A 52,614-nucleotide genomic window follows, 5' to 3' on the forward strand; every position below is an offset into this window, starting at 1 on the left:
AATCACCGCCATTTCACTCAGCGTTAACTGATCGACCGATTTCCCAAAGTACACCTGTGCTGCAGCGCCCACGCCGTACGCGCGGTAACCGAGGTAGATCTTATTGAGATAAAGCTCAAGGATCTCATCTTTGCTCAGCAACTGTTCAATGCGGATCGCCAGGAACACCTCTTTAAGCTTACGCATCAGCGTGCGTTCCGGGCTTAAGAAAAAGTTACGTGCCAGCTGTTGGGTAATCGTACTTGCGCCCTGCGACGCACGTCCGGAAAACATCGCCACGCTGGCGGCGCGGAAAATCCCCACCGGGTCAACACCGTGATGTTCATAAAAACGGCTATCTTCCGTGGCGATAAACGCTTTAACCATTTCAGGCGGGATTTGATTCAACGTCAGCGGAATACGGCGTTTTTCACCATATTGCGCGATCAATTCGCCGTCAGCGCTGTAGACCTGCATCGGAATTTGTAGCCGCACGTCTTTCAGCGTGGCGACGTCAGGTAGCTGTGGCTCAATATATTTGTACAGACCGTAAATCGAGCCTGCTCCCAGCAGAATGCAACATACTGCAAGGATGAATAAATACTTTACGAACTTCACTGGAGATTTCCCATTTAGAGTCATTTGGGCAGTTTATAAACAACCGCGCGGTAGTATAAAGGCAAGCCTGATGCATTGATATAGCGTCATCCAGCGAGACGATAAGGAGATCGGGATTTATGGCATTCAGGCACTGGCAAATTGGTTTGCATATTCAACAAGATGGCATCTTCATTGTCGCCCTTGCCGCCGGGCGTCGCGGCCAGGCGCTGCGCCGTTGGTGGCACCTTCCGCTATCCCCTGGCGTCGTAGTGCAGGGGCGAATAAAAGCGCCAGAAGAACTGCTCAATGTTTTGCGGCCCTGGCGGCAAACCCTACCGCAACGCCATTGCGTACGCATGGCATTTCCTGCGGGGCAAACCCTGCAAAAAAAGCTGCCGCGACCGGCAGTCACGCTGCGCGAACCTGCTTTAACAAGTTGGGTTTCGCAGGCAATGGCGCGCGAACTGGAGATGGCAGAAAACGATCTCTGTTTCGACTTCACCGAAGATGAACCCGGCAAAGCGTACGGCGTTACTGCTGCGCAAAATAAAGATGTGGCGTCACTGCTGGAGATAGCACAGACATTATCCCTTCATCTTTCCTCTATTACCCCGGATGCCAGTGCATTACAGCCATTGTTACCCTGGCTTACTCCACCGGCTCGTTGTCTGGCCTGGTGTGATGAGCGCCAGTGGCTGTGGGCCACGAGAGAGAGCTGGGGGCGACGTGTGCGCGAAGAGGCTGAAAATGCCGCCCGGCTTGCCGCCGTGCTTGGGCTGCCCGCAGACGAAATCGCGCAGTGTGGTGGGATGCCCGGAGGATTTGACTGCTGGAGCGCGGTCCCGTCGCGCCAGGCACCATTACCCGATGGCGGAGAACGCTACGCGATAGCGCTGGGACTGGCTGTTGCCAGGGGATACTGATGCAGCCCGTCGTGAATTTTCTCCCCTGGCGGCGTCAAAAGCGGTTGCGCTGCATGCGTCGCTGGTGCGCGGTTTTTATCGCAACAGCGGTGGTGATTGTGCCTGGCGGCGCATTATGGCGGGCATCCGCTGTGGCTGGTCTGCGCCAGGCCACGCTGTGGCAGCAATCTGATGCCGCCTTACTTGCAGGGTTGCACGCCGCTGAGCAGCCGTTGCAGCTTCGACACCAGCGCTGGCAGCAGGAGCAGGCGCAGCGATTACGGCTTCAGCGTACCGAAGCGTGGCGACAGACGTTGCTTACCCTGGCGGAAAATCTGCCGCCCAATGCCTGGCTTACTGCTCTGCGCTGGCAACAAAACCAGCTTGAAATCACTGGCCTGGCCGGCTCTTTTAACGCATTAAGCGGGCTTGAGCAACGGTTGCAGAAAACGGCAGGGTTTCAGCTGCAACCCGCAGGCACCGTAGAGCGTGATGCGCAGGGGCGCTGGCAATTCCACTACCAACTGAACCGGGAGCGTGATGATGCTCAACCCTGATGTTTGGTTTGCTTTATCACTACGAACGCGTGTGCTTTGTTGGCTACTCAGCTCACTTTGCGCGCTGGCACTTTTATGGTGGCTGGCGATAAGTCCAGTCAAAGAGACGCAAATGCGGCTGGTTGATCAACAACAGCAACAAAACATGAAGCTGCGCGCGCAGTGGCAAAAGTTACATGCGTTGGTGCCGCCGTCAGAATCCGTGATCTTGCCGCAACGCCGGGCATTTAGCCCGCTGGATTTTCAGTCGCAGGGGCGCCAGCTTGCCCGCTGGCAGCCTGCTCAGGGTGGTGGAGAGTTAGTGCTTGCGACCGGCTGGGAAGGCGTGGTTGAGACGTTTTCACTGCTAACGGCGAGCGGCATGCAGGTTCCTGCGTTTTCATTAATGGCTGGTGAAGGCGCGCTGAATTTTACGTTGCGAGTGGAGCAGGACAATGCGAATTAGTCGTCTGTTACTGGCCGCGCTGCTCAGCCTGCTTCTGTGCGGCATGCGCGACCCTTTCCAGCCACCGCCGGATATCTGCCGAACCGCCCAGCTCAGCAACTGGCATTTTCACGGCGCGGTGGCGGGGGATCAACCGATAGGGATCGTGCGTGATGCCACCGGGCGCTGGTATCGCTTTATTGTCGGCGAAACGCTGCCCACCGGATGGCGCGTTGTCGCCATCCAACAGGATGAAATGCTGATTGAGATTGGCGAAGAGTGCACACCAGCGCAATGGCGCTGGCAACGAGAAGGAACTCAACATGCGAAAATGGATAGCGAGCGCGATGCTCTTTAGCTTGCCGCTTGCCAGCGCGCAGACATCACGTGTCGTCACAATGACCGTCGACGACGTGCCTGTCACCCAGGTATTGCAGGCGCTGGTTGCGCTGGAGAAGCAGAACATGGTGATTTCACCTGAGGTCAGCGGCACGGTGTCGCTGAATCTCAAAGAGGTCCCCTGGCAGCAGGCGCTCCAAACCGTTGCCGCAAGTGCCGGATTAACGTTACACCAGCAGGGCAACATCTGGCAGGTTCATACGACGGCATGGCGGCAGCAAAAGCAGGCGGAGCAGGAGGCGGCTCAGCGCCAGCGCAAGCAGAACATACCCTTGCAAACACGCAGTTTTGTGTTGCGCTATGCCGACGCGGTAGAGCTGGCAAAAGCCGGAGAAAAACTGCTCAGCCCACAAGGGGCGATGACGGTTGATGTGCGGCTTAACCGGTTACTGGTGCGTGATAATAAAGAAGGGCTCGCCGCACTGGAAAAATGGGTCACACAGATGGATCTACCGGTCGAGCAGGTAGAGCTGGCGGCTTATATTGTCACCATTAATGAAAAAAGCCTGCGCGAGTTGGGGGTGAAATGGGGACTGGCGCAGGATAAACCCGCAGCGCGTGGGCGACTTAGCGGTGTTTCTGCCGATCTCTCGGTTCCGGATGCCAGTACGCGCGTCAGCTTTAATATCGGCAGTATCAACGCCCAACTGCTGGAGCTGGAGTTGTCAGCCCTTGAGCAAAAACAGCAGCTTGAAATTATCGCCAGCCCACGCTTGTTGGCTTCTCACCGCCAGCCGGCGAGTATTAAGCAGGGAAGCGAAATACCTTATCAGGTTGCCAGCGGCGATAGCGGTAGCACGGCGGTAGAATTTAAAGAGGCGGTGCTGGGGATGGAAGTTACACCGACGGTGCTGCCCGATAACCGTGTGCGGCTGAAGCTGCGCATTAGCCAAAATATGCCAGGCCAGGTGCTACAGCAAGCAGGGGGCGAGGCGATGGCGATTGACAAGCAGGAAATTGAAACGCAGGTAGAGGTTAAAAGCGGCGATACGCTGGCGCTTGGTGGGATCTTCTCACAAAAGAACTCCGCCGACAGGGCGCAGGTTCCTGGTTTAGGCTCAATTCCAGGTATCGGCAGGTTATTTCGCCAGGACGCCAAAGATAATGAGCGGCGCGAGCTGGTGGTGTTTATTACGCCCAGGTTGGCGGCGGTACATTAAATCTGCCGTAACTCCCCCTTTTTCAATGGAACTTGGTTCATGTGTTTGACGTGAGACATGATTTAGCTTACAAGGAGTACCGATTTGAGCGTCAGTGGTCTCCGTCGAACAATGAGCAGCATGAAGGATTGCGTGTTTATTCAGTTGCCAAACAAGCCGGAGTACTGAGATAATTTTCGATCTGACTCTCGCACTATCGCATATGAGGTTTCAGTTCATGTCCTGCTACGCCGAGTCTTTGCGAAGCGGGTTTATCATCAACGAATAGTCTTAGTAGTACCGAAAAAATGGCAGAGAAACGCAATATCTTTCTGGTTGGGCCTATGGGTGCCGGCAAAAGCACTATTGGGCGTCAGTTAGCTCAACAACTCAATATGGAATTTTACGATTCTGATCAAGAGATTGAGAAACGAACCGGAGCTGATGTGGGCTGGGTCTTCGATGTTGAAGGTGAAGAAGGCTTCCGCGATCGCGAAGAAAAAATCATCAATGAGCTGACGGAAAAACAGGGCATCGTACTGGCGACCGGCGGTGGCTCTGTGAAGTCTCGCGAGACCCGTAATCGTCTCTCCGCCCGTGGCGTAGTGGTTTATCTGGAAACCACTATCGAAAAGCAATTAGCTCGCACTCAACGTGACAAAAAACGCCCGCTTCTGCAGGTGGATACGCCGCCGCGCGAAGTACTGGAAGCGTTGGCCGACGAACGTAATCCGTTGTATGAAGAGATTGCCGACGTGACCATTCGCACCGACGATCAGAGTGCTAAAGTGGTGGCAAACCAGATTATTCATATGCTGGAAAGCAACTAATTCTGGCTTAATTCACACGCCTGCGGGTTTAAGCAACTAAGGTGGATGTCGCGTCATGGAGAGGATCACAGTCACTCTCGGGGAACGTAGTTACCCTATCACCATCGCGGCTGGTCTGTTTAACGATCCAGCTTCCTTCTCGCCCTTGAAGTCTGGTGATCAGGTTATGCTGGTCACCAATGAAACACTGGCTCCGCTCTATCTTGATAAAGTCCGCCATGTTCTTGAACAGGCTGGCGTGAAAGTGGATAGCGTGATTCTGCCGGATGGCGAGCAGTACAAAAGCCTTGCGGTGATGGACACGGTCTTTACCGCATTGTTGCAAAAACCCCATGGGCGCGATACCACACTGGTCGCGCTGGGCGGTGGAGTGGTGGGTGATTTGACCGGCTTCGCGGCCGCCAGCTATCAGCGCGGTGTGCGCTTTATTCAAGTGCCGACCACGCTCCTTTCTCAGGTTGATTCCTCTGTTGGCGGCAAAACAGCGGTGAACCACCCCCTCGGCAAAAACATGATCGGCGCGTTTTATCAGCCTGCGTCGGTGGTTGTCGATCTTGATTGTCTGGCTACGCTTCCTGCCCGCGAATTATCGTCCGGCCTCGCGGAAGTGATCAAATACGGCATTATTCTCGACGGCGAGTTCTTTGACTGGCTGGAACAGAACATGGATGCGTTGCTGCGCCTTGATGGTCCGGCGATGGCGTACTGTATTCGCCGTTGTTGTGAGCTGAAAGCAGAAGTTGTTGCCGCCGATGAGCGGGAAACAGGCTTACGTGCTTTACTGAATCTGGGGCATACCTTCGGCCACGCTATTGAAGCGGAAATGGGTTACGGGAACTGGTTGCACGGTGAAGCTGTCGCGGCAGGTATGGTGATGGCGGCGCATGCATCTGAACGTCTTGGCCAGTTCAGCAAAGCGGATACGCAGCGTATAAAAGCGCTGCTGAAACGCGCAGGTTTGCCGGTACAAGGCCCGCAGGAGATGTCTGCGCAGGCTTATTTACCGCACATGATGCGCGATAAAAAAGTGCTGGCGGGAGAGATGCGTTTAGTGCTCCCGTTGGCAATAGGGAAGAGTGAAGTTCGCGGCGGAGTGCCGCACGACGTAGTACTTGGCGCTATTGCTGATTGCCAGCAGGCGTAACTATTAGAAAGGTCTGGTCACGCACCGCGTGGCGTTTAACTTCGGGCGGGATGCATGATGTGGCATACGCCTTTGTGTGGGGTGTTAAATGGATGAATTCAAACCAGAAGACGAGCTGAAACCCGATCCCAGCGATCGTCGTACTGGTCGTTCTCGCCAATCTTCCGAGCGTGTCGATGAACCGCAAATCAACTTTGATGATGTTGATGTCGATGCGGACGAACGCCGCCCTTCTCGCAGCCGCCGGGCGCGCGATGAGCGTGAAGAAGAGAGCTATGAAGAAGATGAAAACGCGTATGACGAGGAGCGCGAAGAGCGCCGTCCGCGTAAACGTAAGAAAGCGGCAGCCGCGAAACCCGCTTCCCGTCAATATGTGATGATGGGCGTCGGCATTCTGGTTCTGCTTCTGTTAATCATCGGCATCGGTTCCGCGCTGAAATCCCCCGCACCGACAACGAGTAATGAACAAAACGCACCGGCGGAGAAAAGCATCGATCTCTCTGCAGGCAATAACAACGCCAGCAATACCGGTGCCGCAGATCAGGCAAATGGCGCACAGCCAGCACCTGCTCAGCAACCCACTTCAGGCAATGCACCTGCGCAGCAGGATGTCTCGCTGCCACCGATTTCTTCTACACCATCACAAGCTGAAGCTCCTGCCGCGCCTGCGGGCCAGCAGCGTGTTGAAGTGCAGGGCGATCTGAATAACGCACTGACTCAGCCACAAAATCAGTCGCAGATGGATAACGCGGTGAATTCGACGCTGCCAACTGAACCTGCAACAGTTGCGCCGGTACGTAACGGCAATGGCGCTGCTGCGCGTCAGCAACAATCTGCTGCAGCTCAAAGCCATACCGCTGCGCCGCGTGCCGAACGCAAACAGATGGTGATCGAGCCGAAGGCGGTTGCTAAAGAGCCAGTGGCGAAAGCAGAACCGAAAGCCGAATCCAAACCGGTTGCTCAGCCGCCGAAACGCACTGAAACCGCCGCGACCTCGCCGGTAAAAGCGCCTGCGGTAACATCGTCACCAGTGCAAACTCAGGCTAAAGCTGCGACTGCACCTGTAGCCAGCGCCGCGCCTGCGGCAAGCGCTGCTGCCGCCACCGGGAATGTTGGAGCGTTAAAATCTGCGCCGGGTAACCACTACACGCTGCAGCTGAGCAGTTCCTCGAACTCTAACAACCTGAATGCATGGGCGAAGAAAGAGAACCTGAAAAACTTCGTGGTTTACCAGACAACGCGTAACGGCCAGCCGTGGTACGTGCTGGTGAGCGGTGTGTACGCATCTAAAGACGATGCGAAACGCGCTGTCGCGGCGTTGCCGGCAGACGTACAGGCGAAAAATCCCTGGGCCAAACCGATACATCAGGTTCAGGCCGATCTGAAGTAATGTATAAAGCGCAGGATGCTGTCGGAGCTTTCTCCACAGCCGGAGAGAGTGTAAGTAATCAGTCAGCATGAAAAAGAATCGCGCTTTTTTGAAATGGGCAGGGGGGAAATACCCCCTGCTGGACGATATCGGAAGGCATCTGCCGCAGGGTGAATGCCTTATCGAGCCGTTCGTCGGCGCGGGTTCGGTGTTTCTCAACACGTCGTTCTCCCGCTATATCCTCGCTGATATCAACAGCGATTTGATTAGCCTCTATAACATCGTTAAAGACCAGCCTGACGAGTATGTGCGCCAGGCGCGGGCGTTGTTTGCCCCTGCGACAAACCAGTCCGTGGTTTACTATCAGCTACGCGAAGAGTTTAACCAGTGCCAGGATCCTTTCCGGCGCGCGCTGCTGTTTTTATACCTCAATCGTCATGGCTACAACGGCCTGTGCCGCTATAATTTGCGCGGTGAATTTAACGTGCCGTTCGGGCGTTATAAGAAACCCTATTTCCCGGAAGCGGAGTTGTATCACTTCGCCGAAAAAGCGCAGAATGCCTTTTTTTACTGCGAGTCTTACGCAGATAGCATGGCGCGCGCGGACGAGAACTCCGTGGTCTACTGCGATCCGCCTTACGCCCCGCTGTCGGCGACGGCCAATTTTACGGCGTATCACACCAACAGTTTCAGTCTTGAGCAGCAGGCGCATTTGGCGGCGATTGCCGAAAGCCTGGTGCAAAACCGGATCCCGGTATTGATTTCCAACCACGACACGCTATTAACGCGTGAGTGGTACAGTCAGGCAAAATTGCACGTGGTAAAAGTGCGGCGCAGTATCAGCAGTAACGGTGGTACACGTAAAAAGGTGGATGAGCTGCTGGCACTCTATCGCCCGGCTCCGCGATAATTCGCATTCACCGCGCTGCCTGCCGAACCCTACTTTCTCAAGGAGATGCGGATGAAACAGTATTTGATTGCCCCTTCGATTCTGTCGGCTGATTTTGCACGCCTCGGCGAAGATACCGCCGCCGTACTGGCTGCAGGTGGTGATGTGGTGCATTTCGACGTAATGGATAACCATTACGTGCCGAATTTGACCATTGGCCCGATGGTGCTCAAAGCGCTGCGTAATTATGGCATCACCGCGCCTATTGATGTTCACCTGATGGTGAAACCGGTTGATCGGCTGATCCCGGACTTCGCCGCCGCTGGCGCAAGCATTATCACCTTTCATCCCGAAGCCTCCGAACACGTCGATCGCTCCCTGCAGCTTATCAAAGAACACGGTTGTAAAGCGGGACTGGTGCTTAACCCGGCAACACCGCTCAGCTACCTGGACTACGTGATGGATAAACTGGACGTGATCCTGCTGATGTCGGTAAACCCCGGCTTTGGCGGCCAGTCTTTCATTCCACACACGCTGGATAAGCTGCGTGAAGTGCGTCGTCGCATTGATGCCTCAGGCTTTGATATCCGTCTCGAAGTCGACGGCGGTGTGAAGGTGAGCAATATCGGTGAAATTGCCGCAGCGGGCGCGGATATGTTTGTCGCAGGCTCGGCAATTTTCGATAAACCGGATTACAAACAGGTTATTGATGAAATGCGTAGTGAACTGGCAAAGGTAAGTCATGAATAAAATGCAGTCGATTCAGGGTATTGCTTTTGATCTCGACGGTACGCTGGTTGATAGCGCTCCGGGTCTGACCGCTGCTGTTGATAGCGCGCTGTATGCGCTTGAGTTACCGCAGGCGGGCGAAGCGCGCGTGGTGACCTGGATTGGTAACGGCGCGGATGTGTTGATGGAGCGGGCGTTTAACTGGGCTCGCCAGGAGCGCACCAGCCAGCGCGCGGCGCAAGGTAAGCCGGATGTGGGTCACGACATTCCACAAGAAGAGCAGATACGCATGCTGCGTAAGTTGTTCAATCGTTATTACGAAGAGACGGTGGAAGAGGGCAGTTTTCTCTTCCCGGACGTGGCACAAACGCTGGCAGCTCTGCATGCTAAAGGCTTGCCACTGGCGCTGGTGACCAATAAGCCGACGCCGTTCGTGGCACCGCTGCTGGAGGCGCTGGGTATTGCGCAATATTTCACCTTTGTGGTCGGCGGCGATGATGTGGTAAACAAAAAGCCGCACCCGGAACCGTTGCTTCTGGTGTGCAAAAAGCTCAATATTCAACCTCATGAATTGCTCTTCGTCGGTGATTCGCGCAATGACATCCTGGCGGCAAAAGCGGCTGGAAGCGTCTGTGTCGGTATGACTTACGGTTATAACTACGGCGAAGCGATTACCGCCAGTGAGCCGGACTACGTGTTCGATCACTTCAAAGATTTACTGCCCGCACTCGGGCTTTCGCACAGTGAAAATCAGGAAACGAAAAATGACTAAGCCCATCGTCTTTAGTGGCGCACAGCCCTCAGGTGAATTAACCATTGGCAACTATATGGGTGCGCTGCGTCAGTGGGTGAACATGCAGGACGACTATCACTGTATCTACTGCATCGTTGACCAGCACGCGATTACCGTGCGCCAGGATCCGCTAGCGCTGCGTAAGGCGACGCTGGACACGCTGGCTCTTTACCTGGCGTGCGGCATCGATCCGCAAAAAAGCACCATCTTCGTTCAGTCCCATGTGCCGGAGCATGCACAGCTCGGCTGGGCGCTGAACTGCTACACCTATTTCGGTGAACTGAGCCGCATGACCCAGTTCAAAGACAAATCTGCGCGCTATGCGGAAAACATTAACGCCGGTCTGTTTGATTACCCGGTGCTGATGGCGGCAGACATTCTGCTGTATCAAACCAACCAGGTGCCGGTGGGTGAAGACCAGAAACAGCATCTGGAACTGAGCCGCGATATCGCCCAGCGTTTTAACGCGATTTATGGCGATATCTTTAAAGTGCCTGAGCCGTTTATTCCAAAATCTGGCGCACGCGTGATGTCGCTGCTGGAGCCGACCAAGAAGATGTCCAAGTCGGACGATAACCGCAACAACGTTATCGGCCTGCTGGAAGATCCGAAATCGGTAGTGAAAAAAATCAAACGCGCGGTGACCGACTCCGACGAGCCGCCGGTGGTTCGCTACGACATCGCCAACAAAGCCGGTGTTTCCAACCTGCTGGATATTCTCTCTGCCGTAACCGGCCAGAGTATTGCCGAGCTGGAACAGCACTTTGAAGGCAAAATGTATGGTCATCTGAAAGGGGAAGTGGCGGATGCCGTTTCCGGCATGCTGACCGAGCTGCAAGAGCGTTATCATCGCTATCGCAATGATGAAGCCTTCCTGCAGCAGGTGATGAAAGACGGCGCGGAAAAAGCCAGCGCGCGGGCATCGGAAACCCTAAAGAAAGTCTACGAAGCGATTGGTTTCGTTGCTAAACCGTAATCGTTGACACCATTAAAAAGGGCAGGTTTACCTGCCCTTTTTCTGTTTTTAAAACCATTTAAGCTTATCGCGCAGTCCCACCACGCGACCAACGATGATCAGCGCCGGGCTTTGCACCTGCTGCGCCAGTTCGCCCAGTTGCGTCAAATCACCACTCACGACTTTCTGTTGTACCGAGGTGCCGTTTTCCACCAGCGCCACCGGCATATCTGCCTGCATTCCATGCTCTATTAATTGCGCCTGAATCGTCGCCGCCTGATTCAGCCCCATATAGAACACCAGCGTTTGCTTTTCCGCAGCCAGATTGGCCCAGTCCAGCTCACCACCGGTTTTCAGGTGCCCCGTCACCAGCCGCACGCTTTGTGCGTAATCTCGGTGGGTTAACGGAATGCCGGAGTAGGCCGAACAGCCGGATGCCGCCGTAATGCCTGGCACCACCGAAAAAGGGATACCCGCGTGGCAGAGCGTTTCCAGCTCTTCGCCGCCGCGACCGAAAATAAACGGGTCGCCGCCTTTGAGCCGGACAACGCGTTTACCGCTTTGCGCTTCGCGCAGCAGGATCTGATTGATCTCCTCCTGCGGTACACAGTGATAGCCCGCGCGTTTGCCAACAAACACCCGGTCAGCGTCGCGGCGCACCAGGTTCATGATCTCATCGGAAACCAGCCGGTCATACACCACCACATCGGCTTGCTGGATCTGCTGCAAACCTTTTAAGGTCAGCAGCCCGGCGTCGCCAGGCCCCGCGCCAACCAGTACCACTTCACCACGATTATCCAGTGGCTCGGCCAGCAGTTGTTCGGTTATTTTTTCCACGGCGTTGGTGTCCTGGTTCGCCAGGGATTGCGCCAGTCGGTCATTGACGAACAATTTTTCCCAGAAGCGGCGACGCTCGCTCATGCTGGCGAACTGTTTCTTGACCCGGCTGCGTAGTTTGCCTGCGTAATGGGCGACGTGGCCCAGATGCTGCGGCAACAGCGATTCGAGTTTTTCACGCAGCAGACGCGCCAGCACTGGCGATGTGCCGCCGGAAGAGACAGCCACCATCAACGGCGAGCGGTCAATGATTGACGGCATGATAAAGCTCGCCTGTTTGGGCGCATCGACAACGTTACAGAAGATACGGCGCTGCTCTGCGGCATCGCTGACGCGCTGATTAACCGCTTCGTCATCCGTTGCGGCAATCGCCAGCCAACACGCGTCTAACAGCGTTTCGCTAAATTCGCCTTCAACCAGCGTCAACATGCCTTCTTCGGCCCAGACGGTGAACTGAGGAACAAATGTGAGCGCGTTAACGGTAAGCCGTGCACCCGCATCCATTAACAGCCGGGCTTTACGTTCTGCGACATCGCCTCCACCGACAAGCAGGCACTGGCGATCGCGTAGCTGGCAAAAAATTGGCAAATGGTCCACGACATTACCTCAACATTTTAGTTATTCGCTGTAGCCTGGCTTGCCACGCGGGTGACCGCAGAAGGACGCTCAGATTTCGGCGTAGCATACCAGTAACCTAACCCCATAAATACCGCACCAGAGAGAGTATTGCCAAGCGTTACCCACAGCAGGTTATGACCGATACCGGAGAGGGTATACGCCTCGCTGTGATGACCAAACCAGGAGAGGGCAAAGAGCGTCATATTGGCGATGGAGTGTTCGTAACCCGAGGCGATAAACGCCAGCAGACACCACCAGATAGCGAGGAATTTTGCTGCGCCTTCGGTACGGATTGCCATCCAGATAGCCAGGCACACCAGCCAGTTACACAGCGCCCCCTTAAAGAACAACACCGTTGCTGGCGCACTGGTTTTCGCCAGCGCTACCGCATGCACCAGACTCGTATCCACCGGTAACAAACTGCCGCCACCCCAGCTATACAGCAACGCGACGAACACTGATCCGAGCAAATTACCGAGCCAGGTTTGTGGCAAAATAGCCCACATTTGCCCGTGGCTGATGGTGCCCGCTTTGACGCCCAGCGTCAGAAACATGGTGTGACCGGTAAACAATTCAGAACCGGCGATAATCACCAGCGTTAAGGCGATACCGAACGTCGCGCCCATCACCAGCGGGCGCAACGTCGGATCAAGCAGGTTACCAAGGGTAAAAATCAGGATGATGCCGAGGCCAACATAAGCGCCCGCCATGGCAGAGCTTATCCAGAAACCCAGCGGATTTTGTGAAGAGAGGCGAGCGATACGCGCAGCGTTAGCCGCGCACTTATTAATAGTGTCGGTAAACATGATGTTGATTATCCAAAGTTAAAAGAAAATGTTTAAAAGGAAAAAATGAAAACGAAAAAGTGAAACAGCGGGAGCATTGCGCCCCCGCAGGGGTATTACGCTTTAATCTGTACTTCGCCGTCTTTCACGCGCGCATCGAAATGCGCGACAGAGCGGCTTTCATCTTCCATGCATACGCCGTCGCGCAGGCGGAAGCGCTGTTTTTTCAGCGGGCTGGCAACCCATAACTCGCCTTGATGTTCAGCGATAAGGCCGCGAGAGAGCACGCTGGACTCAAAAAACGGGTCGATATTGCTGATGGCATACACTTGATCATCATGGCGCGGGCGGAAAATCGCGATTTGCTGACCTTTCACCAACGCACACACACCGGTCGCCGGGATGATGTCGTCGATTTTGCAGACGGTGTTCCACTGGCTCATGCGTTATCCTCCACTAACACCACCGGAATTCGTTCATACGGGGTTGCCGGGCGATGTTGCTGACGCTCTGGCACTACCTGCACGTTCGGATCGCGGCGGTCGCTGTTGATAAAGTGTTTGAAGCGAAGCTGCGCAGAAGGCGTGTTCACCGTTTCAGTCCATTCGCAGACTACCGCTTCACGCAGGCGGGTCATCTCTTCTTCAAGCTGCGCGTCAAAGCCCAGTTTGTCATCGATAATCACGCTCTTCAGATATTCGATGCCGCCTTCCATGCTGTCGAGCCAGGAGGCGGTACGCGTCAGTTTGTCGGCGGTACGGATGTAGAACATCATAAAGCGGTCAAGATAGTGCAGCAGGGTTTCGCGATCGAGATCCGCCGCCAGCAGGTCCGCGTGGCGCGGCTTCATGCCGCCGTTACCGCACACATACAGGTTCCAGCCTTTTTCCGTGGCGATGATCCCCACGTCTTTACCCTGTGCTTCGGCACATTCACGGGTACAGCCAGAGACGCCGAACTTCATTTTGTGCGGGGTCCGAATCCCTTTGTAGCGGTTTTCCAGCTCAACGCCGAAGCCCACACTGTCACCCACACCGTAACGGCACCAGGTCGAACCGACACAGGTTTTCGCCATACGCAGCGCTTTGGCGTAGGCGTGCCCGGTTTCAAAGCCCGCGTTAATCAACTGACGCCAGATTTCCGGCAGGTCGTCTTTTTGCGCGCCAAACAGGCCAATACGCTGAGAACCGGTGATTTTGGTGTAGAGATTGAATTCATGGGCAATACGGCCCACTTCCATCAGCCCTTCCGGGGTGATTTCGCCGCCTGCGGAGCGCGGGATCACGGAATAGGTGCCATCTTTCTGGATGTTGGCGAGGAAGTTGTCGTTGGTATCCTGCAACGGTGTGTGCTGCGGTTTCAGGATGTACTCATTCCAGCAGGAAGCCAGCAGTGAACCGATGGTCGGTTTACACACTTCGCAACCATAGCCTTTGCCATATTTTGCCAGCAGTTCGTCGAAGGATTTAATACCTTCCACGCGGATCAGGTGGTACAGCTCCTGGCGTGAGTAAGCGAAGTGCTCACACAGATTATTGGTTACTTCGATACCCTGTTTCGCCAGTTCGGCGTTCAGCACCTGGGTTACCAGTGGGATACAACCGCCGCAGCCCGTACCGGCTTTGGTTTCTGCTTTCAGTGCGGCAACGGTGTGACAGCCTTTGTTAATCGCGGCAATCAGGTCGCCTTTGGTGACGTCGAAGCAGGAGCAGATCTGCGCGCTGTCCGGCAGCTTATCCACGCCGATAGAGGGTTTACCGCCTGCCGCATGGGCCGGCAGGATCAGCGCATCCGGGTTTTCCGGCAGTTCAATAGCGTTCAGCACCAGTTGCAGCAGGTTGCCGAAATCACTGGTGTCACCCACCAGTACCGCGCCGAGCAGGGTTTTGTTATCCGGGCTGACAATCAGACGCTTGTAAACTTCTTTGCTTTCGTCGAGATAGACATAGCTGCGAGCGCCTGGCGTACGACCATGCGCGTCGCCGATACCACCAACGTCGACGCCGAGCAGTTTCAGTTTGGCGCTGAGGTCTGCACCTTCAAAGGCGTTGGCGGTGCCGAGGATATGATCCACTGCCACCTGCGCCATTTTGTAACCTGGCGCGACCAGACCGTATACGCGGTTGTTCCAGCTGGCGCACTCGCCGATGGCATAGATATTCGGATCCGAGGTCTGGCAGCTATCGTTGATCACGATACCGCCGCGCTGCGCCACTTCCAGGCCGCACTGGGTCGCCAGTTTGTCGCGCGGGCGAATACCGGTGGAGAAGACGATAAAGTCGACTTCCAGTGCGCTACCATCAGCAAAATGCATGGTTTTACGCGCTTCGGTGCCTTCCTGCACAATCTCTTTGGTATTTTTGCTGGTGTGCACGCGCACACCCATGCTTTCAATTTTGCGCTTCAGTTGCTCGCCGCCCATCTGGTCGAGCTGTTCTGCCATCAGCATTGGCGCAAATTCAATGACGTGGGTTTCCACGCCTAAGTTTTTCAGCGCTCCGGCCGCTTCCAGACCGAGCAAACCGCCCCCGACGACCGCGCCGCGGCGGCTGCGACGGGCGCAGGATTCAATGGCGTTCAAATCTTCAATGGTGCGATAAACGAAGCAGTCTTGTGTTTCGGAACCTTTGATCGGCGGGATCCACGGATAGGAACCGGTAGCCATGATCAATTTGTCGTAATAAACCGTGCGTCCGGCGCTGGAGTGGATCACTTTTTCCTGACGGTTGATAGTGATAGCGCGCTCGCCGACCAGCACTTTTACGCCGTGTTTCTCGTAAAAGCCCTCGCGAACCAGCGACAGCTCTTCAGCCGTATGGTGGGAAAAATAGGAAGAGAGGTGGACGCGGTCGTAGGCTTTACGCGGCTCCTCACAGAAGACGGTAATATCGAACTGGCTGGCGTCGGCTTTATCGAGGAGATCCTCAATAAAACGGTGACCGACCATGCCGTTACCGATAATAGCGAGTTTGACTTTGCTCATTTTTGCCTCGATTTCTTTTCTACTACCACCTACCTTAACGATTCAGCTACCCGGCTTATTGATGTACATCAAATACACCTTCGCATACCACTTAATGGGTAGATGTTTGATTTTTATTGGTTTTTATAAGTCGCGGATATCACTGGTTTTTATGGTTTGCGGAATTTGTGTACAAAAAAAGAGGGTTTTTGCACGCCCGTCTGATACAAATTATCGGAGGGAAACAGAGGGAGTCACACTATGTCGGCAGCACCGATTTGGTTAGTTCAGAATGTGCATTTACCCGATCGCGAAGGGTTATGGCAAATCGCGATTGAGAATGGTCGCTTCGGTGAAATCACTCCGATGAATGAAACACACAGCGATAGCCTGGAAGTGCTGAATGCGCACGGTGGGCTGGCGCTACCGCCGTTTGTCGAACCGCATATTCACCTGGATACCACGCAAACTGCCGGAGAGCCGAACTGGAATCAATCCGGCACGCTGTTTGAAGGCATTGAGCGCTGGGCGGAACGCAAAGCGCTGCTGAGCCACCAGGATGTCAAAGCGCGCGCCTGGCAAACATTGAAGTGGCAAATGGCCAACGGCGTGCAGCATGTGCGGACCCATGTTGATGTTTCCGATCCCAGCCTGACAGCGCTGAAAGCCATGCTGGAAGTAAAAGTCGAGGTCGCGCCGTGGATTGATCTGCAAGTCGTTGCTTTCCCGCAGGAAGGAATTCTCTCCTATCCCAACGGCGCTGCATTGCTGGAAGAGGCGCTCCAGCTTGGCGCGGATGTGGTTGGCGCGATCCCGCACTTTGAATTTACCCGCGAATATGGTGTTGAATCGCTGCACATTGCGTTCGCACTGGCGCAAAAATATGACCGCCCGTTGGATATTCACTGTGATGAAATTGACGACGAGCAGTCGCGATTTGTCGAAACCGTTGCCGCGCTGGCGCTGAAGATGGGCATGGGCCCGCGCGTCACCGCCAGCCATACCACGGCGATGCACTCTTACAATGGCGCATACACCTCGCGGCTGTTCCGTCTGTTAAAGCTTTCCGGCATTAACTTTGTCGCTAACCCGCTGGTAAACATTCACTTGCAGGGGCGCTTTGACGATTATCCAAAGCGCCGGGGAATTACGCGGGTGAAAGAGCTCCTGGCGGCGGGAATAAATGTCTGCTTTGGCCATGACGATGTGTTTGATCCCTGGTATCCGCTTGGCACCGGCAATATGTTGCAGGTGCTGCATATGGGGCTGCACGTTTGTCAGCTAATGGGCTACCAGCAAATTAATGATGGGTTGCGTCTTATCACGCATAACAGCGCCAGAACGTTTGGTTTAACGCAATACGGGATTGAAACGGGTTACCCGGCGAACATGGTCATTTTGCCCGTTGAAAGCGGTTTTGATGCGGTGCGCTGCCAGTCGCCGGTACGCTGGTCGATTCGACAAGGGCGGATCATTGCCAGCACGCAACCTGCGCAAAGCTGGATTCAGATGGATAACGGTGGTGAAGCGGTGCTTTTTAGCCGTTATCGTTCAGGTATGTAGCCTTCGTGAAGCGGGTTGTGAGCGGTCTGGCGTTACATCTGTTACTAAATACGTAAAATTAAGTAAAAGGCTGGCCTGCTGGCTGACTGCTCTTTAGAATCAAGCCACTCGCTTTCTTTACTGCTCTTCGTTAAGGAAACCTTATGGTTAAATCGACTCTGGCGGCTGTTGCGGCTGTGTTTGCCCTTTCTGCTTTCTCTTCTGCTGCGCTGGCGGCAAAAGGCGATCCTCATGTTCTGCTCACCACTTCCGCCGGTAACATTGAACTGGAGCTGAACAACCAGAAAGCCCCTGTGTCGGTGAAAAACTTCCTTGATTACGTAAATAACGGTTTCTATAACAACACCACGTTTCATCGTGTGATCCCGGGATTTATGGTGCAGGGCGGTGGTTTCAACGAACAGATGCAGCAAAAGCAGCCTAACCCGCCTATTAAAAACGAGGCTGACAATGGCTTGCGTAACACGCGTGGCACCATTTCGATGGCGCGCACTGCCGATAAAGATAGCGCAACCAGCCAGTTCTTTATCAACGTGGCTGACAACGCTTTCCTCGATCATGGCCAGCGCGACTTTGGTTATGCGGTGTTTGGTAAAGTGGTGAAGGGCATGGATGTCGCCGACAAAATTTCCCAGGTACCGACGCACGATGTCGGGCCTTACCAGAATGTTCCGTCAAAACCGGTCGTTATTCTCTCCGCGAAAGTGCTGCCGTAAACTTCCCCCGCACGGGGTATTCACCCCGTGCTTCCTGAGCTTCCCTGCGTAACCTGTCATTTCTGCTTATAATTTGGGCACCGACATGTGAAACAGGGAGGCGCTATGGCCAAAAAACTCACCGACCGGCAAAAATCCCGTCTCTGGGAACAGCAGCGCAATGCCAATTTTCAGGCCAGCCGACGGCTGGAAAATGTCGACAGCGAACTGGTGACGCTAAGTCGCGCGGAAGCCGATGCGCGCCTTGAAGAACTGCGGAGGCACTATGAGCGATAAATTCGGCGACGGGCGCGATCCGTATCTCTATCCTGGCCTGAATGTGATGCGCAATGAGCTGGGGCTTCGCCAGGCGCAGAAACTGGAGCAGGCGGCTTATCAGTTCACCGCCTTACGCGCCGCCACACTGGATCTTGGCCCGATGGTGCGCGGTCTTCCTCATTTATGCGCCATTCACCACCATCTTTATCAGGATGTGTTCGACTGGGCCGGGCAGATCCGTGAAGTGGATATTTACGAAGGCGATACCCGGTTTTGCCACTTCGAGTATATCGAGAAAGAGGGCAATGCACTGATGCAGCAACTGGAAGATGAAGAGTGGCTGTGCGGGCTGGAAAGAGCGGCGTTTATTGAGCGGCTGGCGCACTACTACTGTGAAATCAACGTGCTGCACCCGTTTCGCCTTGGCAACGGTATCGCTCAGCGCATATTCTTTGAACAACTGGCGCTGCACGCGGGTTTTTCGCTCGACTGGCGTGGCATCGATCCTGATGAGTGGCGCGAGGCAAACCAGGCAGGCGCAATGGGCGACTTAGCGCCGCTTTGCACCATCTTCAGCAAAGTGGTGAGCGAAGCGGTCGAAAGCGAGTAAACTAGCGCGGTTTCCGACACCAGAGGCCGCTATGATCCTGCTTATCGACAATTACGACTCCTTTACCTGGAACCTGTATCAATATTTTTGTGAACTGGGGGCAAGCGTAGAGGTGCGGCGTAACGATGAGATCGCGCTTGCCGATATTGCTGCGCTGGCACCGGAAAAGATCGTGATTTCGCCCGGTCCCTGTACGCCGGATGAGTCCGGCGTTTCGCTGGCGGTTATCCGCCATTACGCGGGGAAATTGCCGATTCTTGGCGTTTGTCTTGGTCATCAGGCGATTGCGCAGGTCTTTGGCGCGACTATCGTTCGTGCGGCAAAAGTGATGCACGGTAAGACATCGCCTGTCACCCACAACGGCACTGGCGTATTTAGCGGGCTTAATAATCCGTTAACCGTCACCCGTTACCATTCCCTGGTTATCGATCCGCCTACATTACCGGCATGCTTTGAGATTACCGCCTGGAGTGATAGCGGCGAGATCATGGGCATTCGCCACCTGGAGTGGGATCTGGAAGGGGTGCAATTTCACCCGGAAAGTATCCTGAGCGAGCAGGGACATCAGTTATTGAAAAACTTCCTCGAATGCTGATTTGTGGTTGCCATTAACTGATTTTTTATGCATATTTCGTGATTATATTTTCATAATCAATGCAACGTAAAACTGGATGGGCAAGCCATGGCAACTCAGCAAGACGCGGTAACGCGTGCAAACTTCGATGACGTTATTCTGCCAATTTACGCACCGGCCGAGTTTATCCCGGTAAAGGGTAAAGGCAGCAGGGTGTGGGATCAGCAGGGTAAAGAGTACGTTGATTTTGCAGGTGGAATTGCGGTTACTGCGTTAGGGCACTGCCATCCGGCGCTGGTGGAGACGCTGAAAACGCAGGGCGAAACGCTGTGGCACACCAGCAATGTTTTTACCAACGAGCCTGCTCTGCGCCTGGCGCGTAAACTCATTGACGCCACGTTTGCCGAGCGTGTGGTGTTTATGAACTCCGGCACTGAAGCTAACGAAACAGCATTCAAGCTGGCGCGTTTTTATGCATCTACGCGTCACAGTCCATACAAAACAAAAATCATCGCGTTTCATAATGCCTTCCACGGCCGTTCGCTGTTTACCGTAAGCGTGGGCGGCCAGCCGAAGTATTCCGATGGCTTTGGCCCGAAACCGGCGGACATTATCCATGTGCCGTTTAACGATCTGCATGCGGTTAAAGCGGTGATGGACGATCACACCTGCGCGGTAGTGGTAGAGCCTATTCAGGGCGAAGGCGGCGTTACTGCCGCCACACCGGATTTCCTGAAAGGTTTGCGCGAGCTGTGCGATCAGCACAACGCTCTGCTGGTGTTCGACGAAGTGCAGTGCGGCATGGGCCGCAGCGGAGAGTTGTTTGCTTACATGCACTATGGTGTGACGCCGGATATTCTGACCAGCGCCAAAGCGCTCGGCGGCGGTTTCCCTATCAGCGCGATGCTGACTACACATGAAATTGCCAGTGTCTTCCACGCCGGTTCACACGGCTCTACTTACGGTGGCAACCCGCTGGCCTGCGCCGTCGCAGGAACCGCATTCGACATTATCAATACGGCGGAAGTGCTCAGCGGCGTGAATGAAAAACGTCAGTTGTTCGTTAAACATCTGCAGCAAATTGGCGAGAAGTTTGACCTGTTTAGCGATATTCGTGGCATGGGGCTGCTGATTGGTGCTGAGCTGAATCCGCAATATAAAGGCCGCGCGCGCGACTTCCTCTACGCCGCTGCCGATGCGGGCGTCATGGTGTTGAATGCTGGCCCGGACGTCATGCGTTTTGTGCCTTCGCTGATTATTGACGCGCAGGATATCGAAGAAGGGATGAAGCGCTTCGCGAATGCGGTGGCGAAAGTGATCAACGGTTAAGGCGGCGGTTTAACCAAATGCCGTGATGCGGGCGCTGACGCCATGCTACCGACGAAATGGTGTGCATGGTGCTCAGATGCCCGATAATCCGCTGTAAATGCTGCTCCAGCGTACTCATTGGCCCGTGCGTTAATGCTTCCGGGGCTTCGAGAATATTCACATCGCCGGATCCTCCCGGCCCGTCATACTCCAGCCGCTGCTGGCAGCGCTGCAGGGCAATTTCGCAGGATTGCAAATAACGTTGCGCCAGCTCCGGCGTCAACATCGTATGTTCACGTGCCAGCGTCGTCATTGCATTAATATGCTCAACGATAAACTGGCTGTGCGTTACCCACAGTTTCATATCTTCCAGATAACGCGTATTGAAGCCCGGTTCCTGCATCGCCTGGTTTAGCGAGTTAAACAAAGCGTTATGCGCCTGGTTTACGCGCATGCGCTGCCAGGCAAGCGGAGTGGGCTGCGGGTTATCGCTTAAGATCAGGCGAATCGCTTCCTGATCTGTTTCCAGCGCATCGTGCGCATTCTGCCGCAGCAAGCCACTTTGCCACTGCGGCCACAGCCAGACCATGCCGCCGAAAGCAATCAGGCAACCAATCAACGTGTCGATAAGGCGAGCGACAATAAACTCCTCACCATTGAGCGTCAGCAACTGCAAGGTGTAGACGGCGGTAATGGTAAAACCCACCATCGCCCAGCCGTAGTTTTTCCGAATAATGAGATAACTGACCAGCGTAATCATCAGCATCGCGGCCAGCGTAAAACCGAGTGGAACATGAAAGTGCAACGTCGCCCCGGCAATCACCAGCCCCGCAATGGTGCCCGCCGCCCGGTGGACAATGCGAACGCGCGTTGCGCCATAACCGTTTTGCGTGACAAACATCACCGTCATCATGATCCAGTAGGGTTTTGGTAAATGCAGGGCGCTGCCCATCAGGCTGGCGATACTGAGCATGACGCTGATTCGCGCGGCATTACGCAGCGCCGCAGATTTCAGTGATAAATAGCTTTTTAGCGCCTGGAAAAGGGGCAAGCGACGCTGCTTTTCCGCCATCAGATCGCGGGCATAGAGCGGGCGCTGAGTGCGCAAGACGCGCGCGATACGGCTAAAATGCCAGGCGCAGAACTGCCCGACCGGGTTATCCGGGTGCTGGCGGGCGATTTTTTCCAGCGCGCCAATCTGCTTATCCATGTTGAAGCGCGTGGGATAGCGGTGATAGAGAATGTCATCTGCCAGCACGCGCAGGCGAGCGGCGACAGTTTGCGCGTTCCAGCGGATCACCTGTTCGGCGTGGGTTTGTTCCACCAGTTTTTGCACTTCTTCCGGCTGGTGCAAACTCACCGAAATGTGCTCTTGCAAATCAATCCCTACCTGGAAAACCCGTAGTAGCCGTTTGTAATCGTTGTGTTTATTGGCAGCCAGCATATGCAGTTGTTGATAGCACTGGCTTATCATATCCACCGCTTTCTGCTGGCGGGCAAGCAACGGCGGCAGCGCTTTTTCCGGGTCGGCATGCTGCGTCAGCAAGCTGTATTTCGCCTCGCAGTAGTCTGCCAGTTGTCGGTAGAGCAGGCTGAGCGATTCGCGCAGCGGTTGCTCGCGCCACATCCAGAACCAGAACCAGTTGAACAATCCGTACCACAGCGTGCCCAGCGCATAGATAAGTATCGGCTCCCATACCGGCATGTTACCGGCGAGGCTGAGCGTAAAGATGGCGGCAATGAGCGAAGCCGGGAGCAGGCGACCGTGCAGCGCACTGATTTCGGCGGTTACGCCTAAAACCAGCGTCAGCCCGGTGAGGATCAGCGGCAATGGAAGATCTCTCGCCAGCAATAGCTGCACCGCCAGGCTGCTGCCTGCAAACAGCGTTCCGCCAATGATCAGGCGTTTGAAAAAACGTTTATGTGGCGTATCAAGCCCGGCAATGTTGCAGCAGGCGGGAACGAGGGAAAACAGCAGACCTTGTTGCAGATGACCAGTAACCAGACCAATGGCCACAGGTAAACATAACACCAGCGTTTGTCGCAGTGCGTAGTTGATTTCGGGGTGATAAATCAGCCTGCGCCACATGAGGGAAGAAAAACGACGCAGCGCGTAAGCTGCGCCGTTTTACAGATTAACGCGTTCCGTATACGACGATGGTTTTACCGTGGGCGGAAATCAGGTTCTGATCTTCGAGCATTTTGAGAATGCGGCCCACTGTTTCACGGGAACAACCGACGATCTGACCAATTTCCTGGCGAGTAATTTTAATTTGCATGCCGTCCGGATGGGTCATTGCATCTGGCTGTTTCGCCAGGTTTAACAGCGTTTGCGCGATACGGCCGGTTACATCGAGGAAGGCGAGGTTACCCACTTTTTCTGAAGTGACCTGCAGGCGACGCGCCATTTGCGAGGAAAGACGCATCAGGATATCCGGGTTAACCTGGATTAACTGACGGAATTTTTTGTACGAGATTTCAGCCACTTCACAAGCAGTTTTAGCGCGTACCCATGCACTGCGCTCCTGACCCTCTTCGAACAGGCCCAGTTCACCGATAAAATCTCCCTGGTTCAGGTAGGAGAGGATCATCTCTTTACCCTCTTCGTCCTTGATCAGCACTGCCACTGAGCCTTTAACGATGTAGTACAGCGTTTCCGCTTTTTCACCCTGGTGAATCAGCGTGCTCTTCGACGGGTACTTATGAATGTGGCAATGAGACAAGAACCATTCAAGCGTCGGGTCTGTTTGTGGTTTGCCAAGCACCATGCGCGATTATCCTCTGTTATAAGCTGTCTCAGACACAGGATGAGCCCCTACGTCTGGGGTTGCAATCTAAGCTTCCCGCATCCAGGGAAGTGGACCGTCAGCGTCATCTGCGGTCTCTAAAGTATGATGTCATGCATACATGCGTAACATCCATTTATCTCTGTAGCATCCAGAGTGTTTTAGCATAGCTTTTACCGCCTGTCTCCTGGTGTCTCGCTTCAGCATGACGCAGGTCGCCTTCCGTTGCGAGTTTTGTTATGTACGCGTAATCTGTAAAGAAAATTGCCACTCCGGAGTGAAGAAAATGCAGGCACGTGTGAAATGGGTTGAAGGGTTAACGTTCATCGGTGAGTCCGCATCGGGCCACCAAATCCTGATGGACGGCAACTCCGGCGACAAAGCGCCAAGCCCGATGGAAATGGTGCTGATGGCGGCGGGCGGATGCAGCGCCATTGATGTGGTTTCTATTTTACAAAAAGGGCGTCATGACGTGACTGACTGCGAAGTGAAGCTGACCTCAGAGCGCCGTGAAGAAGCGCCGCGCCTGTTTACCCACATCAATTTGCACTTTATCGTCACCGGTAAAGATCTGAAGGATGCTGCGGTTTCCCGCGCGGTGGATTTATCCGCGGAGAAGTATTGCTCCGTGGCCTTGATGCTCGAAAAAGCGGTGAACATCACCCACTCTTACGAAGTTATCGAAGCCTGATGTGAAAAGCCCGGTAAGCAGCACACCACCGGGCTTTCTGCATTATTTGATCTTTTTACCTTCCATCAGCCGTTGCACCAGCGGTGTCATAATCAACTCCATCGCCAGCCCCATTTTTCCGCCAGGCACCACCAGCGTATCCATATGCGAGATAAACGAGCCTTGCAGCATTGCCAGCAACCACGGGTAATCAATCCCTTCCAGATTGCGGAAATGGATCACCACAAAACTCTCGTCTAGTGAGGGAATGCCTTTCGCGGCAAACGGATTGGACGTATCCACCGTTGGCACGCGCTGGAAGTTAATGTGCGTACGGGAAAACTGCGGCGTAATAAAATTGATGTAATCCTCCATCGAACGCACGACAGAATCCATTACCGCTTCCCGCGAATGCCCGCGCTCGCTGGTATCGCGGACAAGTTTTTGAATCCATTCCAGATTGACGATCGGCACCACGCCCACCAGCAAATCCACATGACGCGCGACATCGTTTTGCGGCGTCACCACGCCGCCGTGCAGACCTTCATAAAACAGCACATCGGTCGGTTCCGGCAGCGGTTGCCACGGCGTAAACGTGCCCGGTACCTGGTTCCAGGGAACGGCTTCATCGTAGGTATGCAGGTATTTGCGCGCCTGGCCTTTGCCGGTTTGGCCATATTCGATAAACGTCTGTTCCAGCAGGCCAAAATCATTGGCTTCCGGGCCAAAATAGCTGATATGCCGCCCAAGATCGCGGGCCTTACGGATAGCCATATCCATTTCCGGGCGGGTATAGCGATGGAAGCTGTCCCCTTCCACTTCTGCCGCGTGCATATTGAGCTGGGCGAAGATCTTACGAAAGGCGAGGCTGGTGGTGGTGGTTCCCGCGCCGCTGGAGCCTGTAACGGCGATAACCGGATGTTTGGCGGACATAGCAACTCCCTGAATAAACGATTATTTCAGTATAGCCAGCCGCCATGTACCTGTTCAGTCGTGGAACTGCCCGCGCGGCATGATATTGACCGTCTCGTGCAGTTCCGACCACACCAGTACGGCTTCGCCGCGTTGCAGCTGCCGTTTAACGTCGGCGACCTTTTGCTCAAGTGAACGCTCATGTTCACCATAATCAGTGCCTTCGCGCAAGACAAAGCTCTCAATCAGATTGTCCAGCGTCTGCACATCAATCTCTTGCCAAGGAATAATCATCGTCTTTCCAGGTAAGCGGATAACCAATCTGGAATACGCTTTTCCAGCCACATTTCCGGGTGGCGCAAGGTTCCGCCAACAAACCCGACATGGCCGCCGTGTTCCGTCAGTTGGTATTCAATATTCGCCGGCAAATGTCCGGCATCCGGGATCACATTGTGATCCATAAACGGGTCATCTTTCGCGTGGATAATCAGCGTCGGTTTACGAATATCCGGCAAAACCGGCATCGCGCTACAGCGGCGATAGTAATCCAGCGCGTCGGCAAAACCGTGGATTTTCGCGGTGATCAGATCGTCGAACTCGCGAATACGACGCAGCTTACGCAGCGCCGGCAAGGTGGTTGGCAGCGAACCAGGATAAGCGCGTGATTTGCGCGCGGCGTTCGCTTTCAGCAAATTCAACAAATAGCGCTGATAAACCCGGGAAAATCCCTTATCCATATGATAACTGCAGGCTTCCAGCACCAACGGAGCAGAGACAATCACCGCCGCATCGACGGGCAAGTCGTCATCGGCTTTTGCCAGCAAACAACCGAGCATGTTCCCGCCGAGCGAATAACCCACCGCTGCGGTTGGCGCGGGCCCGAATTCCTGATGTAACCAGTGCAAGAACCAGGTGCCATCTTCGGTTTCGCCCGAGTGATAAATGCGGTTCAGACGATTTGGGATGCCGCTACAGCCGCGAAAATGCATCACCACGCCAAGCCAGCCGCGCTGTTTCGCCGCATGCACCAGTCCATGCGCATATGGGCTGTGCAGGCTGCCCTCCAGTCCATGGAAAACCACCAGCCGCGGTTTATGTTTCGCCTGATTCGGCTCTTCGCTCCAGGCCAAATCAACAAAGTCTCCATCCGGCAGCTCAAGGCGCTGCCACCAGGGTTCAAACTGGAGGCGTCGACGTAAAATGCGTGGCAGCATCGTTTGTAGATGCGGATTACGCGCACCTGGCATTGGATGAAAGTTAAGCGAGTCTCCCTGATTTTCAAGGAAATTTGCAGGTGTAATATCTGCCATCTTGTCAATAAACGTAAGTAAATAGACGATTATTATACTTGTTAATAAATGGGCTGTTTAATACTTTGCTGCTGTTGTACCGTATATGCCTTTGCAGTCGGCCCGATAACTTTCTAAGAAATCTATTACTTTCATTGGATTACTGCCGTCTGCTTTTAAATCATTGAGGATGTATTAGATGACAGACAATACCTCGCGTGACCTTGCAGCGTCACCGTCCCTGGGCCAAACCATCAACGACTTACCCGGTAGTAAAGATTTAACGCCAGCCGAGCAGACGCAAATCCAAAATATTGTCGACGAGATTAATATTAACGACCCGGTGTTTTCGCTCTCTTTTGGCGCGAAAACTATGAATAGCATTTCGCAATTCTCTGATTCGCTGATGCAAGAAGTTCGCGCAAAAGACGCGGGTGTTATCGGTGCGCAACTGACTGACTTACTGATGAAAATCAAACAGGTAGATATCAGTCACTTTGAGCAGAAACCGGGCTTTCTTGCCTCGCTTCCGCTGCTGGGTTCGCTGTTTAATCGTATTGAGCGCACCATGCTGGAGTATCAGACGCTGGCGAAGCAAGTCGATACCATCACCGAAAAACTCAATCAGGCAATGGTGGATCTGCTGCGAAATATCTCTGTACTGGAGATCCTCTTTGAACGTAACCGCGATGTTTTCCAACAAATCACGCTGCATATCATTGCCGGTAAGCAAAAGCTTGAGGAGATAAAGAGGAATGAAGTGCCCGCATTACAAGCTCAGGCGTCTGATCCAATGAACGCACAGCGTTTGCGCGACCTGATGGAGGGTATCCAGCGTTTTGAACGTCGTCTGCATGACTTAATGCTGTCGCGCACCATTGCTATGCAGAGCGCCCCGCAAATTCGTCTGATGCAAAGTAACAGCCAATCGCTGGCGGAAAAGATCCAGAGCAGCATCCTCTCCACCATTCCTGTCTGGAAGAGCCAAATAGCGCTGTCGATGTCGCTACAGACTCAGCGTCAGGCAGCGAAACTGCAAAAAGACGTTGCTGATACCACCAATGACCTGCTTCGTCGTAATGCGGAAATGTTGCAAACCGGCACCCTGGAAACGGCGCGAGAAGTTGAACGTTCTATTGTCGATATTGAGACTTTGCGCGACGTACAGTCACGCCTGCTGAACACCCTTGAAGAGTCAGTGAAAATTGCCTCTGATGCGCGCCAACGTCGTGCAGAAGTAGAAAAAGAGCTGGTTACGATGGAAAACGAAATGCGCACTCGCCTGGCTGACATTGCCAGCAGCAAGGCTGCACAGCCGTAAGAGAAACGGAATAAGTTATGTTACAGAAATTACTCCTCCCCTTTGATCACATACGTGACAGCCGATGGATGCGCGTTTTTTTCCATTTGTTCATTTTCATTCTGGCAATGATGTTTCCCTCCTTCTTTAGTGCCATACCTACAGACGTCCAGCCCACTTTGCTGGAGAACGCACAGTGGAAAGGTGCATTAAGTACGCTGTACTGGTTTGCGTTCATCATCTTATGCAGGGGGCTTATTTACGATCGCTCCTCACTGGTTATGGGCATCATCGCTGGAACAATATGGTTATTTTTTGGTGATGCGGCAGCCATGCCTTTCTGGGCGGCAATAACAACGCTGGTTTTTCATTTTTGCCGAAGCCGACACAGTCTCATGAATGTTCATGGGTGGTATCTTTTCGTCGGCGTACTTATGTTTATGGCCTACCAAAAACTTTTTGTTTTCAACGTACCTCCCCTTTTCCTGATCCTGTATGGCCTGATGTTCGTCTCCCTCTTTTTAATAAAAAAATATGCGCAGTACATTGAAGTGCGTAATCAGCAGCGGCTCAAAATCAAACAAGCCCAGGTTAAGTTTGAAGAACAGCGCGAGCAGGAAGTAAAAAGTGCGTTGAGTAGGCAGATTTCTCGTCTGGAAGGCATCGGTCATCTACCTGTCGCATTAAAAAAAGAGCTGAACGTCATTACTAACACCGCGCGGTTAATTGAACTTTGTATGCAGAGAGATGAACGGGATGAACAGCCAGGACGGTTATTTCTTGAGCGTTATTTACCGATGGTTGAAACGATTGTTACTAAAGGGCTCTCACTCTCCAACCAATTGAAAGAAGATCAGCAGCAACAGTCGCTTAACGAGCAACTGGAGGCGTTAAGAACGTTAGGTCTTGCCTTTCAGGAGAAGCACCAGGAGCTGTTAATAAACGATCAAACTGATTTAAAAACAGAACTCTCCACGCTGGATAAAATGCTAAAAACCGACGGTTACCGCAAGTGACCCTCGTGTGGCACCCGCACTTTTGCGGGTGCCGATAGCGTTACCCATCCGCCAATAAATTCCGCGAAAACAGATGTATGTCGACGCCAGGTTTGCGCCGCCATAAACGCGCTTTACGCGCGCCGGTCGCCACGCTTTCGCCGGTCTCTTCAAACATGCCGGAGGCTTCAAAGCGGCGAATCAAACTTTTACGCTGAATCGGCTGACCAAGGATTATCTCCGTCGCTTCCTGCAATTGCGCCTGGGTAAAGCTCTCTGGCAAACAGTAAACCGGCAGTAACGAATACATGGTTTTCTGCCGCAGCCGGTGCAGCGCCGCCTGAATAATTGCCCGATGATCAAAAGCCAGTTCAATGGTATCCAGCTCACTCACCGGCACCCATTTCGCATCGCTAACGCTTGCGATATGCGGCGCGCAGGAGACCCACGAAATCAGCGCAAACCAGGCGATGGTCAGGCTCCAGCCACGCGGATCGCGCTGCGGGCCGGAAAAGGTATCCAGCTGTTCCAGCCACGATGGGGAAACACCGGTTTTTTCCGTCAGTTTGCGCAGCGCCGTGGCGCGCGTGGAATCATCCTGCGCCATATCGATAAACCCACCGGGCAATCCCCAGCGTCCTTGCTGCGGCTGGCTGGCTCGCTGAACCAATAACACACAAAGCACCTGCTGATGCAGCGTAAACAGCACGCTATCCACCGTCACCAGCGGTGAGGGGAAACGGCTGGCATCATACGTTTTCAGATACTCTGCTTCACTGATCATCGCTTACTCACTCCTTTTTACACGCCACAAGTTTATCAGCCTGCCCTGGTGCGGCAAGTTAACTTTTATCTCATTAATTTTCAAATGGTTAACTGTTTAATTTATGAATACATAAAAAAACGCTTGCCTAATAAGTGTCTTATAGACAATATTAAAAGTGTCCAAGAGACATTAATTATTGCGTCGAGGTGAAAGATGGCGAGCAGAATCGAATTATTCATTGATAACGAGCAGGTTGCACTGAGCCATGGCGTCTTTCCGGACGGAGCCGTCTGGCTCAAAGTGACCGGTAAACTTCCTTCATTCGGCCAACAGATGCGGGTGCGTGTTGCGGCGATGCGCGATATGAACGACTTTATGCTGCTGGCACAACTGGTCGACGCCGTTCGTCACGCCGCTGATATCGCGGTGAGCCATCTGGAGCTGGCGTGGTTGCCATGGGCGCGTCAGGACAGGCATATGGTGGCCGGCGACAGCTTCGCGCTGAAAGTGTTCGCCAACTTCCTCAACACACTCAATTTCAACAAAGTTTTTATACTTGACCCGCACAGCGACGCCGCTGCCGCAGCCATCACTAACTGCGTAGCCATTGCGCAGGAAAGCTGCTTAATGCAGAGCGAAACCCTGCGTCGCGCCATTGGCAAAGGCGAGCTGATGCTGGTCGCGCCGGATGCCGGTGCGCTGAAGAAAATCCATAACGTGGCAAAAGCCAGTGGCGCGCAAGAGTACGCGATCCTCACTAAAGAGCGTGATGTCGCCACCGGAAACCTGACCGGGTTTGCGCTGGTCGCCGGTGATGTGGCGGGAAAAAATGTGCTGATTGTTGACGACCTTTGCGATGCAGGCGGCACATTTATTGGTTCATCCCAGGTGCTGCGTGATGCCGGTGCCCGCAGCGTCAGCCTGTATGTCACACACGGTGTCTTTTCCAAAGGGGTAGAGAACCTGCTCAATAACGGTATCGACGCGATTTACACCACCACATCCTTCACCTCGCCTGCGCTTGCGGATCCGCGAGTTGAACTGATCGACATTGACGCTATTTTTCGCGCCTGAGGGAGACAACATCATGAATATCAATCCGATTCTGGCTATCGACGGTTACAAAGTTTCACACCGCGTGCAGTACCCGCAGGGGACAACGCAGGTTTACTCCAATTTCACGCCGCGCAGCGACCGCTTTTTCCAGTCGCCGGTGGCCGACGGCAAGCTGGTGTTCTTCGGTCTGCAGGGTTTCCTGAAGTGGTTTATGGTTGATCTGTTCAACGACGGCTTTTTTGCCCGCCCGGAAGAGGAAGTCGTTAACGAATACAAGCAGGTGATGGATAACTATCTCGGCAGGGACGCCGTGGCGGTCGATCACATTCGCGCGCTGCACCGTTTGGGCTATCTGCCGCTGCACATTAAATCGCTGGATGAAGGCAGCAAAGTGCCGATGAAAGTGCCGGTTCTGACCATTACCAATACCCGCGAGGAGTTTTTCTGGCTGGTGAACTACCTGGAAACGGTGCTTTCCGCCGAGCTGTGGAAAGCCTCCACCAATGCCACCATTGCGCACCACTACCGGAAAATTTGCGAACAATGGGCAGCAAAGACCTGCACGGATTTGTCGCACCTCGATTTCCAGTGCCACGACTTCTCGTTTCGCGGCATGGCTGGCCTGCATGATACGGCGCAGGCGGGCGCGGGGCATTTACTGAGTTTTAAAGGCACCGACAGCATTCCCTCACTGCTGTATGCCCGCGATCACTATACCGGTGGGGAAGCGTATTTTATTGGCGCCAGCATTCCGGCGACCGAGCACAGCGTGATGTGCATGGGCGAACACGACCACGAAATCGAAACGTTCCGCCGTCTGATTGCCGACCTCTACCCGCAGGGATTTGTCTCTATCGTCTCCGATACCTGGGACTACTGGCGCGTATTGACGGAATATACCCGCGAACTGAAACAGATCATTCTGGGCCGTGACGGGCGCGTGGTGTTCCGTCCGGACAGCGGTGATCCGGTAGAAATCCTTTGTGGTACAGGCGCGGATGATGACACGCGGGCAGAACGTAGCCCGGAGGAGAAAGGCTCGGTCGAAGTGCTGTGGGAAATCTTTGGCGGCACGGTCAATGAGAAGGGCTACAAAGTGCTGGATCCGCATGTCGGCCTGATTTACGGAGACTCCATTACCCTGGCGCGCGCCAATGAGATCCTGCGCCGTCTGGAGGCCAAAGGCTTCGCCAGCTCTAACGTGGTGTTCGGCGTCGGCTCGTTTACCTATCAGTACAACACCCGTGACACCTTTGGTTTTGCGATGAAAGCGACCTGGGGCGCGGTCAACGGTGAAGGGCGGATGATCTTCAAAGAGCCGAAAACCGATAACGGCCTGAAACGCTCGGCGCGCGGGTTATTGCGCGTGGATCGCGATGCGCAAGGCGAACTGCAACTGCACGATGAGCAGAGCTGGGAGCAGGAAAAAGGCGGGGAGCTGAAAACCCGCTTCCTCGACGGCAAGCTCTACCAGACCGAACATTTTGAACAGATTCGCCAGCGCCTGGCGAACCAGCGTTAATCCTCAGCTGGCGGTACGCTCGTACCGCCAGCGCCATAAACCTTTCTTTCGATGTCGAAATTGACGCACATCACAATTACTTTCCTTTGATTATTACTCTCAGGCTAATGATTTAGCCGCCTCCTTAATTGATGACTTTCTCATCACGGCGCACACTGAGTTCAGTGTTAAGCAAGTCAAAATGATGAGCTGAATCAGGAGGTTAATAATGTTATCTGGGCAAACGCCAGCACAGGTATGGAACACGCGGCGCAGCGAGAAACAGCGCCGCCTGGCGTCCATTCCCGTGCAGGGCAAGGTACTGCCGACCGGCGACCTTGTCGCCATGCTGGAAAAGCTGATTGCACCGGGCGACCGTGTGGTGCTGGAGGGGAACAACCAAAAACAGGCGGATTTCCTCTCGCGAACACTTGCCGAAGTCAATCCGCAGAAAGTCCACGACCTGCATATGATTATGCCGAGCGTCGGGCGCAGCGAACATCTGGATATTTTTGAAAAGGGCATTGCCCGCAAGCTGGATTTCTCCTTCTCCGGCACCCAGAGTCTGCGCATCTCGCAACTGCTGGAAGATGGCCTGCTGGAAATCGGCGCGATCCATACTTACATCGAACTTTACTCCCGCCTGTACGTTGATCTGTGCCCGAATGTGGCGCTGATTGCCGGTTATAAAGCGGACCGCAAAGGCAACCTTTACACCGGCCCAAGTACGGAAGATACCCCGGCGCTGGTGGAAGCCGCCGCCTTCCGCGACGGCATCGTTATCGCCCAGGTCAATGAGTTGGTGGATGACGAATGTGACCTGCCGCGTGTTGATATCCCTGGTTCCTGGATCGACTACGTAGTGGTCGCCGACAAACCGTTCTTTATCGAGCCGCTGTTTACCCGCGACCCGCGCCTCATCAAGCAAGAACACATTCTGATGGCGATGATGGCGATCAAAGGCATCTACGCCGAGCATCAGGTGCAGTCGCTCAACCACGGTATCGGTTTTAACACCGCGGCGATTGAATTGCTGCTGCCGACCTACGGTGAGCAGCTCGGCCTGAAAGGCAAAATCTGCAAACACTGGACGCTGAACCCGCACCCAACGCTGATCCCGGCGATTGAAAGCGGCTGGGTGGAAAGTGTGCACTGCTTCGGCGGCGAGTTGGGGATGGAAGAGTACATCCGTGCCCGCCCGGACGTGTTCTTCACCGGTTCCGACGGCTCCATGCGTTCTAACCGCGCGTTCTGCCAGTTAGCGGGTCAGTACGCGGTCGATATGTTTATCGGCTCGACGTTACAAGTCGATGGCCTGGCAAACTCCTCGACCGTAACGCGCGGTCGTCTCTCGGGCTTTGGTGGTGCGCCAAATATGGGCCATGACCCGCACGGTCGCCGCCACGCAACACCGGCCTGGCTGAACATGATCACCGAACCTGACCCGATGCAGCGCGGTAAAAAACTGGTAGTGCAGATGGTGGAAACTTTCCAGGCCGGTGCGAAACCCACCTTTGTGGAAAAACTCGACGCCGTGGACGTGGCGAAAACCTCCGGCATGCCGCTGGCACCAGTAATGATTTATGGCGATGACGTGACGCACGTGCTGACCGAAGAGGGGATTGCTTACCTCTATCGCGCTGAAAGCCTTGAAGAGCGCCGGGCGATGGTCGCGGCGGTGGCGGGGATCACCGATATCGGTCTGGGCGTTGACGCCAAACGTGTCGCCCAGCTTCGCCAGAGCGGCAAAGTGGTCTACCCGGAAGATATGGGCATTCGCCGCACAGACGCCACCCGTTCACTGCTGGCTGCCAGCAGCGTAGCGGATCTGGTGGAGTGGTCCGGCGGGCTGTACAACCCACCTGCGAAATTCCGGAGCTGGTAATGAAACTTCTGCCACGGATTGACGCTGAAGGCGGTGCCGAATGGTTGGCGCGAACCGCCACACTGTGTCTGATTGACGAAGCACGATTAAGCCCGAAGCCCGGTCTGGTGGACAGCCGGGGGAACGGCGCGCATCACGATTTAACGCTCGAACTGATGGAGCGTTCCGCGCATAGCCTGACCCCCACGTTTCAGGCGCTGGCGCAACAAAGCTGGCGGCGGCCAGCGGATGTGGCGCTCAGACAAACCATTGGGCGATTAGGTCGGGAAGGTGAGCAGCAGATGATGGCGGCCACCGGTGGCGTGAATACTCATCGCGGCGCGATCTGGGCATTGGGGCTGCTGGTGAGCGCGGTCGCCATGTTGGGCGGTAGCGCACCGGCACAGGCGATTGCCGCCACGGCCGCGAAGCTGGCGCAACTGCCGGATGACGCAGCGCCGAAGCTCTTCAGTAAAGGGCTGCGTGCCACGCACCGTTACCGGGTGCCTGGCGCACGTGAGGAGGCGCAGCAAGGCTTTCCGCACATCATCAAGCTGGCGCTGCCGCAGTTGCAGCACAGCCGCCAGCGCGGCAGCAACGAAGCGCAGGCCAGGCTTGATGCGCTGATGGCCATCATGACCTCGCTCAGCGATACCTGCGTGCTTTCCCGCGCGGGTCTGGAGGGGCTGGATGCGATGCGCCAGGGCGCGAGCGCGGTGCTGCAAGCCGGGGGCGTTGCGTCAATGGCCGGTCAGCAAGCGTTAGCCGAACTGGATGCGCGGATGCTGGCGCTGAACGCGTCGCCGGGCGGCGCGGCAGATTTACTCGCGGCGACACTGTTTCTCGATCGCATGACCACGCCTTATTTAGCGAATTAAGAGGAAGTTATGGAACACATTACTATAACCGTGCCTGCTGGCCGCGCATTACGCGGTAAAGCGCTGGCGGGCGTTGTGGGCTCCGGGGATATGGAGGTGTTATTCACCGCCGACCAGGGGCAAACACTGACAATTGAGATCACCACCTCCGTGGATAACAGCCGTGGACGCTGGGAAGCGTTGTTCAACCGTCTCGGTCTGGTAAGCACGCTGCCTGCGGGCCAGCTTGTGATCCACGATTTCGGCGCGACGCCCGGTGTGGCGCGCATCCGTATCGAACAGGTATTCGAAGAGGTGAGCTATGCGTGACGATCGCAGTTTTATCGAACTCAAAGCGCGCCAGCGCGCGCAGGCACTGCTCGATGACGGCAGCTACCGCGAATTGCTGGATCCGTTTGAAGGCATTATTTCGCCGTGGTTAGGCCCGCAGGGCATTGTACCGCAGGCCGATGACGGCATGGTGGTCGCCAAAGGCACCATCAACGGTCAGCCGGCGGTTGTGGTGGCGATTGAAGGCGCGTTCCAGGGCGGCAGCATGGGCGAAGTTTCCGGCGCGAAAATGGCGGCGGCACTTGAGCTGGCGGCGGAAGATAACCGTAACGGCATCCCGACCCAGGCGGTGCTGTGCCTCGAAACCGGCGGCGTGCGCTTGCAGGAAGCCAACCTTGGACTGGCGGCGATTGCCGATATTCACGCGGCGATTGTTGACCTGCGCCGTTACACGCCGGTTATCGGCATCGTTGCCGGTACGGTTGGCTGCTTCGGCGGGATGTCTATCGCCGCTGCGCTCTGTAGCTACCTGATTGTGACGCGCGAAGCCCGTCTTGGTCTGAACGGCCCGCAGGTTATCGAACAGGAAGCCGGGATTGAAGAGTACGACTCCCGCGACCGTCCGTTTATCTGGAGCATGACTGGCGGCGAAGTGCGTTATCGCAGCGGGCTGGTGGATGCGCTGGTCGGCGATGGCATCCATGCGGTGAAACAGGCGATGAATGAGGCGATTGCCAAAGGCGTACCGGCCAAACATCGCACCGATAACTACGACGATTATCTGCAACGTCTGACCCACTTCGACACCCGCAAACAAGCGGATGCCGAACAGATCAGCGCGTTGTTTGCCGGGGAGGGGAAAGCATGAGTACGACAGTAAGCCGCGGCGCGTTATGGCTGGAAAAACTGGCGCCGAATGCAACACGTCTGAGCGGGCTGTGCCCGTCCGTACGGGCAGCCGATGGCAAGGTTAATGGCGAAGCAGTGCGTTTCATTGCTGTGGTGCCGGATGCCAACAACCATTATCCGCGTGCGGCAAAAGGTGAAGTCGGTCTGCTGGAGGGCTGGACGCTGGCGAAAGTGGTAAGCGAAACCGTTGCCGCCGATGCCAACAACAGCGTGAAGCGCCCAATCATTGCGGTGATTGATGTGCCAAGCCAGGCCTATGGTCGTCGTGAAGAAGCCTTTGGTATTCACCAGGCGCTAGCCGGTGCGGCTGCGGCTTACGCCAATGCGCGGCTGGCGGGGCATCCGGTGATTGGTTTGATCGTCGGTAAAGCGATGTCCGGGGCGTTTCTGGCCCACGGCTACCAGGCGAACCGCCTGATCGCCTTTAACGATGCCGGTGTGCTGATCCACGCCATGGGCAAAGAGTCGGCGGCGCGCATTACCTTGCGTACCGTGGAGGCGCTTGAAAAACTGGCGGCCACCATTCCGCCGATGGCTTATGACATCAGTAACTACGCGACACTGGGGCTGCTTGCCGATCTGCTGAACATCAGCAACCCGGACGCGCCGTCAGACGCCGACCTGGCGCAGGTGCAGAGCACCTTGCACCAGGCCATCAACAACGCTCGTCAGGACACCACGTTGAAAAACCGTCTGGGTGCCGACAACCGCCGCAGCTCCGCTCTTGTGCGCGAACGCATGAAAGCGAGCTGGTAAGTAAAAAGAAACCTGCCAGATAGCAACGCATGGGCGCGCACGCCGCGCTCATGCGCTACTGAAAATAATAACCATCGCGCTAGTGCTATTTCTTTTCCTTTTAAAGGCTTACAGGTGATTTATGACTTACGTAATTGTTCATGCCCTCGCACCGATATTTGTCATCATGTTGCTGGGTTTCTGGGCGGGAAAGGCCAAAATGGTCGACAACAAAAACGTTTCCCTGCTGAATATCTTTGTAATGGATTTTGCTCTGCCCGCTGCGCTGTTTAGCGCTACCGTGCAGACGCCGTGGACCGGGATCATCGCGCAGTCACCGCTGATTCTGGTGCTGACCCTCTCCATGTGGATTACCTATGCCGCCATCTATTTTCTGGCGACCTCGGTTTTCAAAAAATCGCCGCAGGATGCCGCCGTACTGACGCTGACTGTCGCGCTGCCGAACTACGCCGCGCTCGGCCTGCCAATTCTGGGCAGCGTGCTGGGTGAAGGCCCGTCGACATCGCTCTCCGTTGCAGTTTCCATCGCCTGTGGTTCCGTGCTGATGACGCCGTTCTGCTTACTGATCCTTGAGCGTGAAAAAGCGCGAGCCGCGGGTGACAACACCGGTTCTACGCTGGCCATGCTGCCGGTACTGATGTGGCGCTCGGTGAAAAAACCGATTGTCTGGGGGCCGCTGCTGGGCGTGGTGCTCTCCGCTATCGGTATCAAAATGCCGGAACTGGTACTGGCATCCATCAAACCGCTTGGTCTCGCTGCGACGGCTGCGGCGCTGTTCCTGACCGGTGTGATCCTCTCGGCGCGAAAACTGGCGATTAACACCATGGTTATTTCTGCCACCATCACCAAGCTGCTGATCCAACCAGCGATTGCGTGGGGAATTGTGCTGGTGTTGGGTCTGCACGGTTCGGTGGCAATCACCGCTATCCTGATGATTGCCCTGGCGGCAGGTTTCTTCGGTGTGGTATTTGGTAACCGCTTTGGCGTGCAATCGCCGGATGCAGAAGCCGTGCTGCTGTTGAGCTCTGTGCTCTGTATCCTGTCGCTGCCGCTGTTTATCTCGCTGACTTCAGGAATGTAATCATGACCGCAACATTACGCCCACACGATCTGCTCTGGCTTCGCGCACAAGATGCGCTGGAAGGGGTAACCGAACCCTGGGTCGCAGAGATCTGGCACGCCGGTTTACCGGTGGTGGTGCGGCGTGATGTTGCCCAAAACGGACGCATCCCCGTTGGCGTACGCGGCCTGCGCCGCGACCAGCGCGCGGCGGGGTGGGTAAAGCCTGAACAGGTTATCCGTGTGGTCTCACCCGAACAACTGGTCGCACCGCAAGAACTGCCGCGTTCGCCGTTTATCTCCCAGCCACCGGTACAACTGGCGCTGCAACTGGCGCAGTTTAGCTGGCCGTGGACGTGGGGAGTGACCGGCAGCAGCGGTTATGCGCTGGCGACCGGCATTCCGGTTATCCATGCGACCAGCGATCTCGACTTGCTGATCCGCGCGCCGGAACCGCTCTCCATTCGCGATCTGGCCCGCTGGCAACAGCAGCTTAGCGGCGGGCTTTGCCGGGCGGATACCCAGGTGGAAACGCCGAACGGCGGCTTTGCCTTAGCCGAGTGGCTGCGTGACGGGCGGGTGATGCTGAAAACCAACCACGGACCGCGTCTGGTGAGCGATCCGTGGCAAAGGGAGGATTCATGAAGATCATCTTTACTTTTCCGGGGCAGGGGACACAACGCCCGGGCATGTTACAAGCGCTTCCCGGCAGTGAAATGGACCAGGCCCGCGACCTGTTGGGTGCGGAAATCGACACCCTCGATACCGCCGAATCGCTAAAACATACCCGCGCGGTTCAACTGGCGCTGCTGATTGCCGGTGTCGCCTGGGCGCGCGAATTACAGCGGCGGGGCGTGCAAGCGGATATCACCAGCGGCCTGTCGATTGGCGCGTATCCGGCGGCGGTCGTGGCCGGCGCGCTCGATTTTCAGGATGCGCTGCGCCTGGTGGCCTTGCGTGGTGATTTAATGGAACAGGCGTATCCGCATGGTTACGGGCTGACGGCGATCATGGGGCTGACGTTGCCTACGGTGGAAACGCTGATCGAAGGCAGCGGAGCCTATATCGCTAATCTCAATGCCGAAACGCAGATTGTTATTGCCGGCAGCGATGAGGCGATGGCGCAGGTGGCGCAACGGGCATTAGCAAAAGGGGCCAGCAAGGCGCAGCGCCTCGCGGTCAGCGTACCTTCCCACTGTGCATTGCTGGAAAAACCCGCCGAAAAACTAGCGCAGGCGTTTGCAGATGTGACGCTCCGCCGCCCGCAGTGCGCTTATTTAAGCGGTAGCACCGGGCGCGTGTTATGGCAGCCGGAGAAAATCGCTGACGATCTGGCGTGGAATATGGCGCGCACCGTGCGCTGGCAGGAGGCGGCCGTTGCCGCTAATGAACGTGACGCGCGGCTGGCGATTGAAATGCCGCCGGGCGGTATTCTGACCTGCCTGACCCGGCAAGCCGCGTGGAACGGCGAAAGCATTTCGCTGGAGCGCAGCGGTGTGGAGGTGGCGGTACATCTGGCGAATCGCCTCAGGATGCAGGCGTAATGTTTTCTTGCAGGCTGCGGGCGTACATGCGGCCTTCCGCCGCCAGCGCCAGCAAGTTGGGATCGCGCTCGCGATTGCGGGAAAAGACAATGGCGATCAACTGCTGCATTTGATACGGCTCGGCGAGGCGCAACATTTGCACTGATCCTTCGTAGACTTTCTTCATTCTTCCCGGTATCAGCGTAAAGCCGACGCCCGCCTGCACCAGGCTCAGCATAGAGAAGATGTCATTGACGCGGGTGACAATTTCCGGCTCAAAACTGGCAATATGAAACGCTTCCTGAAAACCGGCATAGGTGGCGAAGCCTTCGGCCAGCGAGACAAATTTTTGCGTGCGGTAGTCGCGCAGATCGGCCAGCGTATCGGTTTCAAGCGTTGCGCTCGCCGGTGCGGCAAGGAAGATGTCGTCATGAAACAGCGGCAGAACTTCGAGGTTGTTGCGGTCGATTTCGCTTTCTGAAATGGAGATCAAAATCGCGTCGAGCCTGCCTTCCTCAAGCATCTGCAACAGCGCTTCGTTCGAGCCCATCGTCAGATCCATCTCCAGATCCGGACGCCGCAATTTCATTCCCATTATCAGCCGCGGTACGGTTTCCAGCGTCAGGGAGTAGAGCGTGCCAACGCGCAACCGCCCCTGGCCAACGCCGGCAGTTTTACGCGCCTCATCCAGCCCACGCTCCATTAACTGCGTCACTTCCTGGCAATACTCCAGCAGCGTCCACGCGGCAGGCAGCGGGATCAGGTTACGGCCTTTGTGGGCAAACAGCGGACAACGGACATTTTCTTCCAGCGTGTGCAGCGCACGGTGTACGCTCACGCCGCTGAGATTGAGCGCTTCGGCGGCACGCGCAATATTGCCTTTTTCCATAAAGGTCATGAAGATGCCCAGCTTGCGAAACGTAATGTCGTTGGTGATATCCAGATTCATAAGCTCTCCCGCCGCCGTTGTTGCGTGTTACTCCCCTTGCAACATGGCTTCCAGTTGCTCGTGCGCTTCCAGCCAGGCCATCTCGCACGCTTCGAGGCCCGATTTTGCCGCCGCCTGTTGTTGCAGACAGGTGGTGAGCTCTGCTTTACGGCTTTGATCGTAAAGCCCGCTATCACCGAGTTTCTCTTCGGCCTGGGCAAGCTGGGTGTTAAGTTTTTCCATCTCTTTTTCCAGCCGGGCAATCTCTTTGCGCAGCGGCTGAGTTTGCGTGCGCAGCTCGGCTTCCCGGCGCTTCTGATCTTTGCGCGCCTGGGCGCTGTTGGCGCTCTCTTTCACCGTATCCGCAGGCTGGCTCTCCTGTTTTTGCACGTCGCTCAGCCACTGCTGATAATCTTCCAGATCGCCTTCGAACGGCTCTACTTTGCCGTCGTGCACCAGGTAGAGATCGTCTGTGGTGGAGCGAATCAGGTGGCGGTCATGCGACACGACCACTAACGCGCCTTCAAACTCAATCAGCGCTTCGGTCAGTGCCTGGCGCATATCGAGATCGAGGTGGTTGGTCGGTTCATCCAGCAGCAGCAGGTTTGGACGCTGCCAGACGATCAATGCCAGCACCAGACGCGCTTTTTCGCCGCCGGAGAAGCGCTCGGTTATTTCCGTGACTTTATCGCCCTGGAAACCAAAGCCGCCCAGGTAATCGCGCAGTTTCTGCTCCAGCTCCTGCGGTGCGAGGCGCGCCAGGTGCTGCAACGGCGATTCGTCGGCGCGTAAAAATTCCAGTTGATGCTGGGCGAAGTAACCGAGCTTAATACCTTTTGCCAGCCCGATTTCACCGCTCTGCGCCGCCAGCTCACCGGCCAGCAGTTTGATAAGCGTGGATTTACCCGCGCCGTTACGCCCCAGCAGGCCAATGCGCGAACCCGGCACCAGGTTGAGCTTAATGGCGTTCAGAATGGTGCGATCGCCGTAACCGGCGCTCACTTTTTCCATCTTTAATAGCGGGTTAGGCAGACTTTCCGGCGGGCGGAAACTGAAGTGGAACGGGTTATCAACATGCGCCGGGGCAATCAGCTCCATACGCTCAAGCATTTTGATACGGCTTTGCGCCTGCTTCGCCTTGCTGGCTTTCGCTTTGAAGCGGTCGATAAAACTTTGCAGATGGGCAACGCGCTGCTGCTGGCTTTCGTAAGTGGCCTGCTGCTGAGCAAGGCGTGTGGCGCGCTGGCGCTCAAACGAGCTGTAGTTGCCGGTATATTCGAACAGGCTTTGCTGCTCAATATGCAGAATTTTGTCCACCACCGGATCGAGAAAATCACGGTCGTGGGAAATCAGAATCAGTGTCCCCTGGTAGCTTTTCAGCCATTTTTCCAGCCAGATCACCGCATCGAGATCGAGGTGGTTGGTCGGTTCATCAAGCAGCAGTAAGTCGGAGCGGCAAATCAGCGCCTGCGCGAGGTTTAAACGCATACGCCAGCCACCGGAGAAGTCGCTTACCGGGCGCTCCAGTTGCTCGTTGCTGAAACCCAGACCGTGCAGCAGACTGGACGCGCGCGCGCGAATAGTCCACGCGTCGATGGCGTCGAGCTTTCCGTGCACGGTGGCGATGGCGTGACCATCGTTACGTTCGTTGGCGGCGTTCAGTTCGGCTTCAAGCTGGCGGTATTCGCGATCGCCATCGATTACATAGTCTATAGCCGCTTCATTCAGCGCTGGCGTTTCCTGGTTCACCCATGCCAGTTGCCAGGTGCCGGGAAACGTGAAGCTGCCGCCGTCGGCACCGATCTCGTTTTTCAATAGCGACAGCAGCGTTGATTTGCCGCAGCCGTTTTTACCCACCAGGCCTACTTTCTGGCCCGGGTTAATGGTGGCTGTGGCGTTATCCAGCAGGACACGCACGCCGCGACGAATTTGTAACGAGGAGAAAACAATCATAAGGCGCCGTATGTTCAGACTATGTTAATTTGTCATTATGATAATGTAAGAGTGCGGCCAAAAGACGCACCGGGGCCGCAATGGTAGCCCAAAATGAAGATGATAGACAAAATCATTCTGGCAGCGCCCACAGGCCGCTCGCCAGAGTTTGACACCCGGGAGGGGAATGATGTCGCAGACAGCGAAAGTGTTGCTGCTGTATGCCCATCCGGAATCACAGGACTCGGTGGCTAACCGGGTTTTGCTTAAGCCGGCAACGCAGCTGCAAAATGTCACGGTGCACGATCTTTATGCCCGTTACCCTGACTTTTTTATCGATATTCCTTATGAACAGGCGTTGCTGCGTGAGCATGACGTCATTGTGTTTCAACATCCGTTATATACCTACAGTTGCCCGGCGCTGCTCAAAGAGTGGCTTGATCGTGTGTTAAGCCGTGGCTTTGCCAGCGGCATTGGCGGGAACCAACTCGCGGGAAAGTATTGGCGTAGCGTGGTCACCACCGGGGAACCGGAGGCCGCGTATCGCCACGATGGGCTTAACCGCTACTCCATGAATGATATTTTGCGCCCCTTTGAGCTGACTGCCGCCATGTGCCGCATGCACTGGTTAAGCCCGATTATTGTGTACTGGGCGCGCCGGCAACAGCCGCAGGAGTTGGCGAGTCACGCCAAAGCGTATGGTGACTGGCTGGCGTCACCGTTGCCTGTGGGAGGCCGTTAATGGAAGGTTCCGCGCTTTTACTGGCCGGTGTGTTATTTCTTTTTGCGGCGGTGGTCGCTGTTCCGCTTGCCGCGCGTTTAGGGATTGGCGCGGTGCTCGGCTACCTGCTTGCGGGTATCGCGATTGGCCCGTGGGGGCTGGGGTTTATCAGCGATGTTGATGAAATCCTCCATTTCTCCGAGCTGGGCGTGGTGTTTCTGATGTTTATCATCGGGCTGGAGCTGAACCCGCGAAAACTTTGGGAACTTCGGCGCTCCATCTTTGGCGTCGGCGCGGCGCAGGTGCTGCTGAGTGCGGCGATCCTCGCCGGGCTGCTGATGCTGACGCAATTTTCCTGGCAGGCGGCGGTGATTGGCGGTATCGGCCTGGCGATGTCTTCCACCGCGATGGCGCTGCAACTGATGCGCGATAAAGGCATGAACCGCAGCGAATCCGGCCAACTGGGATTTTCGGTGCTGCTGTTTCAGGATTTAGCTGTGATCCCGGCGCTGGCGCTGGTGCCGTTGCTGGCGGGCAATGGTGATGAGCATCTCGACTGGATGAAGGTTGGCATGAAAGTGCTGGCGTTCGCGGGCATGTTGATTGGCGGGCGTTATTTGCTGCGGCCTGTGTTTCGCTTTATTGCCGGTTCCGGCGTGCGTGAAGTGTTTACCGCCGCGACCTTACTGTTGGTGCTTGGCTCGGCGCTGTTTATGGATGCGCTGGGGTTATCGATGGCGCTGGGAACCTTTATCGCCGGTGTGTTGCTGGCTGAAAGTGAATATCGCCACGAGCTGGAGATCGCCATCGAGCCTTTTAAGGGGCTGTTGCTGGGGCTGTTTTTTATTTCCGTTGGCATGGCGCTGAACCTTGGGGTGCTCTATACCCATCTGTTATGGGTGGTACTGAGCGTTGCGGTACTGGTGGCAGTGAAATCACTGGTGCTGTACGGGCTGGCGCGAATATACGGTTTGCGCAGTTCGGAGCGTATGCAGTTCGCCGGTGTGTTAAGCCAGGGGGGTGAATTCGCGTTTGTCTTGTTCTCCTCGGCGTCTTCTCAGCGCTTGTTCCAGAACGATCAAATGGCGCTGCTGCTGGTCACCGTCACGTTGTCGATGATGACCACACCGCTGCTGATGCGCGGCGTGGATAAACTTCTCTCCCGGCGTTTTAACACCCCGGAAGATGAAGATGAGACTCCATGGGTGGAAGACGACAAACCGCAGGTGATTGTGGTGGGGTTTGGGCGTTTTGGCCAGGTGATTGGCCGCTTGTTAATGGCGAACAAGATGCGCATTACCGTGCTTGAGCGCGATATCAGCGCCGTCAACCTGATGCGTAAATATGGTTATAAGGTCTATTACGGGGATGCAACCCAGGTTGAGCTGCTGCGCTCGGCGGGCGCGGAGGCGGCGCAATCGATCGTCATCACCTGTAATGACCCGCTGGATACGATGAAGCTGGTGGAGATTTGCCAGCAGCATTTTCCGAACCTGGCAATCCTGGCTCGCGCCCGTGGGCGTGTGGAAGCACATGAACTCCTGCAGGCCGGTGTGACGCAGTTTTCCCGCGAGACCTTCTCCAGTGCGCTGGAGTTAGGACGCAAGACGCTTATTTCGCTGGGGATGCATCCGCATCAGGCTCAGCGTGCGCAACTGCACTTTAAACGTTTAGATATGCGTATGCTGCGCGAGCTGATGCCGGTGCATACCGATACGATGCAAATTTCCCGTGTCCGCGAAGCGCGGCGCGAGCTGGAGGAGATTTTCCAGCGTGAAATGCAGCAAGAGCGTCGCCAGCTGGATGGCTGGGACGAGTTTGAATAAGGGGAATCGAATGGCTGTACGAAAACGTTTTATCGCCGGGGCGGTTTGCCCGGCATGCCAGGCGAAGGACTCAATGGCAATGTGGCGTGAGAATAATGTTGATATTGTTGAGTGCGTTAAGTGTGGGCACCAGATGCGTGAAGCGGATAAAGAAGCCCGCGAGCATGTTCGCAAAGATGAGCAAGTGATTGGCATTTTTCATCCGGACTAGCGAGATCGGGCAGCTTTTTTTAAGCTAAAGGGTACACGGGTGCAGAATTCCGCTACAATCTGCGCCAGTAATTTTCCCACGCTCAGGAGATATCATGAAAGTAGCAAAAGACCTGGTGGTCAGCCTGGCCTATCAGGTACGTACAGAAGACGGTGTATTGGTTGATGAGTCTCCGGTGAGTGCGCCGCTGGACTACCTGCACGGTCACGGTTCCCTGATCTCTGGTCTGGAAAACGCGCTGGACGGTCACGAAGTCGGCGACAAATTCGATGTGGCTGTTGGCGCGAACGACGCTTACGGTCAGTACGACGAAAACCTGGTGCAGCGCGTACCGAAAGACGTCTTTATGGGCGTTGACGAGCTGCAGGTTGGCATGCGCTTCCTGGCGGAAACCGACCAGGGCCCGGTACCGGTAGAAATCACCGAAGTGGAAGACGACCACGTTGTTGTTGACGGCAACCACATGCTGGCTGGCCAGAATCTGAAGTTCAACGTTGAAGTTGTCGCTATCCGCGAAGCAACCGAAGAAGAGCTGGCTCACGGCCACGTTCACGGTCCGCATGGTCACGATCATGACCACGACCACGATCATGACGGTTGCTGCGGCGGCCACGGTCACGATCACGGTCATGACCACGGGAAAGGTGGTTGCGGCGGTAACGGTGGCTGCGGTTGCCACTAATACGCGTCGTCTTTCGCGTCGCAGGGGCGTTGGCTTCGCTTTTAAACCCCGGTCGCATAGTTTTCTGTGCTCCCGGGGATTTTCAAGTTTGTCGCCTGCCTGCAACACGAAATCCATAGCGTCAGTGATGAGCGGGGAAACCCGCTTTTTTTACGCCTTAATAATGGGGCGGCGGCGTCTCTTCGGAAGGGGATGCCATGTGCGAAGGCTGGCTGGCTTTGAGCTTTTCTGCCATTAACCGCAGATGTTCGCGCAGCTTCGCCATTTCCAGTTCATGGGCGACAACCGTCTGGTTCAATTCCTCAATGGTCTTCTCCTGAAAAGCCAACCGGCTTTCCAGTTCCGCCAGTCGCGCTTCTATTGTTAACTCATGCATACATCACCTCTGGATTGCGTCCGGCCCGATTTTCATTAAACGGGCGAATTTTACTTAACTTTGCCGCCAGGTACAGCTCTGGCAAAGAAAAGCAGAAACTTATTTAAACAAAAATAGTCAGAAAACAGGTGAATTCAGGTGGTGTCCTTATGTTGATTTCCACCGCAACGCTTTATAGTACGTCTCTTACTTTTTGTTTAACCCTGGGGCGAGATGCCCCGGCCCCTGGAGAAATGGATGAAATCACTGTTTAAAGTCACGCTGCTGGCGACCACGATGGCCGTCGCCCTTCACGCACCGATCTCTTTCGCTGCCGATGCTGCTGCAAAGAAAGAACCGGCTGCAGCAGCTGACAGCAAAGCGGCATTTAAAAATGACGACCAGAAATCCGCCTATGCGCTGGGCGCTTCGCTGGGCCGCTACATGGAAAACTCGCTGAAAGAGCAGGAAAAACTGGGCATCAAACTGGATAAAGCTCAGCTGATCGCTGGTGTTCAGGACGCGTTTGCCGATAAGAGCAAACTGAGTGACCAGGAGATCGAACAAACCCTGCAAGCGTTTGAGACCCGTGTGAAAACTGCCGCGCAGGATCGCATGGAAAAAGACGCTGCTGACAACGAAGCGAAAGGCAAAGCCTTCCGTGACACCTTCGCTAAAGAGAAAGGTGTGAAAACGTCCGATACCGGTCTGCTGTACAAAGTAGAGAAAGAAGGTACCGGCGATGCGCCGAAAGACAGCGACACAGTTGTTGTGAACTACAAAGGTACGCTGATCGACGGTAAAGAGTTCGATAACTCTTACACCCGTGGTGAGCCGCTCTCTTTCCGTCTTGATGGTGTTATCCCAGGCTGGACTGAAGGCCTGAAAAACATCAAAAAAGGCGGCAAGATCAAACTGGTTATCCCGCCGGCACTGGCTTACGGAAAAACTGGCGTTCCGGGTATTCCGGCTAACTCCACGCTGGTATTCGATGTTGAGCTGTTGGATATCAAGGCCGCGCCGAAAGCCGATGCCGCAGCGCCGAAAGCTGACGCCCCGACGGCAGATGCTGCTCCGGCAGCCGGTGATAAAGCTGCAGACGCGAAAGCCGCAGACACCAGTAAGAAATAAAATTTGCAATAACGCCGCCTTCGGGCGGCGTTTTTTTTTGCAGCAGGGATATAATTCTGGAAAGCTTAACCTACGATGTATTAATTTATATCCCCATATAAATACTGAGCCTGCCCTGAAAACATAACGACAGGTTCCTGAAAAGGAGTGTTTTTTTTCATGTCCAGGTCGCTATTAACCAACGAAACCAGTGAGCTTGATTTACTGGATCAACGTCCTTTCGATCAGACCGACTTCGATATCCTGAAATCCTATGAAGCGGTGGTGGACGGGTTAGCGATGCTCATTGGCAGCCACTGTGAAATCGTTTTGCACTCCCTGCAAGATTTGAAATGTTCCGCAATCCGTATTGCCAATGGCGAACACACAGGGCGTAAAATTGGCTCGCCCATCACCGATCTCGCCCTGCGCATGCTGCATGATATGACCGGTGCCGACAGTAGCGTATCGAAGTGCTACTTCACGCGTGCGAAAAGCGGTGTGCTGATGAAGTCCGTCACTATTGCTATCCGTAACCGCGATCACCGCGTGATTGGCCTGTTATGCATCAACATGAACCTTGATGTGCCGTTCTCACAGATCATGAGCACCTTTGTGCCGCCGGAAACGCCTGATGTTGGCTCTTCGGTGAACTTTGCTTCCTCGGTGGAAGATCTGGTCATGCAAACGCTGGAGTTCACCATTGAAGAGGTCAACGCTGATCGTAACGTTTCCAACAACGCCAAGAATCGCCAGATCGTACTGAACCTCTACGAGAAGGGAATCTTTGATATCAAAGATGCTATCAACCAGGTCGCCGATCGCCTCAATATTTCCAAGCACACCGTTTACCTCTATATCCGCCAGTTCAAAAGCGGCGATTTTTCCGTACAGGATCGTTAATGCGTTTTGCCCTGATGGTCACCGGCCCGGCGTATGGTACGCAACAGGCCAGCAGCGCGTACCAGTTTGCGCAGGCGCTACTGGATGCCGGGCATACACTAGCCAGCGTCTTTTTTTATCGCGAAGGGGTGAGCAATGCCAACGCGCTCACTGCGCCCGCCAGTGATGAATTTGACCTGGTTCGCGCCTGGCAACGCCTGAATGAGGAACATCAGGTCGAGCTGCATATCTGCGTTGCCGCCGCATTGCGTCGTGGCGTTGTTGATGATGCCGAAGCACAACGTCTGGCGCTGCCTGGTGCAAATCTGCAAGCCGGTTTTTCACTGACCGGCCTTGGCGCGCTGGCGGAAGCCGCGCTCTCTTGCGATCGGGTGGTGCAATTCTGATGCAACGTATCGCCTTTGTATTTACTTCAGCGCCGCATGGCTCCTCTTCTGGTCGCGAAGGGCTGGATGCGTTGCTGGCGACTTCTGCGTTTACCGACGATATTGGCGTGTTTTTTATTGGTGATGGTGTATTCCAGTTGCTGGCCAATCAGCGGCCGGATGGGGTATTAGCGCGCGATTACATCGCGACGTTTAAAGTTCTGCCGCTTTATGATATCGAACAGTGCTGGCTGTGTGCAGATTCGCTACGTGAGCGTGGGTTAGGCGAGGAGACAACCTTCGTGTTGCCGGCTCAGCGCCTGGAACCGGACGCGCTGCGCGAAAAGCTCGATAGCTACACCGTCGTTCTGACCTTTTGAGGCATTTATGCTGCATACCTTGTCCCGCTCTCCCTGGCAGTGTGATATGGCGTCGATGCTCCGTTTGCTGCGCCCCGGCGACGATCTGCTGCTGCTTTCAGATGGCGTAACGGCGGCCTTGCAAAATGGGCGCTATGTTGAGTTATTGCTAAACGCCCCCATAACTGTGCACGCGCTGAAAGAAGATATCGATGCCCGTGGTCTGGGTGGTCAAATTTCAAGCAGCGTTGTCAGGGTTGGCTATACTGATTTCGTTAGCCTGACGGTGAAAAACGCTGTTCAGATGCATTGGTAATGTGTGATCGCTGTATATTTCTTGACACCTTTTAAGCACAGCCATAAAATTCTGCGTCCTCATATTATATGAGGTCGTTTTATTACGTGTTTACGAAGCAAAAGCTAAAACCAGGAGCTATTTAATGGCAACAGTTAACCAGCTGGTACGCAAACCACGCGCTCGCAAAGTTGCAAAAAGCAACGTGCCTGCGCTGGAAGCATGCCCGCAAAAACGTGGCGTATGTACTCGCGTATATACTACCACCCCGAAAAAACCGAACTCCGCACTGCGTAAAGTATGTCGTGTTCGTTTGACCAACGGTTTTGAAGTGACTTCCTACATCGGTGGTGAAGGTCACAACCTGCAGGAGCACTCCGTGATCCTGATCCGTGGCGGTCGTGTAAAAGACCTCCCGGGTGTTCGTTACCACACTGTACGTGGCGCGCTCGACTGCTCCGGTGTTAAAGACCGTAAGCAATCTCGCTCCAAATACGGCGTGAAACGTCCTAAGGCTTAATGGTTCTCCGTTAAGTAAGGCCAAACTGTTTTAACTTTAATGTCAAACTAAACTCTTAGAGTTTTGGACAATCCTGAATTAACAACGGAGTATTTCCATGCCACGTCGTCGTGTTATTGGTCAGCGTAAAATTCTGCCGGATCCGAAGTTCGGATCAGAACTGCTGGCTAAATTTGTCAATATCCTGATGGTAGACGGTAAAAAATCTACTGCAGAAGCAATCGTATACAGCGCGCTTGAGACCCTGGCTCAGCGTTCTGGTAAAAATGAACTGGAAGCTTTCGAAGTAGCTCTCGAAAACGTGCGCCCGACTGTCGAAGTTAAGTCTCGCCGCGTTGGTGGTTCTACTTATCAGGTTCCGGTTGAAGTTCGTCCGGTTCGTCGTAATGCTCTGGCAATGCGTTGGATCGTTGAAGCTGCTCGTAAACGCGGTGATAAATCCATGGCTCTGCGCCTGGCGAACGAACTTTCCGATGCTGCGGACAACAAAGGTACTGCAGTTAAAAAACGTGAAGACGTTCACCGTATGGCCGAAGCCAACAAGGCGTTCGCACACTACCGTTGGTAATCCCTTCGGAGTTTTAGTCACATGGCGGGCGCTTCAAGCAAGTGGCCCGCCGTTTGGCAACTTAAATCTGAACGCCTAAAGAGACAAACGAGGAATCAAATGGCTCGTACAACACCCATCGCACGCTACCGTAACATTGGTATCAGTGCGCACATCGACGCCGGTAAAACCACGACTACCGAACGTATTCTGTTCTACACCGGTGTAAACCACAAAATCGGTGAAGTTCATGACGGCGCCGCAACCATGGACTGGATGGAGCAGGAGCAGGAGCGTGGTATTACCATTACCTCCGCAGCGACTACTGCATTCTGGTCTGGTATGGCGAAGCAGTATGAACCGCATCGCGTAAACATCATCGACACCCCGGGGCACGTTGACTTCACCATCGAAGTAGAACGTTCCATGCGTGTTCTTGACGGTGCGGTAATGGTTTACTGCGCCGTTGGTGGTGTTCAGCCGCAGTCTGAAACCGTATGGCGTCAGGCAAACAAATATAAAGTTCCGCGCATTGCGTTCGTTAACAAAATGGACCGCATGGGCGCTAACTTCCTGAAAGTTGTTGGTCAGATCAAAACCCGTCTGGGCGCGAACCCGGTTCCGCTGCAGCTGGCAATTGGTGCTGAAGAAGGTTTCACCGGTGTTGTTGACCTGGTGAAAATGAAAGCCATCAACTGGAACGATGCAGACCAGGGCGTTACCTTCGAATACGAAGATATCCCGGCTGAGATGCAGGATCTGGCTGACGAATGGCACCAGAACCTGATCGAATCCGCTGCTGAAGCTTCTGAAGAGCTGATGGAGAAATACCTGGGTGGTGAAGAACTGACTGAAGAAGAGATCAAAAAAGCTCTGCGTCAGCGTGTTCTGAACAACGAAATCATCCTGGTAACTTGTGGTTCTGCATTTAAGAACAAAGGTGTTCAGGCGATGCTGGATGCGGTAGTTGACTACCTGCCGTCCCCGACTGACGTACCTGCGATCAACGGTATCCTGGACGATGGTAAAGATACTCCGGCTGAGCGTCACGCAAGTGATGAAGAGCCGTTCTCTGCGCTGGCGTTCAAAATCGCTACCGACCCGTTCGTTGGTAACCTGACCTTCTTCCGTGTTTACTCCGGTGTGGTTAACTCTGGTGATACCATCCTGAACTCCGTGAAAGCTGCACGTGAGCGTTTCGGTCGTATCGTTCAGATGCACGCTAACAAACGTGAAGAGATCAAAGAAGTTCGCGCTGGCGACATCGCTGCTGCTATCGGTCTGAAAGACGTGACCACTGGTGACACCCTGTGTGACCCGGATCATCCGATCATTCTGGAACGTATGGAATTCCCGGAACCGGTAATCTCCATCGCGGTAGAACCGAAAACCAAAGCTGACCAGGAAAAAATGGGTCTGGCTCTGGGCCGTCTGGCGAAAGAAGACCCGTCATTCCGCGTATGGACTGATGAAGAATCTAACCAGACCATTATCGCCGGTATGGGTGAGCTGCACCTCGACATCATCGTTGACCGTATGAAACGTGAATTCAACGTTGAAGCGAACGTCGGTAAACCTCAGGTTGCTTACCGCGAAGCGATTCGTGCGAAAGTTACCGATATCGAAGGTAAACACGCTAAGCAGTCTGGTGGTCGCGGTCAGTATGGTCATGTTGTTATCGACATGTACCCGCTGGAGCCGGGCTCAAACCCGAAAGGTTACGAGTTCATCAACGACATCAAAGGTGGTGTAATTCCTGGCGAATACATCCCGGCCGTTGATAAAGGTATCCAGGAACAGCTGAAATCTGGTCCGCTGGCGGGTTACCCGGTAGTTGATCTCGGTGTGCGTCTGCACTTCGGTTCTTACCACGACGTTGACTCCTCTGAACTGGCGTTTAAACTGGCTGCGTCTATTGCCTTTAAAGATGGCTTTAAGAAAGCAAAACCAGTTCTGCTTGAGCCGATCATGAAGGTTGAAGTAGAGACTCCGGAAGAGAACACCGGTGACGTAATCGGTGACCTTAGCCGTCGTCGCGGTATGCTGCGCGGTCAGGAATCTGAAGTTACTGGCGTTAAGATCCACGCTGAAGTTCCGCTGTCTGAAATGTTCGGATATGCAACTCAGCTGCGTTCTCTGACCAAAGGTCGTGCGTCTTATACTATGGAATTCCTGAAGTATGATGATGCGCCGAACAACGTTGCTCAGGCCGTAATTGAAGCCCGTGGTAAATAAGCCGCAGGGTTAAAACCAAAGTCCCGTGCTCTCTCCAAAGAGGGAGAGTACTATAGTAAGGAATAAAGCCGTGTCTAAAGAAAAATTTGAACGTACAAAACCGCACGTCAACGTCGGTACTATCGGCCACGTTGACCATGGTAAAACTACT

The 52,614-nt window shown here is 54.8% G+C and carries 58 protein-coding genes (1 of these 58 cut by a window edge); 44 read left to right on the forward strand and 14 right to left on the reverse strand.

The genetic code is table 11. From position 1 onward, the window contains the following. Positions 1 to 597, reverse strand: the start of a protein-coding gene (gene mrcA / locus O3S68_RS18440) for a peptidoglycan glycosyltransferase/peptidoglycan DD-transpeptidase MrcA (RefSeq protein ID WP_020455545.1). It extends 1,956 nt beyond the left edge of the window; 597 of the gene's 2,553 nt are visible here — the first part of the coding sequence; the start codon lies at positions 595 to 597; its stop codon lies off the left edge, out of view. A 119-nt stretch (positions 598 to 716) separates the two neighbouring features. On the opposite strand from mrcA, the gene O3S68_RS18445 reads away from it, so the two are divergent. The 12 genes from O3S68_RS18445 to trpS all read left to right on the forward strand — a co-directional run bounded on the left by O3S68_RS18445 (position 717) and on the right by trpS (position 10,730). Next, complete coding sequence (locus O3S68_RS18445; protein WP_269232167.1) at positions 717 to 1,502, forward strand: DNA utilization protein HofM; 786 nt, start codon at positions 717 to 719, stop codon at positions 1,500 to 1,502. Continuing rightward, entirely contained in the window at positions 1,502 to 2,038 is a 537-nt protein-coding gene (locus O3S68_RS18450; protein WP_269232168.1) for a PilN domain-containing protein, read from the forward strand. The genes O3S68_RS18445 and O3S68_RS18450 overlap by 1 nt, the downstream gene beginning before the upstream one ends. A 112-nt stretch (positions 2,039 to 2,150) precedes the next feature. Beyond that, positions 2,151 to 2,483 carry a HofO family protein gene (locus O3S68_RS18455; protein ID WP_269232169.1) on the forward strand — a complete coding sequence of 111 codons (333 nt, stop codon included), beginning with the start codon at positions 2,151 to 2,153 and terminating at the stop codon, positions 2,481 to 2,483. Then, complete coding sequence (locus O3S68_RS18460) at positions 2,473 to 2,820, forward strand: HofP DNA utilization family protein (protein ID WP_269232170.1); 348 nt, start codon at positions 2,473 to 2,475, stop codon at positions 2,818 to 2,820. The genes O3S68_RS18455 and O3S68_RS18460 overlap by 11 nt, the downstream gene beginning before the upstream one ends. Continuing rightward, complete coding sequence (gene hofQ / locus O3S68_RS18465) at positions 2,786 to 4,021, forward strand: DNA uptake porin HofQ (protein ID WP_269232171.1); 1,236 nt, start codon at positions 2,786 to 2,788, stop codon at positions 4,019 to 4,021. Before O3S68_RS18460 ends, hofQ begins: the two co-directional genes overlap by 35 nt. 287 nt (positions 4,022 to 4,308) lie before the next feature. Further along, on the forward strand, positions 4,309 to 4,830 hold the full coding sequence (aroK, locus tag O3S68_RS18470; RefSeq protein WP_017459852.1) for a shikimate kinase AroK: 522 nt from the start codon (positions 4,309 to 4,311) through the stop codon (positions 4,828 to 4,830). Positions 4,831 to 4,885: 55 nt separating this feature from the next. After that, complete coding sequence (aroB, locus tag O3S68_RS18475; RefSeq protein WP_269232172.1) at positions 4,886 to 5,974, forward strand: 3-dehydroquinate synthase; 1,089 nt, start codon at positions 4,886 to 4,888, stop codon at positions 5,972 to 5,974. Between the two features lie 88 nt (positions 5,975 to 6,062). Beyond that, positions 6,063 to 7,364: a cell division protein DamX gene (gene damX, locus O3S68_RS18480; RefSeq protein ID WP_269232173.1), complete on the forward strand. Its 1,302-nt coding sequence runs from the start codon at positions 6,063 to 6,065 to the stop codon at positions 7,362 to 7,364. A 67-nt stretch (positions 7,365 to 7,431) separates the two neighbouring features. Beyond that, the gene (gene dam / locus O3S68_RS18485) at positions 7,432 to 8,253 is read left to right on the forward strand and encodes an adenine-specific DNA-methyltransferase (RefSeq protein ID WP_020455537.1); all 822 of its coding nucleotides are present in this window, start codon (positions 7,432 to 7,434) and stop codon (positions 8,251 to 8,253) included. Positions 8,254 to 8,304: 51 nt separating this feature from the next. After that, on the forward strand, positions 8,305 to 8,982 hold the full coding sequence (gene rpe / locus O3S68_RS18490) for a ribulose-phosphate 3-epimerase (RefSeq protein WP_020455536.1): 678 nt from the start codon (positions 8,305 to 8,307) through the stop codon (positions 8,980 to 8,982). Then, positions 8,975 to 9,733, forward strand: a complete 759-nt coding sequence (gene gph, locus O3S68_RS18495) for a phosphoglycolate phosphatase (protein WP_269232174.1) — start codon at positions 8,975 to 8,977, stop codon at positions 9,731 to 9,733. Before rpe ends, gph begins: the two co-directional genes overlap by 8 nt. Beyond that, positions 9,726 to 10,730 (forward strand): tryptophan--tRNA ligase, encoded by a 1,005-nt coding sequence (trpS, locus tag O3S68_RS18500; RefSeq protein WP_020455534.1) that lies wholly within the window; start codon positions 9,726 to 9,728, stop codon positions 10,728 to 10,730. The genes gph and trpS overlap by 8 nt, the downstream gene beginning before the upstream one ends. Positions 10,731 to 10,778: 48 nt before the next feature. On the opposite strand, the gene cysG is transcribed toward trpS, so the two are convergent. From cysG to nirB, 4 genes are all read right to left on the reverse strand, one after another. Further along, the gene (gene cysG / locus O3S68_RS18505) at positions 10,779 to 12,143 is read right to left on the reverse strand and encodes a siroheme synthase CysG (RefSeq protein ID WP_045507866.1); all 1,365 of its coding nucleotides are present in this window, start codon (positions 12,141 to 12,143) and stop codon (positions 10,779 to 10,781) included. Between the two features lie 17 nt (positions 12,144 to 12,160). Next, positions 12,161 to 12,970, reverse strand: a complete 810-nt coding sequence (gene nirC / locus O3S68_RS18510) for a nitrite transporter NirC (RefSeq protein WP_044489510.1) — start codon at positions 12,968 to 12,970, stop codon at positions 12,161 to 12,163. Between the two features lie 95 nt (positions 12,971 to 13,065). Next, a complete protein-coding gene (gene nirD / locus O3S68_RS18515) occupies positions 13,066 to 13,392 on the reverse strand; it encodes a nitrite reductase small subunit NirD (RefSeq protein WP_269232175.1) in 327 nt (108 codons plus the stop codon). Further along, positions 13,389 to 15,932, reverse strand: a complete 2,544-nt coding sequence (nirB, locus tag O3S68_RS18520; RefSeq protein ID WP_269232176.1) for a nitrite reductase large subunit NirB — start codon at positions 15,930 to 15,932, stop codon at positions 13,389 to 13,391. Before nirB ends, nirD begins: the two co-directional genes overlap by 4 nt. A 240-nt stretch (positions 15,933 to 16,172) precedes the next feature. On the opposite strand from nirB, the gene O3S68_RS18525 reads away from it, so the two are divergent. From O3S68_RS18525 to argD, 6 genes are all read left to right on the forward strand, one after another. Continuing rightward, entirely contained in the window at positions 16,173 to 17,474 is a 1,302-nt protein-coding gene (locus tag O3S68_RS18525; protein WP_269232177.1) for a cytosine deaminase, read from the forward strand. 143 nt (positions 17,475 to 17,617) lie between these two features. Beyond that, positions 17,618 to 18,190: a peptidylprolyl isomerase A gene (ppiA, locus tag O3S68_RS18530; protein ID WP_017459864.1), complete on the forward strand. Its 573-nt coding sequence runs from the start codon at positions 17,618 to 17,620 to the stop codon at positions 18,188 to 18,190. A gap of 105 nt (positions 18,191 to 18,295) precedes the next feature. Further along, positions 18,296 to 18,466, forward strand: coding sequence for a YhfG family protein (locus tag O3S68_RS18535; protein WP_269232178.1), 171 nt, complete (start codon positions 18,296 to 18,298; stop codon positions 18,464 to 18,466). Beyond that, on the forward strand, positions 18,456 to 19,058 hold the full coding sequence (locus O3S68_RS18540) for a putative adenosine monophosphate-protein transferase Fic (RefSeq protein ID WP_269232179.1): 603 nt from the start codon (positions 18,456 to 18,458) through the stop codon (positions 19,056 to 19,058). The genes O3S68_RS18535 and O3S68_RS18540 overlap by 11 nt, the downstream gene beginning before the upstream one ends. Positions 19,059 to 19,089: 31 nt before the next feature. Further along, the gene (gene pabA / locus O3S68_RS18545) at positions 19,090 to 19,653 is read left to right on the forward strand and encodes an aminodeoxychorismate synthase component 2 (protein WP_269232180.1); all 564 of its coding nucleotides are present in this window, start codon (positions 19,090 to 19,092) and stop codon (positions 19,651 to 19,653) included. A gap of 87 nt (positions 19,654 to 19,740) precedes the next feature. Continuing rightward, a complete protein-coding gene (gene argD, locus O3S68_RS18550; RefSeq protein ID WP_269232181.1) occupies positions 19,741 to 20,961 on the forward strand; it encodes a bifunctional acetylornithine/succinyldiaminopimelate transaminase in 1,221 nt (406 codons plus the stop codon). Here argD and O3S68_RS18555 read toward each other — a convergent pair. Both O3S68_RS18555 and crp read right to left on the reverse strand, forming a co-directional pair. Then, positions 20,951 to 23,029 (reverse strand): YccS/YhfK family putative transporter, encoded by a 2,079-nt coding sequence (locus O3S68_RS18555; RefSeq protein WP_269232182.1) that lies wholly within the window; start codon positions 23,027 to 23,029, stop codon positions 20,951 to 20,953. The two genes, argD and O3S68_RS18555, sit on opposite strands and share 11 nt — an antisense overlap. 46 nt (positions 23,030 to 23,075) lie before the next feature. Continuing rightward, the gene (crp, locus tag O3S68_RS18560) at positions 23,076 to 23,708 is read right to left on the reverse strand and encodes a cAMP-activated global transcriptional regulator CRP (RefSeq protein ID WP_000242758.1); all 633 of its coding nucleotides are present in this window, start codon (positions 23,706 to 23,708) and stop codon (positions 23,076 to 23,078) included. Positions 23,709 to 24,012: 304 nt separating this feature from the next. On the opposite strand from crp, the gene O3S68_RS18565 reads away from it, so the two are divergent. Next, positions 24,013 to 24,417 carry an OsmC family protein gene (locus tag O3S68_RS18565; RefSeq protein ID WP_020455522.1) on the forward strand — a complete coding sequence of 135 codons (405 nt, stop codon included), beginning with the start codon at positions 24,013 to 24,015 and terminating at the stop codon, positions 24,415 to 24,417. Positions 24,418 to 24,459: 42 nt separating this feature from the next. On the opposite strand, the gene O3S68_RS18570 is transcribed toward O3S68_RS18565, so the two are convergent. From O3S68_RS18570 to O3S68_RS18580, 3 genes are read right to left on the reverse strand one after another with little or no spacing between them, the layout of a single operon-like run. Then, positions 24,460 to 25,329: a phosphoribulokinase gene (locus O3S68_RS18570; protein WP_020455521.1), complete on the reverse strand. Its 870-nt coding sequence runs from the start codon at positions 25,327 to 25,329 to the stop codon at positions 24,460 to 24,462. Positions 25,330 to 25,383: 54 nt separating this feature from the next. After that, positions 25,384 to 25,602 carry a YheU family protein gene (locus O3S68_RS18575; RefSeq protein WP_269232183.1) on the reverse strand — a complete coding sequence of 73 codons (219 nt, stop codon included), beginning with the start codon at positions 25,600 to 25,602 and terminating at the stop codon, positions 25,384 to 25,386. Further along, on the reverse strand, positions 25,599 to 26,618 hold the full coding sequence (locus O3S68_RS18580; protein WP_269232184.1) for a hydrolase: 1,020 nt from the start codon (positions 26,616 to 26,618) through the stop codon (positions 25,599 to 25,601). Before O3S68_RS18580 ends, O3S68_RS18575 begins: the two co-directional genes overlap by 4 nt. Before the next feature lie 178 nt (positions 26,619 to 26,796). Between O3S68_RS18580 and O3S68_RS18585 the strand changes: the two genes are divergently transcribed. Further along, positions 26,797 to 27,918: a toxic anion resistance protein gene (locus O3S68_RS18585; RefSeq protein ID WP_269232185.1), complete on the forward strand. Its 1,122-nt coding sequence runs from the start codon at positions 26,797 to 26,799 to the stop codon at positions 27,916 to 27,918. Positions 27,919 to 27,935: 17 nt separating this feature from the next. After that, positions 27,936 to 28,913, forward strand: coding sequence for a hypothetical protein (locus O3S68_RS18590; RefSeq protein WP_020455518.1), 978 nt, complete (start codon positions 27,936 to 27,938; stop codon positions 28,911 to 28,913). A gap of 40 nt (positions 28,914 to 28,953) precedes the next feature. On the opposite strand, the gene O3S68_RS18595 is transcribed toward O3S68_RS18590, so the two are convergent. Next, positions 28,954 to 29,676 carry an NUDIX hydrolase gene (locus O3S68_RS18595; RefSeq protein WP_020455517.1) on the reverse strand — a complete coding sequence of 241 codons (723 nt, stop codon included), beginning with the start codon at positions 29,674 to 29,676 and terminating at the stop codon, positions 28,954 to 28,956. A gap of 195 nt (positions 29,677 to 29,871) precedes the next feature. On the opposite strand from O3S68_RS18595, the gene prs reads away from it, so the two are divergent. The 10 genes from prs to mdcH all read left to right on the forward strand — a co-directional run bounded on the left by prs (position 29,872) and on the right by mdcH (position 39,495). Then, positions 29,872 to 30,732, forward strand: coding sequence for a ribose-phosphate diphosphokinase (prs, locus tag O3S68_RS18600; protein WP_269232186.1), 861 nt, complete (start codon positions 29,872 to 29,874; stop codon positions 30,730 to 30,732). A 13-nt stretch (positions 30,733 to 30,745) separates the two neighbouring features. Beyond that, positions 30,746 to 32,236 carry a nicotinate phosphoribosyltransferase gene (locus O3S68_RS18605; protein ID WP_269232187.1) on the forward strand — a complete coding sequence of 497 codons (1,491 nt, stop codon included), beginning with the start codon at positions 30,746 to 30,748 and terminating at the stop codon, positions 32,234 to 32,236. A gap of 208 nt (positions 32,237 to 32,444) precedes the next feature. Then, positions 32,445 to 34,100 carry a malonate decarboxylase subunit alpha gene (gene mdcA, locus O3S68_RS18610; RefSeq protein ID WP_045507892.1) on the forward strand — a complete coding sequence of 552 codons (1,656 nt, stop codon included), beginning with the start codon at positions 32,445 to 32,447 and terminating at the stop codon, positions 34,098 to 34,100. Next, entirely contained in the window at positions 34,100 to 34,957 is an 858-nt protein-coding gene (locus tag O3S68_RS18615; RefSeq protein ID WP_269232188.1) for a triphosphoribosyl-dephospho-CoA synthase, read from the forward strand. Before mdcA ends, O3S68_RS18615 begins: the two co-directional genes overlap by 1 nt. Before the next feature lie 9 nt (positions 34,958 to 34,966). Further along, positions 34,967 to 35,266, forward strand: a complete 300-nt coding sequence (gene mdcC / locus O3S68_RS18620; protein WP_020455512.1) for a malonate decarboxylase acyl carrier protein — start codon at positions 34,967 to 34,969, stop codon at positions 35,264 to 35,266. After that, positions 35,259 to 36,095, forward strand: a complete 837-nt coding sequence (locus O3S68_RS18625; protein WP_097406518.1) for a biotin-independent malonate decarboxylase subunit beta — start codon at positions 35,259 to 35,261, stop codon at positions 36,093 to 36,095. Before mdcC ends, O3S68_RS18625 begins: the two co-directional genes overlap by 8 nt. After that, positions 36,092 to 36,892 (forward strand): biotin-independent malonate decarboxylase subunit gamma, encoded by an 801-nt coding sequence (gene mdcE / locus O3S68_RS18630; protein WP_269232189.1) that lies wholly within the window; start codon positions 36,092 to 36,094, stop codon positions 36,890 to 36,892. The genes O3S68_RS18625 and mdcE overlap by 4 nt, the downstream gene beginning before the upstream one ends. A gap of 121 nt (positions 36,893 to 37,013) precedes the next feature. Further along, positions 37,014 to 37,973, forward strand: coding sequence for an AEC family transporter (locus O3S68_RS18635; protein WP_160268485.1), 960 nt, complete (start codon positions 37,014 to 37,016; stop codon positions 37,971 to 37,973). Between the two features lie 2 nt (positions 37,974 to 37,975). After that, positions 37,976 to 38,596, forward strand: a complete 621-nt coding sequence (locus O3S68_RS18640) for a malonate decarboxylase holo-ACP synthase (RefSeq protein WP_269232190.1) — start codon at positions 37,976 to 37,978, stop codon at positions 38,594 to 38,596. Then, complete coding sequence (gene mdcH, locus O3S68_RS18645) at positions 38,593 to 39,495, forward strand: malonate decarboxylase subunit epsilon (RefSeq protein ID WP_269232191.1); 903 nt, start codon at positions 38,593 to 38,595, stop codon at positions 39,493 to 39,495. Before O3S68_RS18640 ends, mdcH begins: the two co-directional genes overlap by 4 nt. Here mdcH and O3S68_RS18650 read toward each other — a convergent pair. Beyond that, the gene (locus tag O3S68_RS18650; protein ID WP_269232192.1) at positions 39,479 to 40,423 is read right to left on the reverse strand and encodes a LysR family transcriptional regulator; all 945 of its coding nucleotides are present in this window, start codon (positions 40,421 to 40,423) and stop codon (positions 39,479 to 39,481) included. The genes mdcH and O3S68_RS18650 overlap by 17 nt on opposite strands. Before the next feature lie 27 nt (positions 40,424 to 40,450). Next, the gene (locus O3S68_RS18655) at positions 40,451 to 42,355 is read right to left on the reverse strand and encodes an ABC transporter ATP-binding protein (protein ID WP_269232193.1); all 1,905 of its coding nucleotides are present in this window, start codon (positions 42,353 to 42,355) and stop codon (positions 40,451 to 40,453) included. A 166-nt stretch (positions 42,356 to 42,521) separates the two neighbouring features. Between O3S68_RS18655 and kefG the strand changes: the two genes are divergently transcribed. From kefG to slyD, 4 genes are all read left to right on the forward strand, one after another. Next, positions 42,522 to 43,076, forward strand: a complete 555-nt coding sequence (gene kefG, locus O3S68_RS18660; RefSeq protein ID WP_071925236.1) for a glutathione-regulated potassium-efflux system ancillary protein KefG — start codon at positions 42,522 to 42,524, stop codon at positions 43,074 to 43,076. After that, complete coding sequence (kefB, locus tag O3S68_RS18665) at positions 43,076 to 44,881, forward strand: glutathione-regulated potassium-efflux system protein KefB (protein ID WP_045507920.1); 1,806 nt, start codon at positions 43,076 to 43,078, stop codon at positions 44,879 to 44,881. The genes kefG and kefB overlap by 1 nt, the downstream gene beginning before the upstream one ends. Before the next feature lie 10 nt (positions 44,882 to 44,891). Next, positions 44,892 to 45,092, forward strand: coding sequence for a YheV family putative zinc ribbon protein (locus O3S68_RS18670; RefSeq protein ID WP_017459891.1), 201 nt, complete (start codon positions 44,892 to 44,894; stop codon positions 45,090 to 45,092). A gap of 94 nt (positions 45,093 to 45,186) precedes the next feature. Next, positions 45,187 to 45,774 (forward strand): peptidylprolyl isomerase, encoded by a 588-nt coding sequence (slyD, locus tag O3S68_RS18675; RefSeq protein ID WP_017459892.1) that lies wholly within the window; start codon positions 45,187 to 45,189, stop codon positions 45,772 to 45,774. Between the two features lie 157 nt (positions 45,775 to 45,931). On the opposite strand, the gene O3S68_RS18680 is transcribed toward slyD, so the two are convergent. Next, entirely contained in the window at positions 45,932 to 46,150 is a 219-nt protein-coding gene (locus O3S68_RS18680; RefSeq protein WP_020455503.1) for a protein SlyX, read from the reverse strand. 237 nt (positions 46,151 to 46,387) lie between these two features. Between O3S68_RS18680 and fkpA the strand changes: the two genes are divergently transcribed. The 9 genes from fkpA to O3S68_RS18725 form a co-directional block, all read left to right on the forward strand. After that, positions 46,388 to 47,260 carry an FKBP-type peptidyl-prolyl cis-trans isomerase gene (gene fkpA, locus O3S68_RS18685; protein WP_269232194.1) on the forward strand — a complete coding sequence of 291 codons (873 nt, stop codon included), beginning with the start codon at positions 46,388 to 46,390 and terminating at the stop codon, positions 47,258 to 47,260. 159 nt (positions 47,261 to 47,419) lie between these two features. After that, the gene (locus tag O3S68_RS18690) at positions 47,420 to 48,142 is read left to right on the forward strand and encodes a helix-turn-helix transcriptional regulator (RefSeq protein WP_017459895.1); all 723 of its coding nucleotides are present in this window, start codon (positions 47,420 to 47,422) and stop codon (positions 48,140 to 48,142) included. After that, on the forward strand, positions 48,142 to 48,528 hold the full coding sequence (tusD, locus tag O3S68_RS18695; RefSeq protein ID WP_097406528.1) for a sulfurtransferase complex subunit TusD: 387 nt from the start codon (positions 48,142 to 48,144) through the stop codon (positions 48,526 to 48,528). The genes O3S68_RS18690 and tusD overlap by 1 nt, the downstream gene beginning before the upstream one ends. Then, positions 48,528 to 48,887: a sulfurtransferase complex subunit TusC gene (gene tusC / locus O3S68_RS18700; protein WP_269232195.1), complete on the forward strand. Its 360-nt coding sequence runs from the start codon at positions 48,528 to 48,530 to the stop codon at positions 48,885 to 48,887. Before tusD ends, tusC begins: the two co-directional genes overlap by 1 nt. Before the next feature lie 7 nt (positions 48,888 to 48,894). Continuing rightward, entirely contained in the window at positions 48,895 to 49,182 is a 288-nt protein-coding gene (gene tusB, locus O3S68_RS18705; protein ID WP_045507925.1) for a sulfurtransferase complex subunit TusB, read from the forward strand. Between the two features lie 124 nt (positions 49,183 to 49,306). Beyond that, a complete protein-coding gene (gene rpsL / locus O3S68_RS18710; protein WP_003023654.1) occupies positions 49,307 to 49,681 on the forward strand; it encodes a 30S ribosomal protein S12 in 375 nt (124 codons plus the stop codon). 97 nt (positions 49,682 to 49,778) lie between these two features. Next, positions 49,779 to 50,249 (forward strand): 30S ribosomal protein S7, encoded by a 471-nt coding sequence (gene rpsG, locus O3S68_RS18715; RefSeq protein WP_007369802.1) that lies wholly within the window; start codon positions 49,779 to 49,781, stop codon positions 50,247 to 50,249. 99 nt (positions 50,250 to 50,348) lie between these two features. Then, the gene (fusA, locus tag O3S68_RS18720; RefSeq protein ID WP_020455498.1) at positions 50,349 to 52,463 is read left to right on the forward strand and encodes an elongation factor G; all 2,115 of its coding nucleotides are present in this window, start codon (positions 50,349 to 50,351) and stop codon (positions 52,461 to 52,463) included. Positions 52,464 to 52,533: 70 nt separating this feature from the next. After that, positions 52,534 to 52,614, forward strand: an 81-nt coding sequence (locus O3S68_RS18725) for an elongation factor Tu (protein ID WP_003842260.1), incomplete at its 3' end; no start/stop codon positions are given.

The sequence above is a fragment of the Kosakonia sp. SOY2 genome (genome assembly GCF_027109175.1).
Taxonomy (GTDB): Bacteria; Pseudomonadota; Gammaproteobacteria; order Enterobacterales; family Enterobacteriaceae; genus Kosakonia.

Coding starts and splice junctions, on each gene's coding strand:
- gph (WP_269232174.1), top strand. CDS start 8,975: ATGAATAAAATGCAGTCGATTCAGGGTATTGCTTTTGATCTCGACGGT.
- O3S68_RS18605 (WP_269232187.1), top strand. CDS start 30,746: ATGAATATCAATCCGATTCTGGCTATCGACGGTTACAAAGTTTCACAC.
- trpS (WP_020455534.1), top strand. CDS start 9,726: ATGACTAAGCCCATCGTCTTTAGTGGCGCACAGCCCTCAGGTGAATTA.
- tusC (WP_269232195.1), top strand. CDS start 48,528: ATGCAACGTATCGCCTTTGTATTTACTTCAGCGCCGCATGGCTCCTCT.
- damX (WP_269232173.1), top strand. CDS start 6,063: ATGGATGAATTCAAACCAGAAGACGAGCTGAAACCCGATCCCAGCGAT.
- O3S68_RS18585 (WP_269232185.1), top strand. CDS start 26,797: ATGACAGACAATACCTCGCGTGACCTTGCAGCGTCACCGTCCCTGGGC.
- ppiA (WP_017459864.1), top strand. CDS start 17,618: ATGGTTAAATCGACTCTGGCGGCTGTTGCGGCTGTGTTTGCCCTTTCT.
- O3S68_RS18595 (WP_020455517.1), bottom strand. CDS start 29,676: ATGATCAGTGAAGCAGAGTATCTGAAAACGTATGATGCCAGCCGTTTC.
- O3S68_RS18650 (WP_269232192.1), bottom strand. CDS start 40,423: ATGAATCTGGATATCACCAACGACATTACGTTTCGCAAGCTGGGCATC.
- nirD (WP_269232175.1), bottom strand. CDS start 13,392: ATGAGCCAGTGGAACACCGTCTGCAAAATCGACGACATCATCCCGGCG.
- O3S68_RS18590 (WP_020455518.1), top strand. CDS start 27,936: ATGTTACAGAAATTACTCCTCCCCTTTGATCACATACGTGACAGCCGA.
- O3S68_RS18635 (WP_160268485.1), top strand. CDS start 37,014: ATGACTTACGTAATTGTTCATGCCCTCGCACCGATATTTGTCATCATG.
- O3S68_RS18565 (WP_020455522.1), top strand. CDS start 24,013: ATGCAGGCACGTGTGAAATGGGTTGAAGGGTTAACGTTCATCGGTGAG.
- O3S68_RS18525 (WP_269232177.1), top strand. CDS start 16,173: ATGTCGGCAGCACCGATTTGGTTAGTTCAGAATGTGCATTTACCCGAT.
- O3S68_RS18655 (WP_269232193.1), bottom strand. CDS start 42,355: ATGATTGTTTTCTCCTCGTTACAAATTCGTCGCGGCGTGCGTGTCCTG.
- prs (WP_269232186.1), top strand. CDS start 29,872: ATGGCGAGCAGAATCGAATTATTCATTGATAACGAGCAGGTTGCACTG.
- fkpA (WP_269232194.1), top strand. CDS start 46,388: ATGAAATCACTGTTTAAAGTCACGCTGCTGGCGACCACGATGGCCGTC.
- O3S68_RS18555 (WP_269232182.1), bottom strand. CDS start 23,029: ATGTGGCGCAGGCTGATTTATCACCCCGAAATCAACTACGCACTGCGA.
- O3S68_RS18570 (WP_020455521.1), bottom strand. CDS start 25,329: ATGTCCGCCAAACATCCGGTTATCGCCGTTACAGGCTCCAGCGGCGCG.
- rpsG (WP_007369802.1), top strand. CDS start 49,779: ATGCCACGTCGTCGTGTTATTGGTCAGCGTAAAATTCTGCCGGATCCG.
- O3S68_RS18540 (WP_269232179.1), top strand. CDS start 18,456: ATGAGCGATAAATTCGGCGACGGGCGCGATCCGTATCTCTATCCTGGC.
- aroK (WP_017459852.1), top strand. CDS start 4,309: ATGGCAGAGAAACGCAATATCTTTCTGGTTGGGCCTATGGGTGCCGGC.
- O3S68_RS18580 (WP_269232184.1), bottom strand. CDS start 26,618: ATGGCAGATATTACACCTGCAAATTTCCTTGAAAATCAGGGAGACTCG.
- O3S68_RS18690 (WP_017459895.1), top strand. CDS start 47,420: ATGTCCAGGTCGCTATTAACCAACGAAACCAGTGAGCTTGATTTACTG.
- tusD (WP_097406528.1), top strand. CDS start 48,142: ATGCGTTTTGCCCTGATGGTCACCGGCCCGGCGTATGGTACGCAACAG.
- dam (WP_020455537.1), top strand. CDS start 7,432: ATGAAAAAGAATCGCGCTTTTTTGAAATGGGCAGGGGGGAAATACCCC.
- O3S68_RS18625 (WP_097406518.1), top strand. CDS start 35,259: ATGCGTGACGATCGCAGTTTTATCGAACTCAAAGCGCGCCAGCGCGCG.
- nirB (WP_269232176.1), bottom strand. CDS start 15,932: ATGAGCAAAGTCAAACTCGCTATTATCGGTAACGGCATGGTCGGTCAC.
- O3S68_RS18680 (WP_020455503.1), bottom strand. CDS start 46,150: ATGCATGAGTTAACAATAGAAGCGCGACTGGCGGAACTGGAAAGCCGG.
- mdcE (WP_269232189.1), top strand. CDS start 36,092: ATGAGTACGACAGTAAGCCGCGGCGCGTTATGGCTGGAAAAACTGGCG.
- aroB (WP_269232172.1), top strand. CDS start 4,886: ATGGAGAGGATCACAGTCACTCTCGGGGAACGTAGTTACCCTATCACC.
- kefG (WP_071925236.1), top strand. CDS start 42,522: ATGATGTCGCAGACAGCGAAAGTGTTGCTGCTGTATGCCCATCCGGAA.
- mdcC (WP_020455512.1), top strand. CDS start 34,967: ATGGAACACATTACTATAACCGTGCCTGCTGGCCGCGCATTACGCGGT.
- O3S68_RS18455 (WP_269232169.1), top strand. CDS start 2,151: ATGCGGCTGGTTGATCAACAACAGCAACAAAACATGAAGCTGCGCGCG.
- crp (WP_000242758.1), bottom strand. CDS start 23,708: ATGGTGCTTGGCAAACCACAAACAGACCCGACGCTTGAATGGTTCTTG.
- mdcA (WP_045507892.1), top strand. CDS start 32,445: ATGTTATCTGGGCAAACGCCAGCACAGGTATGGAACACGCGGCGCAGC.
- O3S68_RS18445 (WP_269232167.1), top strand. CDS start 717: ATGGCATTCAGGCACTGGCAAATTGGTTTGCATATTCAACAAGATGGC.
- O3S68_RS18575 (WP_269232183.1), bottom strand. CDS start 25,602: ATGATTATTCCTTGGCAAGAGATTGATGTGCAGACGCTGGACAATCTG.
- pabA (WP_269232180.1), top strand. CDS start 19,090: ATGATCCTGCTTATCGACAATTACGACTCCTTTACCTGGAACCTGTAT.
- O3S68_RS18615 (WP_269232188.1), top strand. CDS start 34,100: ATGAAACTTCTGCCACGGATTGACGCTGAAGGCGGTGCCGAATGGTTG.
- nirC (WP_044489510.1), bottom strand. CDS start 12,970: ATGTTTACCGACACTATTAATAAGTGCGCGGCTAACGCTGCGCGTATC.
- mdcH (WP_269232191.1), top strand. CDS start 38,593: ATGAAGATCATCTTTACTTTTCCGGGGCAGGGGACACAACGCCCGGGC.
- hofQ (WP_269232171.1), top strand. CDS start 2,786: ATGCGAAAATGGATAGCGAGCGCGATGCTCTTTAGCTTGCCGCTTGCC.
- O3S68_RS18670 (WP_017459891.1), top strand. CDS start 44,892: ATGGCTGTACGAAAACGTTTTATCGCCGGGGCGGTTTGCCCGGCATGC.
- slyD (WP_017459892.1), top strand. CDS start 45,187: ATGAAAGTAGCAAAAGACCTGGTGGTCAGCCTGGCCTATCAGGTACGT.
- fusA (WP_020455498.1), top strand. CDS start 50,349: ATGGCTCGTACAACACCCATCGCACGCTACCGTAACATTGGTATCAGT.
- O3S68_RS18460 (WP_269232170.1), top strand. CDS start 2,473: ATGCGAATTAGTCGTCTGTTACTGGCCGCGCTGCTCAGCCTGCTTCTG.
- rpsL (WP_003023654.1), top strand. CDS start 49,307: ATGGCAACAGTTAACCAGCTGGTACGCAAACCACGCGCTCGCAAAGTT.
- argD (WP_269232181.1), top strand. CDS start 19,741: ATGGCAACTCAGCAAGACGCGGTAACGCGTGCAAACTTCGATGACGTT.
- kefB (WP_045507920.1), top strand. CDS start 43,076: ATGGAAGGTTCCGCGCTTTTACTGGCCGGTGTGTTATTTCTTTTTGCG.
- rpe (WP_020455536.1), top strand. CDS start 8,305: ATGAAACAGTATTTGATTGCCCCTTCGATTCTGTCGGCTGATTTTGCA.
- O3S68_RS18640 (WP_269232190.1), top strand. CDS start 37,976: ATGACCGCAACATTACGCCCACACGATCTGCTCTGGCTTCGCGCACAA.
- O3S68_RS18450 (WP_269232168.1), top strand. CDS start 1,502: ATGCAGCCCGTCGTGAATTTTCTCCCCTGGCGGCGTCAAAAGCGGTTG.
- O3S68_RS18535 (WP_269232178.1), top strand. CDS start 18,296: ATGGCCAAAAAACTCACCGACCGGCAAAAATCCCGTCTCTGGGAACAG.
- tusB (WP_045507925.1), top strand. CDS start 48,895: ATGCTGCATACCTTGTCCCGCTCTCCCTGGCAGTGTGATATGGCGTCG.